At 76.4% G+C, this 50,733-nt stretch carries 51 protein-coding genes, 3 tRNA genes and 1 pseudogene; 35 read left to right on the top strand and 20 right to left on the bottom strand.

Going from position 1 to position 50,733, the window contains the following annotated elements:
- Positions 1 to 229: 229 nt before the first annotated feature.
- From ACI8AA_RS20220 to ACI8AA_RS20205, 4 genes are all read left to right on the top strand, one after another.
- Positions 230 to 979, top strand: a complete 750-nt coding sequence (locus ACI8AA_RS20220; protein WP_457046163.1) for a DUF3566 domain-containing protein — start codon at positions 230 to 232, stop codon at positions 977 to 979.
- A 56-nt stretch (positions 980 to 1,035) separates the two neighbouring features.
- Positions 1,036 to 1,109 (top strand) — tRNA-Ile (locus tag ACI8AA_RS20215).
- A gap of 74 nt (positions 1,110 to 1,183) precedes the next feature.
- The gene (locus tag ACI8AA_RS20210) at positions 1,184 to 1,333 is read left to right on the top strand and encodes a DLW-39 family protein (protein ID WP_456940432.1); all 150 of its coding nucleotides are present in this window, start codon (positions 1,184 to 1,186) and stop codon (positions 1,331 to 1,333) included.
- A gap of 40 nt (positions 1,334 to 1,373) precedes the next feature.
- Positions 1,374 to 1,446, top strand: a tRNA-Ala gene (locus ACI8AA_RS20205).
- 26 nt (positions 1,447 to 1,472) lie between these two features.
- Here the strand turns inward: ACI8AA_RS20205 and ACI8AA_RS20200 are convergent.
- Entirely contained in the window at positions 1,473 to 3,389 is a 1,917-nt protein-coding gene (locus ACI8AA_RS20200; RefSeq protein WP_457046162.1) for a winged helix-turn-helix domain-containing protein, read from the bottom strand.
- A gap of 69 nt (positions 3,390 to 3,458) precedes the next feature.
- Positions 3,459 to 4,169, bottom strand: a complete 711-nt coding sequence (locus tag ACI8AA_RS20195) for a hypothetical protein (protein WP_457046161.1) — start codon at positions 4,167 to 4,169, stop codon at positions 3,459 to 3,461.
- Between the two features lie 134 nt (positions 4,170 to 4,303).
- Here ACI8AA_RS20195 and ACI8AA_RS20190 point away from each other — a divergent pair, with 134 nt between their 5' ends.
- Both ACI8AA_RS20190 and ACI8AA_RS20185 read left to right on the top strand, forming a co-directional pair.
- Positions 4,304 to 4,837 carry a peptidylprolyl isomerase gene (locus ACI8AA_RS20190; RefSeq protein WP_457046160.1) on the top strand — a complete coding sequence of 178 codons (534 nt, stop codon included), beginning with the start codon at positions 4,304 to 4,306 and terminating at the stop codon, positions 4,835 to 4,837.
- Positions 4,838 to 4,965: 128 nt separating this feature from the next.
- On the top strand, positions 4,966 to 5,733 hold the full coding sequence (locus ACI8AA_RS20185) for a rhomboid family intramembrane serine protease (RefSeq protein ID WP_457046159.1): 768 nt from the start codon (positions 4,966 to 4,968) through the stop codon (positions 5,731 to 5,733).
- A 16-nt stretch (positions 5,734 to 5,749) separates the two neighbouring features.
- Here the strand turns inward: ACI8AA_RS20185 and ACI8AA_RS20180 are convergent, their stop codons facing one another.
- Positions 5,750 to 6,157: a PH domain-containing protein gene (locus ACI8AA_RS20180; RefSeq protein WP_457046158.1), complete on the bottom strand. Its 408-nt coding sequence runs from the start codon at positions 6,155 to 6,157 to the stop codon at positions 5,750 to 5,752.
- A 526-nt stretch (positions 6,158 to 6,683) separates the two neighbouring features.
- Positions 6,684 to 6,956, bottom strand: coding sequence for a cell division protein CrgA (gene crgA, locus ACI8AA_RS20175; protein WP_457046157.1), 273 nt, complete (start codon positions 6,954 to 6,956; stop codon positions 6,684 to 6,686).
- A gap of 138 nt (positions 6,957 to 7,094) precedes the next feature.
- Here crgA and ACI8AA_RS20170 point away from each other — a divergent pair, with 138 nt between their 5' ends.
- Positions 7,095 to 7,859 (top strand): DUF881 domain-containing protein, encoded by a 765-nt coding sequence (locus ACI8AA_RS20170; protein ID WP_457046156.1) that lies wholly within the window; start codon positions 7,095 to 7,097, stop codon positions 7,857 to 7,859.
- Positions 7,860 to 7,884: 25 nt separating this feature from the next.
- Positions 7,885 to 8,535 (top strand): aminodeoxychorismate/anthranilate synthase component II, encoded by a 651-nt coding sequence (locus tag ACI8AA_RS20165; protein WP_457046155.1) that lies wholly within the window; start codon positions 7,885 to 7,887, stop codon positions 8,533 to 8,535.
- Between the two features lie 66 nt (positions 8,536 to 8,601).
- Here the strand turns inward: ACI8AA_RS20165 and pknB are convergent, their stop codons facing one another.
- The 7 genes from pknB to ACI8AA_RS20130 form a co-directional block, all read right to left on the bottom strand.
- Positions 8,602 to 10,566, bottom strand: coding sequence for a Stk1 family PASTA domain-containing Ser/Thr kinase (gene pknB, locus ACI8AA_RS20160; RefSeq protein ID WP_457046154.1), 1,965 nt, complete (start codon positions 10,564 to 10,566; stop codon positions 8,602 to 8,604).
- Between the two features lie 136 nt (positions 10,567 to 10,702).
- Complete coding sequence (locus ACI8AA_RS20155; protein WP_457046153.1) at positions 10,703 to 12,547, bottom strand: protein kinase domain-containing protein; 1,845 nt, start codon at positions 12,545 to 12,547, stop codon at positions 10,703 to 10,705.
- Positions 12,547 to 13,989, bottom strand: a complete 1,443-nt coding sequence (locus ACI8AA_RS20150; RefSeq protein ID WP_457046152.1) for a peptidoglycan D,D-transpeptidase FtsI family protein — start codon at positions 13,987 to 13,989, stop codon at positions 12,547 to 12,549. Before ACI8AA_RS20150 ends, ACI8AA_RS20155 begins: the two co-directional genes overlap by 1 nt.
- A complete protein-coding gene (locus ACI8AA_RS20145; protein ID WP_387988656.1) occupies positions 13,986 to 15,398 on the bottom strand; it encodes an FtsW/RodA/SpoVE family cell cycle protein in 1,413 nt (470 codons plus the stop codon). The genes ACI8AA_RS20150 and ACI8AA_RS20145 overlap by 4 nt, the downstream gene beginning before the upstream one ends.
- Complete coding sequence (locus ACI8AA_RS20140; protein ID WP_457046151.1) at positions 15,398 to 16,819, bottom strand: protein phosphatase 2C domain-containing protein; 1,422 nt, start codon at positions 16,817 to 16,819, stop codon at positions 15,398 to 15,400. The genes ACI8AA_RS20145 and ACI8AA_RS20140 overlap by 1 nt, the downstream gene beginning before the upstream one ends.
- A gap of 67 nt (positions 16,820 to 16,886) precedes the next feature.
- Positions 16,887 to 17,348, bottom strand: a complete 462-nt coding sequence (locus tag ACI8AA_RS20135) for an FHA domain-containing protein FhaB/FipA (protein ID WP_387988658.1) — start codon at positions 17,346 to 17,348, stop codon at positions 16,887 to 16,889.
- A gap of 13 nt (positions 17,349 to 17,361) precedes the next feature.
- Complete coding sequence (locus ACI8AA_RS20130; protein ID WP_457046150.1) at positions 17,362 to 18,183, bottom strand: FhaA domain-containing protein; 822 nt, start codon at positions 18,181 to 18,183, stop codon at positions 17,362 to 17,364.
- Between the two features lie 176 nt (positions 18,184 to 18,359).
- Between ACI8AA_RS20130 and ACI8AA_RS20125 the strand changes: the two genes are divergently transcribed.
- Positions 18,360 to 18,442, top strand: a tRNA-Leu gene (locus tag ACI8AA_RS20125).
- Positions 18,443 to 18,587: 145 nt separating this feature from the next.
- Here the strand turns inward: ACI8AA_RS20125 and ACI8AA_RS20120 are convergent.
- The 3 genes from ACI8AA_RS20120 to ACI8AA_RS20110 all read right to left on the bottom strand — a co-directional run bounded on the left by ACI8AA_RS20120 (position 18,588) and on the right by ACI8AA_RS20110 (position 20,768).
- Positions 18,588 to 18,983 (bottom strand): nuclear transport factor 2 family protein, encoded by a 396-nt coding sequence (locus tag ACI8AA_RS20120; protein WP_457046149.1) that lies wholly within the window; start codon positions 18,981 to 18,983, stop codon positions 18,588 to 18,590.
- Positions 18,984 to 19,056: 73 nt separating this feature from the next.
- Positions 19,057 to 19,509 (bottom strand): DUF1707 SHOCT-like domain-containing protein, encoded by a 453-nt coding sequence (locus ACI8AA_RS20115; protein ID WP_457046148.1) that lies wholly within the window; start codon positions 19,507 to 19,509, stop codon positions 19,057 to 19,059.
- A 95-nt stretch (positions 19,510 to 19,604) separates the two neighbouring features.
- The gene (locus ACI8AA_RS20110) at positions 19,605 to 20,768 is read right to left on the bottom strand and encodes an acyl-CoA dehydrogenase family protein (RefSeq protein WP_457046147.1); all 1,164 of its coding nucleotides are present in this window, start codon (positions 20,766 to 20,768) and stop codon (positions 19,605 to 19,607) included.
- Between the two features lie 94 nt (positions 20,769 to 20,862).
- On the opposite strand from ACI8AA_RS20110, the gene ACI8AA_RS20105 reads away from it, so the two are divergent.
- From ACI8AA_RS20105 to ACI8AA_RS20090, 4 genes are read left to right on the top strand one after another with little or no spacing between them, the layout of a single operon-like run.
- The gene (locus ACI8AA_RS20105; RefSeq protein WP_457046146.1) at positions 20,863 to 21,450 is read left to right on the top strand and encodes a TetR/AcrR family transcriptional regulator; all 588 of its coding nucleotides are present in this window, start codon (positions 20,863 to 20,865) and stop codon (positions 21,448 to 21,450) included.
- On the top strand, positions 21,447 to 21,920 hold the full coding sequence (locus ACI8AA_RS20100; RefSeq protein ID WP_457046145.1) for a GNAT family N-acetyltransferase: 474 nt from the start codon (positions 21,447 to 21,449) through the stop codon (positions 21,918 to 21,920). The genes ACI8AA_RS20105 and ACI8AA_RS20100 overlap by 4 nt, the downstream gene beginning before the upstream one ends.
- Before the next feature lie 31 nt (positions 21,921 to 21,951).
- The gene (locus ACI8AA_RS20095) at positions 21,952 to 22,632 is read left to right on the top strand and encodes an RNA polymerase sigma factor (RefSeq protein WP_457046144.1); all 681 of its coding nucleotides are present in this window, start codon (positions 21,952 to 21,954) and stop codon (positions 22,630 to 22,632) included.
- Positions 22,629 to 23,714, top strand: a complete 1,086-nt coding sequence (locus ACI8AA_RS20090; protein ID WP_457046143.1) for a hypothetical protein — start codon at positions 22,629 to 22,631, stop codon at positions 23,712 to 23,714. The genes ACI8AA_RS20095 and ACI8AA_RS20090 overlap by 4 nt, the downstream gene beginning before the upstream one ends.
- Positions 23,715 to 23,774: 60 nt before the next feature.
- Here ACI8AA_RS20090 and ACI8AA_RS20085 read toward each other — a convergent pair whose 3' ends face one another.
- Positions 23,775 to 24,962: a DUF222 domain-containing protein gene (locus ACI8AA_RS20085; protein ID WP_457046142.1), complete on the bottom strand. Its 1,188-nt coding sequence runs from the start codon at positions 24,960 to 24,962 to the stop codon at positions 23,775 to 23,777.
- Between the two features lie 224 nt (positions 24,963 to 25,186).
- Here ACI8AA_RS20085 and ACI8AA_RS20080 point away from each other — a divergent pair, with 224 nt between their 5' ends.
- Genes ACI8AA_RS20080 through ACI8AA_RS20055 form a run of 6 tightly spaced genes read left to right on the top strand, consistent with a single transcriptional unit; the run spans position 25,187 to position 30,548 of the window.
- Complete coding sequence (locus ACI8AA_RS20080) at positions 25,187 to 26,110, top strand: aldose epimerase family protein (protein WP_457046141.1); 924 nt, start codon at positions 25,187 to 25,189, stop codon at positions 26,108 to 26,110.
- 7 nt (positions 26,111 to 26,117) lie between these two features.
- Positions 26,118 to 26,822, top strand: a complete 705-nt coding sequence (locus ACI8AA_RS20075; protein WP_457046140.1) for an MOSC domain-containing protein — start codon at positions 26,118 to 26,120, stop codon at positions 26,820 to 26,822.
- A 16-nt stretch (positions 26,823 to 26,838) separates the two neighbouring features.
- The gene (locus ACI8AA_RS20070) at positions 26,839 to 27,054 is read left to right on the top strand and encodes an RNA-binding S4 domain-containing protein (protein WP_457046139.1); all 216 of its coding nucleotides are present in this window, start codon (positions 26,839 to 26,841) and stop codon (positions 27,052 to 27,054) included.
- Complete coding sequence (locus tag ACI8AA_RS20065; protein ID WP_457046138.1) at positions 27,051 to 28,547, top strand: RNB domain-containing ribonuclease; 1,497 nt, start codon at positions 27,051 to 27,053, stop codon at positions 28,545 to 28,547. Before ACI8AA_RS20070 ends, ACI8AA_RS20065 begins: the two co-directional genes overlap by 4 nt.
- Positions 28,544 to 29,740 (top strand): pyridoxal phosphate-dependent aminotransferase, encoded by a 1,197-nt coding sequence (locus ACI8AA_RS20060; protein WP_457046137.1) that lies wholly within the window; start codon positions 28,544 to 28,546, stop codon positions 29,738 to 29,740. The genes ACI8AA_RS20065 and ACI8AA_RS20060 overlap by 4 nt, the downstream gene beginning before the upstream one ends.
- 22 nt (positions 29,741 to 29,762) lie before the next feature.
- Complete coding sequence (locus tag ACI8AA_RS20055; protein WP_457046136.1) at positions 29,763 to 30,548, top strand: nitrilase-related carbon-nitrogen hydrolase; 786 nt, start codon at positions 29,763 to 29,765, stop codon at positions 30,546 to 30,548.
- Here the strand turns inward: ACI8AA_RS20055 and ACI8AA_RS20050 are convergent.
- Positions 30,545 to 31,552: a DUF2382 domain-containing protein gene (locus tag ACI8AA_RS20050; protein ID WP_457046135.1), complete on the bottom strand. Its 1,008-nt coding sequence runs from the start codon at positions 31,550 to 31,552 to the stop codon at positions 30,545 to 30,547. The genes ACI8AA_RS20055 and ACI8AA_RS20050 overlap by 4 nt on opposite strands.
- 125 nt (positions 31,553 to 31,677) lie before the next feature.
- Here ACI8AA_RS20050 and ACI8AA_RS20045 point away from each other — a divergent pair, with 125 nt between their 5' ends.
- From ACI8AA_RS20045 to ACI8AA_RS20030, 4 genes are all read left to right on the top strand, one after another.
- Positions 31,678 to 33,282, top strand: a complete 1,605-nt coding sequence (locus tag ACI8AA_RS20045; protein WP_457046134.1) for a CYTH and CHAD domain-containing protein — start codon at positions 31,678 to 31,680, stop codon at positions 33,280 to 33,282.
- Positions 33,283 to 33,349: 67 nt separating this feature from the next.
- A complete protein-coding gene (locus ACI8AA_RS20040; RefSeq protein WP_457046133.1) occupies positions 33,350 to 34,645 on the top strand; it encodes a metallophosphoesterase in 1,296 nt (431 codons plus the stop codon).
- A 79-nt stretch (positions 34,646 to 34,724) separates the two neighbouring features.
- Positions 34,725 to 35,465 (top strand): GntR family transcriptional regulator, encoded by a 741-nt coding sequence (locus ACI8AA_RS20035; RefSeq protein ID WP_456927766.1) that lies wholly within the window; start codon positions 34,725 to 34,727, stop codon positions 35,463 to 35,465.
- 67 nt (positions 35,466 to 35,532) lie between these two features.
- Positions 35,533 to 35,865 (top strand): hypothetical protein, encoded by a 333-nt coding sequence (locus ACI8AA_RS20030; RefSeq protein WP_457046132.1) that lies wholly within the window; start codon positions 35,533 to 35,535, stop codon positions 35,863 to 35,865.
- Positions 35,866 to 35,873: 8 nt separating this feature from the next.
- On the opposite strand, the gene ACI8AA_RS20025 is transcribed toward ACI8AA_RS20030, so the two are convergent.
- On the bottom strand, positions 35,874 to 37,007 hold the full coding sequence (locus ACI8AA_RS20025; protein ID WP_457046131.1) for a hypothetical protein: 1,134 nt from the start codon (positions 37,005 to 37,007) through the stop codon (positions 35,874 to 35,876).
- A gap of 143 nt (positions 37,008 to 37,150) precedes the next feature.
- On the opposite strand from ACI8AA_RS20025, the gene ACI8AA_RS20020 reads away from it, so the two are divergent.
- The 3 genes from ACI8AA_RS20020 (at position 37,151) to ACI8AA_RS20010 (ending at position 38,442) form a co-directional block, all read left to right on the top strand.
- Positions 37,151 to 37,615: a MarR family winged helix-turn-helix transcriptional regulator gene (locus ACI8AA_RS20020; protein ID WP_457046130.1), complete on the top strand. Its 465-nt coding sequence runs from the start codon at positions 37,151 to 37,153 to the stop codon at positions 37,613 to 37,615.
- Positions 37,612 to 38,076 (top strand): SRPBCC family protein, encoded by a 465-nt coding sequence (locus ACI8AA_RS20015; protein ID WP_457046129.1) that lies wholly within the window; start codon positions 37,612 to 37,614, stop codon positions 38,074 to 38,076. Before ACI8AA_RS20020 ends, ACI8AA_RS20015 begins: the two co-directional genes overlap by 4 nt.
- Positions 38,077 to 38,172: 96 nt before the next feature.
- On the top strand, positions 38,173 to 38,442 hold the full coding sequence (locus tag ACI8AA_RS20010; RefSeq protein ID WP_457046128.1) for a GlsB/YeaQ/YmgE family stress response membrane protein: 270 nt from the start codon (positions 38,173 to 38,175) through the stop codon (positions 38,440 to 38,442).
- A 28-nt stretch (positions 38,443 to 38,470) separates the two neighbouring features.
- Here the strand turns inward: ACI8AA_RS20010 and ACI8AA_RS20005 are convergent, their stop codons facing one another.
- A complete protein-coding gene (locus ACI8AA_RS20005; protein WP_457046127.1) occupies positions 38,471 to 39,109 on the bottom strand; it encodes an MBL fold metallo-hydrolase in 639 nt (212 codons plus the stop codon).
- A gap of 105 nt (positions 39,110 to 39,214) precedes the next feature.
- On the opposite strand from ACI8AA_RS20005, the gene ACI8AA_RS20000 reads away from it, so the two are divergent.
- Positions 39,215 to 39,466, top strand: coding sequence for a hypothetical protein (locus ACI8AA_RS20000; protein ID WP_457046126.1), 252 nt, complete (start codon positions 39,215 to 39,217; stop codon positions 39,464 to 39,466).
- A 91-nt stretch (positions 39,467 to 39,557) separates the two neighbouring features.
- On the opposite strand, the gene ACI8AA_RS19995 is transcribed toward ACI8AA_RS20000, so the two are convergent.
- Entirely contained in the window at positions 39,558 to 40,349 is a 792-nt protein-coding gene (locus ACI8AA_RS19995; RefSeq protein WP_457046125.1) for an enoyl-CoA hydratase-related protein, read from the bottom strand.
- A gap of 140 nt (positions 40,350 to 40,489) precedes the next feature.
- Here ACI8AA_RS19995 and efeU point away from each other — a divergent pair, with 140 nt between their 5' ends.
- The 5 genes from efeU to ACI8AA_RS19970 all read left to right on the top strand — a co-directional run bounded on the left by efeU (position 40,490) and on the right by ACI8AA_RS19970 (position 47,478).
- Positions 40,490 to 41,419: an iron uptake transporter permease EfeU gene (gene efeU / locus ACI8AA_RS19990; protein ID WP_457046124.1), complete on the top strand. Its 930-nt coding sequence runs from the start codon at positions 40,490 to 40,492 to the stop codon at positions 41,417 to 41,419.
- Positions 41,406 to 42,560, top strand: a complete 1,155-nt coding sequence (gene efeO, locus ACI8AA_RS19985; protein ID WP_457046123.1) for an iron uptake system protein EfeO — start codon at positions 41,406 to 41,408, stop codon at positions 42,558 to 42,560. The genes efeU and efeO overlap by 14 nt, the downstream gene beginning before the upstream one ends.
- An 82-nt stretch (positions 42,561 to 42,642) precedes the next feature.
- Positions 42,643 to 43,947: an iron uptake transporter deferrochelatase/peroxidase subunit gene (efeB, locus tag ACI8AA_RS19980; protein WP_457046122.1), complete on the top strand. Its 1,305-nt coding sequence runs from the start codon at positions 42,643 to 42,645 to the stop codon at positions 43,945 to 43,947.
- A gap of 211 nt (positions 43,948 to 44,158) precedes the next feature.
- Complete coding sequence (locus ACI8AA_RS19975) at positions 44,159 to 45,880, top strand: serine/threonine protein kinase (protein ID WP_457046121.1); 1,722 nt, start codon at positions 44,159 to 44,161, stop codon at positions 45,878 to 45,880.
- 20 nt (positions 45,881 to 45,900) lie between these two features.
- Positions 45,901 to 47,478 (top strand): serine/threonine protein kinase, encoded by a 1,578-nt coding sequence (locus ACI8AA_RS19970; RefSeq protein WP_457046120.1) that lies wholly within the window; start codon positions 45,901 to 45,903, stop codon positions 47,476 to 47,478.
- A gap of 15 nt (positions 47,479 to 47,493) precedes the next feature.
- On the opposite strand, the gene ACI8AA_RS19965 is transcribed toward ACI8AA_RS19970, so the two are convergent.
- The gene (locus tag ACI8AA_RS19965; protein ID WP_457046119.1) at positions 47,494 to 48,330 is read right to left on the bottom strand and encodes a hypothetical protein; all 837 of its coding nucleotides are present in this window, start codon (positions 48,328 to 48,330) and stop codon (positions 47,494 to 47,496) included.
- Between the two features lie 168 nt (positions 48,331 to 48,498).
- On the opposite strand from ACI8AA_RS19965, the gene ACI8AA_RS19960 reads away from it, so the two are divergent.
- The 3 genes and pseudogenes from ACI8AA_RS19960 to ACI8AA_RS19950 form a co-directional block, all read left to right on the top strand.
- Positions 48,499 to 49,782 (top strand): competence/damage-inducible protein A, encoded by a 1,284-nt coding sequence (locus tag ACI8AA_RS19960; RefSeq protein ID WP_457046118.1) that lies wholly within the window; start codon positions 48,499 to 48,501, stop codon positions 49,780 to 49,782.
- A gap of 55 nt (positions 49,783 to 49,837) precedes the next feature.
- Positions 49,838 to 50,257 carry an SRPBCC family protein gene (locus ACI8AA_RS19955; protein ID WP_457046117.1) on the top strand — a complete coding sequence of 140 codons (420 nt, stop codon included), beginning with the start codon at positions 49,838 to 49,840 and terminating at the stop codon, positions 50,255 to 50,257.
- Between the two features lie 40 nt (positions 50,258 to 50,297).
- A pseudogene (locus ACI8AA_RS19950) lies at positions 50,298 to 50,733 on the top strand (HNH endonuclease); the annotation flags it as partial.

Raw genomic sequence — 50,733 nt, 5'->3', positions numbered from 1 at the left:
CCCCCCCCCCCCCCCCCCCCCCCCCCCCCCCCCCCCCCCCCCCCCCCCCCCCCCCCCCCCCCCCCCCCCCCCCCCCCCCCCCCCCCCCCCCCCCCCCCCCCCCCCCCCCCCCCCCCCCCCCCCCGGCTCCCGCTGACGGACACGACCGGCGCCCGGGCGCCTCCGGCACCAGGCCGGACCGCCCGGGCGCGAGAGCGCGGCGAGGGCCGCAGGCGAACGGGAGAACGGCATGAGCGACCGGCCGCAGGCGGTGCGCACCGGGGTCCGCCCGGAGAGCGCAGCCGGAGCGGACGGAGCCCCGGCGACGGGCTCGGCGCCCGCCACCGGCCAGACGCCCGCTCCGTCCGGGGCCACCCCGGCCGGGACCGGCCCGGCGGGCGCGGGCCCCTCGCTGGCCAAGCCGGCCACCGGCCAGGCGCCCGCCCAGCAGGTGCCGCCGGTGATGCCGCAGCAGGCTCCCCGTCCGGCCGACGCGACCATGCCGGGGCCGGTGAGCGCCACCCAGGCGGTCCCGCCGGCCGCGGTGGCCGCCCCGCCGGCGGCCCGGGCTCCCCAGCAGCCGCCCGCCGCCCAGCAGCAGGCCGGCACGCAGGCCAAGAACCGCGGCAACCGCGGTCCGCGGCGCGCCCGGCTGCAGCTGCGGCACGTCGACACCTGGTCGGCGCTGAAGATCTCGCTGGTCCTGTCGATCGCGATGTTCTTCATCTGGATGGTCGCGGTCGGGATCCTCTACGGGGTCCTGTCCGGGCTCGGCGTCTTCGACACCCTCAACGACCTGTTCGGCCAGCTCGGCACGTCGTCGAGCGGCGAGGGCGGCGGTGACGTCATCACCCCGGGCATCGTCTTCGGCGGGGCGGCCGTCATCGGCGCGATCAACATCGTGCTGATGACCGCGCTGTGCACCGTCGCGGCGTTCATCTACAACCTCTGCGCCGACCTGGTCGGCGGCCTCGAGGTCACGCTCGCCGAGCGCGACTGACGAGGGACCCGCCTGCAGGGGCCGTCCGCGGTCCCTGTACGCTGGTCGAGGTCCACGGGCCTGTAGCTCAGGCGGTTAGAGCGCATCCCTGATAAGGATGAGGCCGGAGGTTCAAGTCCTCCCAGGCCCACCCGTGAACCGGTGCCCCGGCACCGCGACAGCGAGGCCCCGTCCGTGGCCGCCGTCGTACCCAGGAGGTACCGCGTGCTGAAGAAGCTGGCCCTGGCCGCCGTCGCGGCCGGTGCCGTCGCCGCCGTCCGCCGGCGCTCGTCCGGCAGCGGCAAGGCCGAGGCCGACCTCTGGCACGAGGCCACCAGCGGCCCGCAGTCGGTCAGCCGCCCCACCACCCGCTGAACCCGGGCTCCCGCGCGGAGCTCCCGGGGACAGCGCCCCCGGGGACGTAGCTCAATTGGCAGAGCACCGCCTTTGCAAGGCGGGGGTTAGGGGTTCGATTCCCCTCGTCTCCACCGCAGCACCGCGGCCCGGCGGCCGCTCAGCCCAGCTGTGAGCGCCAGTCCTCCCGCAGCCGGTAGCCCCGCCCCCGCACGGCCTCGACGGCCGGGGCGCCCTGCCCGAGCTTGGCCCGCAGGGTCCGGACGACGGCGTCCACGACGTTGCTGCCGCCGGCGTACTCGGTGTCCCAGACCTCTCGCAGCAGCTCCGGCCGGCTCACCGTGCGGCCCTCCCGGTCGCGCAGGCACGTGAGGAGGCCGAACTCCAGCGGCGTGAGCGCGACCCGACGCCCACCGACCACCAGCTCGTGGGCGTCGGCGTCGAGGGCCGGCTCGTCGGCCACCCCGAGCTCCCTCGCCAGCAGCTCGACCAGCCAGCCGTCGACCGAGCGCCTCCCGAAGTCGAGCACCACGCTCGTGAACGGCCGGCCGTCGAGCACGACCGGGGGACCGGGGAGCGGCCGGAAGCCCAGCTCCCGGACGACGGGCCAGTAGGCCGGGACGTCCTCGACGACGACGAACATCTGCCGCAGCGCCGGGCGCAGCGCCATGTAGGTCCGCTTCACGTCCAGCCAGCACGCCGCCTGCGTCGTCCCCGGGGCCTCGCCGCGCTCCCGGTCCAGCCACCGGCGCAGCCCCAGCGCGACCTCACGGCGCCCCAGCGGGTGGCTGTCCAGGTGCCGGGCCCAGGACCGGACGACCGGGTCGTCGGCGACGGGGGAGTGCCGGATGCGGGCGTCGTCGAGCAGCACGAAGAAGGCCGCCACGCCGCCGTCCCGGTCCCGGGAGACGGAGAACGCCGACGGCGTCGTGACCCACCAGCGGTCCAGCAGCCGGGCGCCCTCGGGACCCTCGTGCCGGCGCGTGATCGCCCGGACCGCGTCCTCGTCGAGGGTGCTCGCGGGCTCCACGGCCAGCTGCTGCACGTCCGCGGGGAAGAAAGCGGTCCGCACGACCGGGTTGTCGAGCAGGTAGAGGACGTCCGCGGTGTAGCGCCACAGCTCGGCGGGCGCCGCGGACCGCATCTCGTCGCGCAGCCGCCGCCACGCCGCCCGCCGGTACTCGCGGTGGCGCACCGGGTCCGCGGTGCGCAGGTGCCCGGCCACGGCGTCGCGGACCGCCTCGTGCACGACCGCGCCGTCGCGGCCGGCCACGACGAAGGGGAGCGCGAGCAGGCGTTCCATCGCGACGGCGCCGTCGCCGCCGAGGACCGCGTCGAGCAGGGACTCCGTGGCCCGGCGCAGCACCGAGGCCGCCTCGAGCGCCCGCCGCGTCAGCGGGTCGGCGATGTCCTCGAAGTACAGCCGGGTCAGCTCCTCGACGACGCGGGACGTCGCCGCGTCCTCCAGCCCGAGCTGCGGGTTCTCCGCGACGCCGGCCGTCGCCAGGACCAGCGCCAGCGGGTGCCCGCGGGCGACGCGGTTGAGCCGGTCGGCCTCCGTCGCGGCCACGCCGTACTCGGCCAGCAGCAGGCCCGCGTCGGCGTCGGACAGCGGCCCGAGCGGGACGGTGCGGAAGCCCGGCACGCCGTACCAGGCCGGCACCGGGCGCTCGCGGCTGCCGAGGACCAGGAGGGTGCCGGCCGGGAGCGCGGGCGCGAGGGTCCGGCGCAGCCAGGTGTCCATCAGCCGGAAGTGCTCGTACTGGTCCAGGACCAGCACGACCGGCGGCGCGAGCCCCTCCAGGGCGGCGACCAGCGCCTCCACGGTGCGGTGGCCGCCGAGGGCGCCCAGCAGCCCGCGCTCGGTCGGCTCGACGGTCCGGCAGTCCAGCGCCACGACGGTCGCGCCCGCGTCGGCCGCGAGGCCCGCGAAGGCGTGCAGCAGGGCCGACTTGCCGATGCCGGGCAGGCCGTGCACGTGCGTGGTGCCGCCGCGGCGCAGGTGGTCGAGCAGGAGCGTGACCTCGGGTCCACGCCCCAGCGGCGGAGCGGCGCCGGGCCGCGTGGCCGTGCGCACGCCCCGAGACTGGCCGCCGGGGGAGGGTGCGGCAAGGGACCGACGTCCCCCGCCCGCCGGGGCCCCGGGTCACTCCGGGACGACCTCCACGGTGACCGAGAGGGACCCGTCGTTGTTGTCGTACCAGCCGGGCGGGCCCTGGTAGTAGTAGCCGTCGGCGAAGCCGAGGAAGAGCCGGGTGGCCCCGTCCGGGGCGGTGACCCGGAGGTCGCGTCCGTCCCCGACGAGGAAGGTCTGACCGATCTCCGGCGAGACCGGACGGGCGGTGTCGACGCCGGTGACGTCCAGCCGCGGTGGTGCCTCGCCCTGCGGCGGGTCGTCGGTGAGGAACACCCCGGTGAGGAACATGCCGTTGTCACGGGCGACGATCCCGGAGATCCCGCCGTACGACTCGACGTCGGTCGTCCCGTTCACCCCGCCGTCGCCCCCGGGACCCACCCGGCTCGCGGTGCCCACGATGGGCGTGACGCTGCCGTCGACGTCCGGGAAGGTCACGACGCGCCCCCCGTCCTCCGGCAGCCGGTACAGGACGGGGAGCACCCCGTCGCCGCCACCGCCGGGGCCGGGCGGGTCGTCGAGACCGGCGCCGAAGACGTTGGCCTGGGCCGGGACCTCGAGCGCGCCGTCCCCGCCCCCGGAGACGACCGCCACGACCCCCCACGCGAGGAGCCCGCCGGCCGCCGTGCCGGCGACCACCGTCGCCACCCGGCGCCCCGGGGGACGCCGCTCGCCGGGCGCCCGGCCCGTCGTCCGCTGCGGTGTGGGTGTGGAGGTGGCCACGGTCGTCCCCTCTCGTGTGCGCCTGGGGAACAGGGTGGCCCGCCGGCGGGTGCCGTCGATGAGGGTTCGATGAGGCTCCGGTGAGGCCCGCTCCCCGTGCTCGGGGGCGGCGCGGCAGTGGGAGAGTGGGCGGCGTGACCGAATCGACCCCCGCACGCCGAGCCGTGCTGCACACCAACCACGGCGACATCGCCGTCGACCTGTTCCCCGACCACGCGCCGAAGACGGTCGCGAACTTCGCGGACCTGGCCGAGGGCCGCCGCGAGTGGACGCACCCGGCGACCCGGCAGAAGAGCACCGACCCGCTGTACGACGGGACGGTCTTCCACCGGATCATCGACGGCTTCATGATCCAGGGCGGCGACCCGCTGGGTCAGGGCTTCGGCGGCCCGGGCTACCAGTTCGGCGACGAGTTCCACCCCGAGCTGAGCTTCGACCGGCCCTACCTGCTGGCCATGGCCAACGCCGGGCCCGGCACCAACGGCTCGCAGTTCTTCATCACCGTGAGCCCCACGCCGCACCTCAACCGCAAGCACACGATCTTCGGCGAGGTCGCCGACCAGAGCAGCCGCGAGGTCGTGGACCGCATCGCCAAGGTCCGCACCGGCCGCAACGACCGCCCCGTCGAGGACGTCGTCATCCAGTCGGTCGAGGTGCAGCGCAGCTGACCACCGGTCCCGACGACGGGGGCGCCGGCCGGCCGCCGGCGCCTCCGTCGGCCACCTGCTACCGCCACCCCGACCGGCCGACCGGTGTCCGGTGCGCGCGCTGCGACCGGCCGATCTGCCCGGAGTGCATGACGCCGGCCGCCGTCGGCTTCCAGTGCCCCGACGACGTCCGGGCCGGTGCCGCCGGGGTCCGCCGTCCCCGGCCGGCCCCTCGCTGGCCCGGCGCCCGCCGCCGGTTCGGCCCGGTCACCGTCTCGCTGGTCGCGGTCAACGTCGTCGTCTTCGTCGTCACGGCCGTGTCGGCGGTGTCGGCCGGCCAGAGCCCGCTGGACAACTGGCGCTCGCCGGTGTTCGAGGAGTTCTCGCAGGTCCCCGTCCTCGTCGACGTCTTCGGCCAGGACTGGCGGCTGCTCACCGGGGCGTTCCTGCACATCGGGATCACCCACCTGCTGCTCAACATGCTCAGCCTGCTGGTGTTCGGCCCCGAGCTCGAGGGACGGCTGGGCTGGTGGCGCTACCTCGCCGTCTACCTGCTGTCCGCCCTCGGCGGCGCCGTGGCCATCCAGCTGTTCGGCGAGCCCGCCCGGCCCGTGGCCGGGGCGTCGGCGGCCCTCTACGGCCTCCTGGGCTCCCTGGGCGTGCTGATGCTGGTCGCCCGGCAGGACCTGCGCGGCCTGCTCACCCTGCTGGCCCTCAACGTGGTCATCAGCTTCCTGCCCGGCGTCTCGCTGCTGGGCCACCTCGGCGGCCTGGTCGCCGGGGCCCTCGCCACCGTGCTGCTCGTCCTCACCCGCCGGCGGACGGCGGCGCAGGCGGTGTCGCTCCTGGCGCTGGCCGCGGTCCTGGTGACCCTCGCCCTCGCCGTACCGGTGCCGCTGGTCGTCCTGGGCCTCTGAGGGCCGGGCCCGCGCCTCAGGCGGGCCGCCGCGCCTCGAGGGCCCGGGCGACGGCCGCCGGGTCCGTGCCCAGGTCCCGGCGGCCCAGCAGCACGAGGGTGCCCTCGTCGTCGGGGTGCGCGGCGGTGTCGAGCTCCAGCAGCCGCGAGCGCACCCCCAGCCGCCGCGTCGTCCGCAGCCGCACCCGCAGGCCGGGCCACGGCAGCCGGGTGCGCCCGGTCAGGGTCCGCACGACGACGCCGGCGTCGTCCGCCGCCAGCCGCGGCCGCAGGACGACGTCGCGCAGCGCCGCGCCCACCAGCAGCACGCCGGCGGCGCCGACCAGCACCCGTCCCGCCGCGTCGAGCCCCAGGGCGGCCAGCGCCAGCAGCACCCCACCCAGCCCGAGCGTGACCGTCTCCGCCGTCCGCGCCGACCACTGCACGTCCCCAGCCTCCCAGGACGCCCGCCGCGCGTTCGTCCACAGGCCGGGGGAGGTGGGGACGTCCGTCCACGAGCGGGGATCTGCCCTGTTCGGCCCGCGTGTCGACTCCTCGACCGCAGTGCCGTGCTCGCGCTCGGTGACCGTCCCGGTGCTGCGGTCATGTCGACACATCCACAGCTGGGTACACAGCTGGGGACAAAGCACAGACCTGTAGTTACTCGGGTGCCCTTCTCGTCACACGCGCCTCACCGGTAGCGAAACCGCAGGTCAGCGCGACGGAGTCGAACAGGCGTTCTCCACATGCGGTGGACAACCCTGGGGGTAGGGCGTCATGTCGACCTGTGGATCCACCGGTGGTGTGTGCACAGCGGTCCACACCCCCGGTGTCCACCGCCGACGGGGCCCCGTGTACAGGAGAGGCCCCCGTCCCGGGACCGGGACGGGGGCCTCTCGTGAGGTGCTGGAACGGCCCTGCTGCAGGGTCCCGCCCCGAGTGTGCGAGGGGTGGGGGCAGCGGGGTCCTTCGTCAGCGCCAGCGCATCGACATGATCAGGCCGACCACCATGGCGCCGAAGCCGATGGCGAAGTTCCACGCCCCCAGCGACACCATGAACGGGATCTGGTCGCCGGCCACGTAGTAGACGACGATCCACAGCAGGCCGAGCACCATGAGCGTGACCATGAGCGGCGCGTACCAGCGCGGGCTCGGCTGGACGGCCCGTGCGTTGGCCGCGCGCGACTGCAGCACGCCCTCGGGCGGCGTGTAGACCGACTTCTTGCGGACCTTGGACTTGGGCACTCCGACCGTCTCCTGCTGGCTCGCTGGGGTGCCGGTCCGTCGCGACCGGCACGATCGCTTCCCAGCCTAAGCTCCGAGGGGACCCGCACGGCCGCGCCCGACGGCGTGCCTCCCCCTCCCGTCCCCCCAGGAGCCCCCGTGACCGCCTCCGAGCCGCCGGTGGGCCCGTCCCGCCGCCGGTCGGCCTGGGGCGCCCTGGTGCCCGTGGTGGCGCTCGCGGCGGGGCTGCTGTTCGCCACCTCCAGCCAGACCGCGGAGGGCTCGGACCTGCGCGCCGGTGACGTCACCGAGCTGTCCGAGCTCATCGCCCAGCGCAACGAGGTCATCGCCGGCCAGCAGGAGCAGCTGGCCGCGCTGCAGCGCCAGACCGAGGCGCTCACCGACCAGGCGGCCTCCCGCGACGGCGCCGTCGCCTCCGCCCAGGCGGCCGGCGACGCCGGCGCCCTGTCAGCGGGTCTGGTCGCCCTCCGCGGCCGCGGTGTGGAGATCACCCTCGACGACGCCCCGCGCCGGCCCGACGGCAGCCTGCCGACGGGCGCCCGGCCCGACGACGTCGTCATCCACCAGTCCGACGTGCAGGCGGTCGTCAACGCGGTCTGGGCGGCCGGCGCCGACGGTGTGGCGATCATGGACCAGCGGCTGATCGCCACCAGTGCCGTCCGCTGCGTCGGCAACGTGCTGCTGCTGCAGGGGCGCACGTACTCGCCACCGTTCGTCGTCACGGCGATCGGCGACCCCGCCGCCATCCGCGCGCAGCTGGCCGCCTCCCCGCAGGTGGCGGTGTTCGAGCAGGCGGTCGAGGACTTCGGGCTGACCTTCGCCGTGCGCGACCGGCCGGAGGTCACGGTGCCGGCGTACACCGGCTCCCTGGACATGGCACACGCCACAGCCGCTGACGGCTGACCGGGCGCTGCTGTACACAGGGAGCGTGAGCAGGCCCGTCCTCGTCGTCGACAACTTCGACAGCTTCGTCTACAACCTGGTCCAGTACCTGGGCCAGCTCGGTGTGCAGTGCGTCGTCCGGCGCAACGACGCCGTCACCGTCGACGAGCTGCCCGACCTCGACGTCGCCGGCGTGCTGCTGTCCCCCGGCCCGGGCACGCCCGCCGACGCCGGCGTGACGGTCCCCATGGTGCGGGCCGCCGCCGAGGCCGGGACGCCGGTGCTGGGCGTCTGCCTGGGCCACCAGGCGATCGCCGAGGCCTTCGGCGCCGAGGTCGTCCGCGCGCCGGAGCTGCTGCACGGCAAGACCAGCGAGGTCGTGCACGACGGCGTCGGCGTGCTGGCCGGGCTGCCCTCGCCCTTCACCGCCACGCGCTACCACTCGCTGGCCGTGGACCGGGCCACCGTGCCCGACGAGCTCGAGGTGACCGGCACGACGGCGTCGGGCATCGTCATGGCGCTGAGGCACCGGGAGCTGCCCGTGGAGGGCGTGCAGTTCCACCCGGAGTCGGTGCTCACCGAGGGCGGCCACCGGATGCTGGCCACGTGGCTGGCCGCCTGCGGCCTGGCGCCCGACCCGGCCGTCGTCGAGGCCGCCGCTGCGGGCGCCCGCCGCCTGTCCGCCGCCGCGGTCTAGCCCCCACCACGGCAGAAGGGCCCCTCCCGCTCGGGAGGGGCCCTTCTCCCGTGGTGGGGGGCTGACTCAGCCGCCGATGACGATGCCCGGTCCCAGGCTGGGTGAGCTGGGCGGTGTGGAGGACCCGGTCGTGGGGGTGGGCGTTGCCCGCGCGACCAGCAGGGTGATGGTGCCGTCCGGCGCCACCGTCTGGCCGGGCTGCGGGTTGCTCCCCACCACGGTGCCGTCGGTCTGGCCGGGCTCGGCCTCGGTGTCCTGGGTCTCGACGGTCCCGGTGAAGCCGGCGGCGGCCAGCGTCTGCCGGGCCTGATCGGGGCGCTGGCCCACGATCGCGTTCGGCACGGTGATCTCCGACGCGCCGCCGGACACCTGGAGGGTGATCGGCTGGCCGGCGGACGCCTGCTGGCCGGCGGCCGGGTCGGTCCCGACGACGGTGCCCGCGGGCTGGTCGGAGTCGACCTCGGTCACGGTCAGGTTGGTGAAGCCCGCGGTCCGCAGCGCCTCCTGGGCGGCGTCCTGGGGCCGGCCGGCCACGTCCGGGACCTCGTCGGTGCCGTCGGAGACCGACAGCGTCACGGTGGTGTCCGGGGCGACCGCGGTGCCCTCCTCCGGGTCGACCGCGACGACGGTGCCCTCCTCGGCGAGGGAGTCGACCTGGTCGGAGTTCACGTTGCCCTCGAAGCCAGCGTTCTCCAGAGCCGTGCGGGCCCGGTCCTCGTCGAGGTCGACCACCTGCGGCACGGTCACCGTGTCCGGGGCGACGCCGACGGTCAGAGCGACCTCGCTGCCCTCCTCGACCTGCGCGCCGCTGTCGGGATCGGTGTCGAGCACCGTGCCCACCTGGGTCTCGTCCTGGACCTGCTGCTGGGTCACCGCGGCGGCGACGGTCAGGCCGGCCGCCTCGATGGCCGCCCGGGCGTCCGCCTCCTGCTGCCCGACCAGTCCCGCCGGCACGGTCACCTGCGTGGCGGCCGGCGGCTGCTCCTCGTCGCCGCTGTTGACCAGCAGCGCGACCCCGACGACGGCGCCGATGAGCACCAGCGCACCGACGACGAGCGCGACCACCCGGTTGCGCCTGCGGCGGCGGGCGACCGCGTCCTCGTCGTCCCAGCCGGCGTCGCCGTAGGCGGGCGCGGCGCCGAGGATGGTGGTCTTCTCCTCGTCGCCCATGACCGGCGTGGCCTCGACCCGCTGCCCGGCCAGGGCCCGGAGCAGGTCGTTGCGCATCTCGGCGGCCGACTGGTACCGGTTCGCCGGGTTCTTGCTCATCGCCTTCATGAGGATGGCGTCGAGCTCCGGCGGCACGGCCGGGTTGATCGAGGACGGCAGCCGCGGGTCCTCGCGCACGTGCTGGTAGGCCACCGAGACCGGCGAGTCGCCGGTGAACGGCGGTGCGCCGCAGACCAGCTCGTAGAGCAGGCAGCCCAGGGAGTAGACGTCGGAGCGGGCGTCCACGGCCTCGCCGCGGGCCTGCTCGGGGGAGAGGTACTGCGCGGTGCCGATGACCGCGGCGGTCGAGGTCATCGTGGCGGCGGAGTCGGACACCGCGCGGGCGATGCCGAAGTCCATCACCTTGACGGTGCCCTGGGGCGTGATCATCACGTTCCCGGGCTTCACGTCGCGGTGCACGATGCCGTTGCGGTGGCTGAAGTCCAGGGCGGCGCAGATGTCGGCGGCCAGGCTCATCGCCCGCTCCGGCTGCAGCACGCCCTCGCGGCGCAGCACGTCGCGCAGCGTCTCGCCCTCGACGTACTCCATGACGATGTACGGCGTCGCGCCGCTGGTCGTCCGGTCCTCGCCGGTGTCGTACACCGCGACGATCGAGGGGTGGTTCAGCGAGGCCGCCGCCTGCGCCTCCCGCCGGAAGCGCACCTGGAACGAGGGGTCGCGGGCCAGGTCGCTGCGCAGCACCTTGACCGCCACCTCGCGGCCCAGCCGCAGGTCGCGCCCGCGGTGCACCTCCGCCATCCCGCCGCGGCCGAGCACCCCGCCGATCTCGTAGCGCTCGCCGAGCACCTGGGGGGTGGTCATGCGTGGTCCTCTCGGGCGGTGCTCTGGTGGGTCGCGGGCGTCCCCGGGCAGCAGGGGACGCCGGGAGCGCGCCCGGTCCCGGCGGTCACCCTAACGGGCGATGCCGCCCGGTCCCGGGCGGCGCGAGGGAGCTCCGTCACGCCGGCGGTTCCTGCGCGGCCAGATCCGCGGCGACCGGCGAGGAACCGCCGTCCGGGTTTCCTGCGGTCCCCGAGCCGGTGCCCTCGCCGACGGGCGGCTGGGTCTCCGTCGACGGCGTCGGCGGCTCCGGTGCGGGGGAGCCGGACTGGTTGGCCGGCGGGCCGCCCGTCGTCTCGCTCGGGGTCGACGGGCTGGTCGTGGACGGGGCGGGCGTCGTGGTGTCCGGGGTGGGCTGTGTGGTGGTGGTCGGTGCCGGGGTGTCCTGGCCGCCGGTGTCCTCGTCGCCGGAGCCGCCGTCGTCCTGGCCGCCGGAGTCGTCGCCGGTGTTCTCGGACTCCTGCTCCGGGGCGTAGTCCTCCCGGGCCACGTACAGGGTGACGGAGGAGCCGCGGGGGACCGGGATGCCGTTGGGGTCGACGGCGGCGACGTCGCCGGCGCTGAGCTCGACGCCCGCGGCCGCCAGCTGGTCGGCGCCGGCGTCGGCCTGGGTCACCTCGAGGCCGGCCTCCTCCAGCTCGGCCTGCACGTCGTCGGCGTCCTCGCCGATGTACTGCGACGCGGCGGGGATGTTGACCAGCTGCTGGGTCGCGCTGGCCGAGCCGCTGGCCGAGGACGTGCTCGCCGAGGGGCCGGCGGTGGTGCCGTCGCGGTCGTCGCCGCCGCCGAGCAGCAGCCAGGCGCCGGTGACCAGCCCGGCGACCACCAGCAGGGAGACCAGCGCCCACACCCACCGGCGGCTGCCGCGGCGCGGTGCGGCATCGTCGTCCCACCGCTGCGCGTCGCCGTCGACCGGCGGGCCCTGCAGCGGGGGCATGGTGCGCGCACCGGCGGCGTGCCGGCCCCCGGTGCGCGGGCCGGCGGCCGCGGCGCCGAGCGCGGCGCCCGCCGCCGCCCCGGTGAGCGGGCCGCCGAGGACGCGGGTGCCCTCGCCGTCGACCTCGGGGATCACCTCCGTCTGCGCGGCGGCCGTCGTCCCGGTGGGCGACGTCACGGGCGCCAGGCCGCCGCCGGAGGCGACCGAGCGGATCGCCGCGGCGAAGGCGGCGCCGTCGGTGAACCGGTCGGCCGGGTCCTTGGCCAGTGCGCGCTCGACGAGCAGCCGCACCGCCGGGGGGATGTCGCCGGGCAGGGGCGGCGGCGGGCGGTTGATGTGCGCCAGCGCGATGGCCACCTGCGAGGTGCCGTCGAAGGGCCGCACGCCGGTGAGGCACTCGTAGCCGACGACGCCGAGGGAGTAGACGTCGGAGGCGGCGGTGACGTCCATGCCCTGCGCCTGCTCCGGCGACAGGTACTGCGCGGTGCCGACCACCATGCCGGTGCGGGTCAGCGGCGTGGTGTCGCGGGCGCGGGCGATGCCGAAGTCGGTCAGCTTCACCACGCCGTCGGGCCGGACGATGAGGTTGCCCGGCTTGATGTCGCGGTGCACCACCCCGGCGGCGTGCGCGGCCGACAGGCCGTCGGCGGCCTGGCCGAGGACGTGCAGCGTCCAGTCGACCGGCAGCCGCCCCTCCTCGTGGAGGATCGTCACCAGCGGCTTGCCCTCGACCAGCTCCATGACGAGGAACGCCAGCTGGCCGTTGCCGCCGTCGGCGCTGGTCTCGCCGTAGTCGTAGACCGAGGCGATGTTGGGGTGCGACAGGGCCGCGGTGTGCCGCGCCTCGTTGCGGAAACGGGCGACGAAGCTCGGGTCGCCCATGTACTCGCTGCGCAGCACCTTGGCGGCGACGACGCGGTCCAGGACGCGGTCGCGCGCCCGCCAGACCTCGCCCATGCCGCCCGTGGCGATCGGCTCGGTGATCTCGTAGCGGCCGGCCAGGATGGTGCCGGTGGACAGGGCCATCAGCCCCCCTGACCCTCGAGGTAGGCCTCGATCACGTCGCGCGCGATCGGGGCGGAGACGTCGCCGCCGGTACCCCCGCCGTTCGCCACGAACACCGCGACGGCGATCTGCGGGTCGTCGGCCGGCGCGAACCCGATGAACCAGTTGTGGTCGGGCCCGGCGTTCTGCGCCGTCCCGGTCTTGCCGGCGACCTCGACGCCGGGCACCTGCGCGCGCCGGCCGCTGCCGTTCTCCACGACGCTGACCATCATCTCGGTGAGCTGGTCGGCGACCTCGGGCGTGACCGGCTGGGAGAACTCCTCCGGGTCGGACCGGTCGATGACGGTGAGGTCGGGGGCGCGCACCTGGTCGACCAGGTAGGGGGTCATCAGGGTCCCGTCGTTGGCCACGGCCGCGGCGATCATCGCCGCCTGCAGCGGGGTCGTGCGGACGTCGCGCTGGCCGATCGAGCTCTGGCCCAGCGCCGCTTCGCTCTCGATGTCGCCGACGGCGCTGCCGGCGACCTCCAGCGGGATCTCCATGCCGTCCCCGGTCATCCCGAACGCCTCGGCCATCTCCCGCACCCGGTCCTCGCCGAGGTCGATCCCCAGCTGGGCGAAGGCGGTGTTGCAGGAGATGGTCAGCGCGTCGATCAGGGACTGCTCCTGGCTGCTGCTGCAGGAGGACCCGTTGAAGTTCTCCAGCGTCGTCGACGTGTCCGGCAGGGTGAGCAGGTCGGGGGCGGGGACGACGGTGTCCGGGGTGTACTCGCCGGTCGCCAGCGCGGCGGCCGAGACGATCACCTTGAAGATCGAGCCGGGCGGGTAGTTGTCCTGGGTCGCCCGGTTCAGCCGCGGGTCGGTCTCCATCGCGTCCAGCTGGTCGGCGTAGGCGCGGATGGCGTCGGGGTCGTGGCTGGACAGCTGCCCGGGGTCGTAGCTGGGCGTGCTGGCCATGCCGAGCACCGCGCCGGTGGACGGGTCCAGCGCGACGACCGCGCCGGTCACGCCGTCGAGCCCGGCCATCGCGGCCTCCTGGACGGCGGCGTCCAGGGTGAGGACGACGTCGCCGCCGGCCGGGTCGCGGCCGGTGAACAGGTCGGCCAGCCGGCGGGTGAACAGCCGGGCGTCGGAGCCGGTGAGCACGTCGTTGGCCGCGCGCTCCATCTGCCAGCTGTTGTAGAGCAGCGAGTAGTAGCCGGTGACCGCGGCGTAGGTGGGCCCCTGGGGGTACTGCCGCAGGTACTCGAGCGTGTCCTGGGTGGGGACCGACAGGGCCACCTCGGTGCCGTCGACGACGATCGAGCCGCGCTCGCGCGAGTACTCCTCGGTGAGCACGCGGGTGTTGCCCGGGTCCTCGCGCAGCTCGTCGGAGCGCACGACCTGGATGTAGTTGACGTTGACGATGAGCAGCGTGAACAGCACCAGCACGCTGATCGCCACCCGGCGCAGCGGCGCGTTCACGTGGACACCACCTCGGTCGGGGCGTCGCCGAAGGCGGCCTTGGGGGGAGCGGGCGGGGTGGCCGGCCGGCGGGCGGCGTCGCTGATCCGCACCAGGATCGCGACCAGCCCGAAGTTGGCCACCAGCGAGGACCCGCCGTAGGCGACGAACGGCGTCGTCAGGCCGGTCAGCGGCAGCAGGCCGGTGACCCCGCCGAGGACGACGAACAGCTGCCAGGCGACGGCGAAGGCCAGGCCGCCGGCCAGGAGCTTGCCGAAGGCGTCGCGCACGATCAGCGAGGTGCGCAGGCCGCGCTCGACGAGCACCAGGTAGATGACGATGACGGCGACCAGGCCGAACAGGCCCAGCTCCTCGCCGATCGCCGAGGCGATGAAGTCGCTCTTGGCCACCGGCACCTGGTCGGGGCGGCCGCCGCCGAGCCCGGCGCCGAACAGCCCGCCGGTGCCCAGCCCGAACAGCGACTGGACCAGCTGGTAGCCGCCCTCGTCGCGGTAGGCGAAGGGGTCCAGCCAGGTGTCCACGCGCACGCGCACGTGGCCGAAGAGCTGGTAGGCGAGGAACGCGCCGCCGGCGAACAGGCCCAGGCCGATGAGCAGCCAGCTCGCCCGCTCGGTGGCGACGTAGAGCATCACCACGAAGATGCCGAACAGCAGCAGCGAGCTGCCCAGGTCCCGCTCGAAGACGAGCACGAGGATCGACACGACCCAGACGACGAGGACGGGGCCGAGGTCGCGGCCGCGCGGCAGCTCCAGGCCCATCACCCGGCGGCTGGCCAGCGCCAGCACGTCCCGCTTGTCGACCAGGTAGGCGGCGAAGAAGACGATCAGGCAGATCTTGGCGAACTCGCCGGGCTGGATGCTGAAGCCCGCGACCCGGATCCAGATCTTGGCGCCGTAGACCTCGGAGACCGACGCCGGCAGCACGGCGGGCAGCGCGAGCAGCACCAGGCCGACCAGGCCCAGGGTGTAGGCGAACCGGGACAGCAGCCGGTGGTCGCGCAGCACGACGACGACGGCGACGAACAGGGCCACGCCCAGGGTCGCCCACAGCAGCTGGACCGGGGCGTCCTCGCGGGTGGCCTCGCCGTCCTGCAGCCCGGCGAGGTCGAGCCGGTGGATCATCGTCAGCCCGAGCCCGGTCAGCACCGCCACCGCGGGCAGCAGCAGCGGGTCGGCGTAGGGCGCGAACCGGCGGACGACGAGGTGCACGACCAGCCAGAGGGCGGTGAACCAGCCGCCGAAGGTCAGCAGGTCCGCGCGCAGCGAGCCGGTGACCGTGACGTCGACGATGCACTGCGCCGCGAGGGTGATGAGGACGGCGAACCCGAGCAGCGCGAGCTCGGTGTTGCGCCGCCGGGGCGGGACCGTGCCCGGCGCGGGGGCGCGCGGGTCGGTCGAGGGGCCGCCCATCACTCCGCCTCCCGGCAGTCCACCCCCGGCTCGGGCGACGACGACGGGGAGCCCGACGTCGGCGCGGCCTCGGTGCTGCTGCCCGTCGCCGCCCCGGAGGGCAGGGCCCCGGCGTCCGGGGAGGGCAGCGCGCCGTCGGGAAGCGGCGACAGCGAGGCCTCGGCCGACGGGGGAGCGTCGTCCGAGGGGGTGGCGGGTTCGGGGTCGCACGGCGGCAGGGTCGCGTCGTGCAGGTCGCCCACGATGCGCTGCGCGTCGTCGGCGTCGCTGGCCTCGATGCCCTGCCGGACGCTGTTCTGGTCGTAGGAGGACAGGTCGTCGAGCGCGATGTCGGTGACGTCGTCGACCCGGTAGAGGTCCAGGCCGAGCAGGGCGGTGTCGAAGCCGCGGTAGACCGCGACCCGGTCGCCGCCGTCGGCGGCCGCGACGCCCACGAACCAGTGGGTGAGCACCCACAGCCAGGTGGCGATCGCGCCGGCCACCAGGACCAGAACCACCCCCACAGCGACGAACAGCCGCCGCCGAGGGCGGCGGCGGTCGGGGGGAGCGGCGGCCGTGGAGCTGTTCGTCGGTGGTGGGGGCGGCGGGGGCGGCGGGTCGGCGAGCGCCGCCCGGCCGGCCGCCGAGCGGGGGTCGACCTCGCGCTGACCGCGGTTGTTCCCGGCCGCGCCGTCGACCACCGGCTCCATGGAGGTCCCCGTGCCGGAGTCCTCGACGACGTCGGCGACGATCACGGTGATGTTGTCCGGGCCGCCGCTGCGCAGCGCCAGCTCGACGAGCCGGTCGGCGGTCGACTGCGGGTCGGGGTCCTTGAGCGCCTCGGCCAGCGTCTCCTCGCTGACCACGCCGGACAGGCCGTCGGAGCACAGCAGGTAGCGGTCGCCGGCGCGGGCCTCGCGCATCGACAGGTCGGGGTCGACGTCCTGGCCGTTGAGCGCCCGCAGCAGCAGCGAGCGCTGCGGGTGGTGGTTGGCCTCCTCGGGCGTGATCCGCCCGTCGTCGATGAGGGTCTGCACGAACGTGTCGTCGTGCGTGATCTGGGTGAGGACGCCGTCGCGCAGCAGGTAGGCGCGGGAGTCGCCGACGTGGCACAGCGCCAGCCGGCCGCCGGCGAACAGGACGGCGGTGAGCGTGGTGCCCATGCCCTCCAGCTGCGGCGACTCGCGGATGACCTCGCGCAGGTGCTCGCTGCCGTCGAAGACCGCCTCACGCAGCGCCTGCAGCATGTCGCCGCTGGGCGCGTCGTCGTCGAGGTGCTCGAGCGCGGCGATCACGACCTTGCTGGCGACGTCGCCCGCGGCGTGCCCGCCCATGCCGTCGGCCACGGCCAGCAGCCGGGGCCCGGCGTAGACCGAGTCCTGGTTGTTGCCGCGGACCAGACCGCGGTCGGAGCGGGCGGCGTAGCGCAGCGCGAGGCTCATCGGGACCTGCTCACGTCTGGTCTGCCGCTCCCCGTGGTCGTCAGCATGCTCGTGCGGAGGATGCCCATCAGCGCAGCTCCAGGGCGGTCTGGCCGATGCGGATCGGCTGACCGGGAGCCACCAGCAGCGGCCCCTGCACCCGCTGCTGGTCGAGGTAGGTGCCGTTGGTCGACCCGAGGTCCTCGACGTACCACTGCCCGCTGCGGTTGGTCAGCCGGGCGTGCCGCGAGCTGGCGAAGTCGTCGGTGAGGACGAGCGTCGAGTCGTCGGCACGGCCGATGAGGATGGGCTGCTCCCCGAGGGTGATCTTCGTCCCGGTCAGCGGACCGGCGGTCACCACGAGTGTCCTGGGGCCGCGTCCGCGCTTGCGGGCGGGGGTCGCCGCGGCCCGGGGCGGGACCGAGGCGACCCGCCCCGTCCGGCCGCCGAACAGGTCGGCGCGGACCACGCGGAACGCGGCGAAGATGAACAGCCAGAGCAGCAGCAGGAACCCGAAGCGGAAGACCTGCAGCACGATCTCGGCGGTCACGGCCGACTCCCGTTCACGCGCCGTCCTGCCGGTAGACCAGCACCGAGTGGCCGATGCGGATGACGTCGCCGTCGGACAGCGCCTGCCGGCTCACCCGGCGGCCGTTGACCAGCGTGCCGTTGGTCGACCCGAGGTCCTCGACGACGGCGGTCCCGTTCTCCAGGACGACGTCGGCGTGCTTGCGGCTGACGCCGGTGTCGGGCAGCCGGATGTCGGCGTCGGTGCCGCGGCCGACGACGTTGCGGCCGGTGCTGAGCTCGTGCCGGGTGCCGGGCCCGTCGACGACGAGCACGTGCGTGACGCCGGGGCGGGAGCCCGCGCGGCCGACCACCGAGGGGTGCTGCCGCCCGGTGTCGGTGGCGACGCGGCCGTGCAGCGGCGGCAGCGGGGGGACCGCGCCGGAGCCGTTCAGCGGCGGCGCCGGCGGGACGGCGGCGGAGTCGGCGCGCAGGCCCGGGCGGGCGGGGTCGGCGACGTGCGAGCTGACCTCGAACACGCCGGTCGGCAGGGCGTCGTCGCGCTCGAGGCGCACCTGGACCTCGCCGAAGACCTGCCAGCCCTCGTCGTCGATGTGCTCGGAGACCATGTCGGCGAGCTCGGAGGCCAGCTGACCGGACCACTCGGCGAGGTTGTCGTAGTCGGTGGGGCCCAGGCGGACGTCGTAGACGTTGGGCGCGAGCACCCGGCCCTCGCCCAGGACCGACTTCTGCTCGTCGGCCTCCCGCTGCAGGGCCTTGGCGATCTCGGCGGGGTGGACCTTGCCCTTGAAGATCCGGGCGAAGGCGAAGCCGACCATGCCCTCGAGCCGTCGCTCGAAGCGCTGCAGCACGCCCACAGTCGCTCCTCCACGCTCGCCCGTACAGGTGATCCTCGACTGATCGTAGCCGGGTGGTTGCGTCCCGACCGGCCAGGAACGCGTGACACCCCCGGGTCCGGCCGGCGGCGCCGGGCCCGGGGGCGGAACCCCTCCGCCGGGTCCCGCCGGTGGGCTGCTACTGTCTGTCCTCGCCAGGGCAAGTGGCGGAATGGCAGACGCGCACGGTTCAGGTCCGTGTGTCCGTAAGGACGTGGGGGTTCAACTCCCCCCTTGCCCACACGGTCGAACGGCCCCCGGGGGATCCCCCGGGGGCCGTTCGCGTTCCCGGGGCGCTCCCGACGCGTCGCCCGCGACCCTCGCCGACTGCTCGGCGCGCACGGTCGGCGAGGGTGAGCGGCGCTCCGGCGGTGCTCAGGCGGTGCTCAGGCGGTGCCGGCGGTCTCCTGCAGGAAGGCGGCGGAGTCGTAGTAGGTGCGGACGCCGGTGAGCAGGCCGTCGTCGGACCCGTCCCCCTCGATCACGGTGACGCCGCGGTAGGTGAACGGCTTCCCGTTGCGCAGCGTGCCGCGCGACTCCCACTCCAGCGCGGCGGTGTTCTCCCCGACGGTGCTCGAGGTGAACGTCGTCTCCAGGTCGCCGAAGACGTTGCGGTAGTCCTCCCAGAACCGGCGGGCGCCGTCGCGGCCGTGCGCCTCGTGGTCCTGGTTGAGCTTCACGAGCTCGGCGTCGTCGCCGGTGAGGTCGACCAGCGGCTGCGGGTCACGCTCGGCGTCGAGGTGGTGCAGGGCGTCGGTGAAGCGCTCGGTGAGCGTGTGCACGGTGGTCCTCCGGGGCTCTCGGCTGCGGTCCCCGGGGGGCTACCCGGCCGGTGGCGGACGGACCCGCACCGGTTCAGGCGGCCGGCGGCCGTCCGGAGCGCCGCTCGCCGAGGGTGCGGGCGAGCAGGACGACGCCCCACGGGCCGACGACCCACACCGGCCACGGGTAGACCAGGTCGCCGCTGCCGAGCACCGACACCAGCCAGATGCCGATGACGATCACGCCGGTCACCAGCCAGCTCGTCCAGGCCGCGCGCAGGTCGTGTCCCCACGCGCCGTGCCAGGGACCGCCGTGCCAGGCGCCGCCGTACGCGACCGCGGCGACCGGGCGGGGCGCCGGGCGGGCCGGGCGGGGCAGGTCCGTGGTGAGCTCGGCCAGTTCGCCGTAGGTCCGGGCGGCGTGCGCGCGGGCCGACCGGTCCTCGTACTCGGCCAGGGTCAGCCGGCCGTCGGCCAGCGACTCGTCGAGGCGGGTGACGACGGCGGCGCGGTCGGCGTCGCCGGCGAGCAGGTGCGGCTCGGGCATCTCGGGGCTCCTCGTCGGGGGTGCTCCGAGTCTTTCCCCGCGGGGAGCCCGTCACCATTGACAGACGTCACGAGTCGGCCGTGCGTCCTGCACGGTCAGCCGTTCGCCGGCACGGCCTCCGCCGCGAGGTGCTTGCCGATCACCATCCGCTGGATCTGGTTGGTGCCCTCGAAGATCTGCATGACCTTCGCCTCGCGCATGTACCGCTCGGCGGGGTGGTCGCGGGTGTAGCCGGCCCCGCCGAGCACCTGGACGGCGTCGGTGGTGACCTTCATGGCGGCGTCGGTGGCCACCAGCTTGGCGATGCTGGCCTGCCGGGAGTAGGGCTGCCCGGCGTCCTTGCGGCGGGCGGCGACCAGGTAGGTGGCGCGGGCGGACTCGACGGCGGCGGCCATGTCGGCCAGCAGGAACGCCACGCCCTGGTGGTCGACGATGCGCCGGCCGAAGGCCTCCCGCTCCAGCGCGTAGGCGACGGCGACGTCGAGGGCGGACTGCGCCAGCCCGACGGCGACCGCGCTGACGCCGAGGCGCCCGGAGTCCAGCGCGCCCAGGGCGATGGCCAGGCCGCGGCCGGGCTCGCCGACCATCCGGTCGCCGGGCACCGCGACGTCGTCGAGCCGGATGGCCGCCGTGGTGGAGCCCGTGAGGCCCATCTTCTGCTCGGGCGGCGCGGCGGACAGGCCAGGCAGGTCGGGGGTGAGGTGGAAGCAGGAGATGGCGCGGTCGCCGTCGTCGGGGGTGCGCAGGAAGGTCGTGTAGAAATCCGCCTGCCCGCCGTGGGTGACCCAGGCCTTCTCGCCGGTGGCCACCCAGCCGTCGTCCGTGGTCTTGGCGGCGGCGCGCATGGCCGCGGGGTCGGAGCCGGCGTGTGCCTCGGACAGGCAGTAGGCGCCGAGCAGCCGGCCGCCGACCATCTCCGGCAGCCACTCCTCGCGCTGGGCCGGGGTGCCGAACCGGTCGACCGGGCCGCAGGCGAGGGTGTGCACGCTCACCCCCAGTGCGACGCTGGCCCACCGCATGGCCAGCTCCTCGACCACCTGCAGGTAGACGGCGTAGGGCTGCCCGCCGCCGCCGACGTCCTCCCCGAAGGGCAGGCCGAGCAGGCCGGCCTCGCCGAGCAGGGCGAACACCTCCCGCGGGAAGCGCTCCTCGCGCTCGTGCGCGGCCGCTCTCGGCGCCAGCTCGGCGTCGGCGATCTCGCGGGTGAGCGCGATGAGGTCGGCGGCCTCCTGGGTGGGCAGCTCACGGTCGACGGCCACGGGGTCCCCCTCGTCGCGGATCAGCAGCAGTACTCAAGACGATACGTCAGTACTGTGGAACGTCCAGGGGCCATGCTGTCCAGCCGGAGGTGCCGTGACGACGACCGAGACCGGCGAGCGGCGGCTGACCGCGCGCCAGGCGCAGCTGCTCGACCAGCTCACCGAGGTGTTCCTCGCCGAGGGCTTCGCCGGGTTCACCCTCGAGGACCTCGCCGTCCGGCTGCACTGCTCCAAGACGACGCTGTACGCGCTCGCCGACAGCAAGGAGCAGCTCGCCGTCCGGGTGGTGCGGCACTTCTTCCGCCGGGCGACGGCCGCCGTCGAGGCGCGGACCGCCGGGGAGGCCGACCCGGCGCGGCGGGTCACCGCCTACCTGGAGGCCGTGGCGGGGGAGCTGACCCCGGCGTCGCGGGCGTTCTACCGCGACCTGGAGGCGTTCCCGCCGGGACGTGCGGTGTACGAGCACAACACCGCCGTCGCCGCCGAGCGGGTGACCGCGATGATCGCCGACGGCGTCGCGGCCGGCCGGTTCCGCGAGGTGCACCCGGCGCTGGTGGCCGACACCGTCACCACGCTCATGTCGCGCATCGGCCGCGGCGACACCGCGCGCGCCACCGGCCTGGACGACGCCGCCGCCTACCGAGAGCTCGCCGCGCTGCTGCTGCACGGGATCAGCCGGTGACGGTCGTGCTCGGGCCCGCCGCCTGGGACGACGACGAGGTGCGGCGGCTGACCACCGCGCAGCAGGCCGAGCTGCGGGCCCGCTACGACGGCGACAGCGAGCCGGGGACGCCGCCGTCGGCCGCGGACGTCAGCGTCGTCCTGGTCGCGCGGGACCCCGACGGGACGGCGGTCGGCTGCGGCGCGCTGCGCGTCCTGGGCGACGACGTGGCCGAGGTCAAGCGCATGTACGTGGCGCCGGAGGCCCGCGGGCGGGGCGTGTCCAAGCTGGTGCTGGCCGGGCTGGAGGCCGCGGCCCGCGAGCGCGGCTGGACGACGCTGCGCCTGGAGACCGGCCCGCGCCAGCCCGAGGCGATAGCGCTGTACGAAGGGGCGGGCTACCGTCCCATCCCCGCGTTCGGCGCCTACGTGGACTCCCCGGACGCCGGGTGCTCTCTGTACTACGAACGGGACCTCGCCGGCCGCGCGTGAACCCGATCCGGCGCACCGGACATGGAGGGGTGTGACCGTCTCACCGCCTGCGTCCGGCTCGCCACCGGTCGTCACCGTCCTCGCCGTGCACCGGTCGGCCGGCCCACCGCCGGACGCCGTCCCGCTGCGCGCGCTGCCGTCGTCGCTGCCGACCGACGCCGAGGTGCTCGCCGGGTCGCTCGCCGAACCGGAGCTGTTCGCGACGCTGTTCGACCGGCACGCCGCCGCGGTGCACCGCTACCTGGGCCGGCGCGTCGGTGAGCTGGCCGACGACCTGCTCAGCGAGACGTTCCTCGTCGCCTTCCGCCGCCGGGCCGACTACCGGCCGGAGCGCCTGGACGTGCGGCCCTGGCTGATCGGCATCGCCACCAACCTGGTGCACGGCGCCGCGCGGGCCGAGCGGCGCCGCTACCGGGCGCTGGCCCGGGCGGCGGCCGAGCCGGACGCCCGCCCCGACGACGACCCGCACGACCGGCTCGACGCGCAGGCGCTGCGCGGCCCGCTGGCCGCGGCGCTCGCCGGCCTCAAGGCCCCCGACCGCGACGTCCTGCTGCTCGTCGCCTGGGGCGACCTGTCCTACGAGGAGGTCGCCGCGGTGCTCGACGTCCCGGTGGGCACCGTCCGCTCCCGCCTGCACCGCGCCCGCCGCCAGACCCGGGCCACGCTCGAGGCGCCCACGCTGTCCGACCTGCTGTGGGAGGAGACCCGGTGAACGAGCTCACCCTGCTCCGCGAGGCCGGTCCCGAGGCGCCGGCCCTGACGCCCGCCGCGCGCGCGGCCGCCCGCGCAGCCCTGCTGGAGGAGATCGAGGCCGCGGGGACCCGCCGGTGGCGGCCTCGGCTGCCCGGGCGGCGGGTGTCGCTGCGCGTCGGCACCGCGCTGGTCGCCGTCGCCGCCGCCTGGACGACGGCCGTCGTCGTCGGCTCGCCGCAGGACCCGGGGGCGCCGTCCGTGCCGTCATCGAGCCCGCCGGCCGCTCCCGGCACGCTGGCGCTGGTGGCGGCCGAGGCGGTGACCTTCCCCGTGTCCGTCGAGGCGCCGCCGGAGGGCCTGACGCCGCTGTACAGCCGACGCGGCGGCATGCCGCAGTACGGCGAGACACCGCCCTGGTACGTGGCGGCCTATCTGCCCGTCGACCCGGAGACCGGCGCACCCGGGCCCTCCGGTGCCGGCCAGGTGGTGCTCACGCTCTGTCCCGAGGACCCCCGCTCCTCCGAGGACTACGGCTTCTGGCCCGAGGGGGACCCGACCGGGACGGCGACCGTCGACGGCGCCGAGGCCTCCGTCTGGCAGGAGGACGGCACGGTCAGCCTGCTGTGGGAGCGGCCGGACGGGCAGTGGGTCTGGCTCGCGGGGGAGGGTGCCCGGGCGGAGGTCGAGGCCCTGGCGGCGATGGGGGAGTCGATCGTCGACCGCCCGCAGCCGGTCGGGCTGCAGTTCGGGCTGGCGCCGGCCGGCTGGTCGGTGGGCGGCTACGAGGAGAGCCGCAGCCTCGACCTGGTGAGCGACGCCGACCCCGTCCTGGCGCTGCGGCTCAGCACGGTGGGCGCGCAGTACACCGGGACGATCGACGAGCTCCTCGAGCGGATGCCGACGGCCGCCCCGACGGAGCCGGTGACCGTGCAGGGCCGCGACGGCCGGCTGGCGCTGCTGACCGGCGACGTGGGCCAGCCGCCGTTCTGGACGCTGATCGGGCAGCTCCCGGACGGCCGGTTCTTCCGCCTGCTCGCCCCGCAGGCGCTGACCCGCGAGCAGGTGCTGCAGATCGGCGAGCAGGTGACCTCGGTGCCCTGACGGCGCGCAGCCCGGCACGGCCGTCCGCTCTCAGCGGGCGGCCGTGTCCGGGCGCGGAGGTCAGGCGGCGGGCGCCAGCGGTGGCGGCCGCAGCGGTGCCGGGGTGGTGATCTCGGTGCCGTCGGAGCGCCAGGTGCGCCATCGGCCGTCCGGTTGCCGTTCGACGCGGAAGCCGTGGTGGACCTTCGTGTGGTGGCGTTCGCACAGCAGCGCGGAGTTGTCGAGGCTGGTGTCGCCGCCGTCGATCCAGTGCACCAGGTGGTGCACGTCCGCCCACCAGGTCGGGGCCCGGCAGCCGGTGAACACGCACCCGCCGTCGCGGAGTTCGACGGCCCGGCGCAGGTGGCGGTCGGCCAGCCGCCGTTCCCGGCCCAGGTCCAGCGGTACCCCGGCGGGGCCGAACACGACCCGGGAGACGGCGCCGTCGCAGGCCAGCCAGCGGGCGCGGGCGGCGGAGATGGTGGCGCCGGAGCCCATCCGCCCGGCGTTCGGGCTCCCGTGCGGGTCGACCAGGTCGTCCAGGTCGACCCGGACGGCGATCTGCGGCTTGTGCCCGCGCAGGATCGGCAGCGACCCGGCCGCCAGCACGTTGTCGGCGACCTGCACCAGGGCATCCCCGAGCCGCTGGGCGCGGCAGCGGTCGTCGCCGGCGGGGCGGTCGGCCTGCACGTGCGCCTCGAGTGCGGTCTGCAGCCGCTCCCCGCCGACCGCGTCCAGGTGGCCGCGGATGCTCAGCGAGCCGTCGGCGTGCCGGGACAACGTCAGCGACCGCCCCTCGGTCGGGTCCGGCTCGGGCCCGTCGGGATCCAGGTCGGTGCAGTAGTGCTGCACCACCTTCACCAGGTCGGCGTGCGGACGCTCGACCGCCACCCCGGTGAGGACCACGTCGATGACGGCCAGGTCCACGCCCTGCTCGAGCGCCGCGGCCAGCCGCTCGGGGGTGACCGCGCGGGCGGCGACGGCGACCTGCTCGGCGGACACCAGACCTGCCGCGTGCGCCTCGGCCAGCGCCGGCAGGTGCTCCAGGGCCCGGCCGTTGCGCACCAGCCGCGACGCCTCCGCCGTGGACAGCCGGCAGTGCCCGCGCAGCCAGGAGGTCATCGACCTCAGCCCGTCCCGGTCCGGTGCGTGGAACAGCTCCGCGGCGCGCACCGCGCGGGCCAGCCGGGCGTCGATCCGGTTGCGCTCGGCGACCAGCGCGGCGACGTCGTCGAGGACGTCCCCGCTGCCCAGCTCACCCGAACACACGATCGAATCTCAGCCGATCCGACGGCCTCGCGCAGTGGGAATCTGCAGCTCAGGAGGCCTCCACCGATCCTGCGAGCCTCTCGACACGGCAGGGACGGCGACCCGTGTGAGCGGCAGGTCGGGCCGGGTCCCGCCCGACTCGCCGCCGCCCCGTGCGGAGGGACGCCGCCGACGCAGCACGAGGACCGCTGGGCCGGGCTGCCGGGATGTGGTGGGGTGAGCCGGTGAGCGTGCCGCCGATGACCGCCTGGCCGCAGACGGAACCGGCGGAGGTGGAGCTCGTCCGCGGCGACGCCCGCCTCGCCGTCGACCTGCGCGGCGGCGGGCTGCGCGTCCTGACCGCCGGCGGCTGGGACGTCCTCGACGGCTATCCCGCCGGCACGGTGCCCGCCGGGCGGCGGGGCGGCGTCCTGCTGCCCTGGCCCAACCGGCTGCGCGACGGGCAGTGGACCTGGCAGGGGCAGCGGCTCCAGCTCGACGTCGCCGCGCCCGGCAAGCCCGCCGCGCACGGCCTGGTCACCTGGCAGCGGTGGGAGGTGCTGGCCCGCCACTCGGACGCGGTCACCGTCGGCACCGTCGTCGAGGCCCGCCCGGGCTACCCGTTCCGCCTCGCGGCCGCCGTCGACCACCTCCTCGGCGAGGACCGGCTCACCGTCACCGTCCGGGTCCGCAACGCCGGGGAGCGGCCCGCGCCGTTCGGCGCCGGCATGCACCCCTACCTGTCGGTCGGGGCGGACGCCGACGGCGGCATCGGCGACGCCGAGCTGACCGTCCCGGCGCGCACCGCCCTCGACCTCGACGGCGGCCTGCCCACCGGCACCCGCCGGCCCTTCGACGGCGCGGTCGGCCGGATCGGCGAGCGCGCCCTCGACGACGCCGTCACCGACCTCGACCGCGACGACGACGGCTGGGCGCGGGTCCGGCTGCGCGGCGCCGCGGGCACGCTCGAGCTCGCCGTCGACCGGTCCTGGCCGTGGCTGCAGGTCTACAGCGGCGACACCCTGCCCGAGGGCCAGCGCCGGCGCAGCCTCGCCGTCGAGCCGATGACCTGCCCGCCGAACGCGCTGGCCGACGACGCCGACCTCGTCGTCCTCGATCCGGGGGAGACCTGGTCGGGGACGTGGACGCTGTCCTGGACGGCGGCCTGACGTGCGCGTGCAGGAGCTCTGGCGCTACCCGGTGAAGTCGCTGCAGGGCGAGCGGCTCGACGCCGTCGACGTCGGACCCGAGGGTCCGGCCGGCGACCGGCGGTGGGCGCTGTTCGACCGGTCCACCGGCTTCGGCCTCACCGCCCGCCGCGTCCCCGACCTGCTGTTCGCCTCCGGCCGGCTGCGCGCCGACGGCGGTGTCGAGGTGGTCCTGCCCGACGGCACGGTCACCGGCGACGACGCGGTCCTCTCCGACTGGCTGGGGAAGCCGGTGGCCCTGCGCGCGGCGGAGGCCGTCCGGGGCCCGCGGCAGTACGAGGACCCGGTCGACGACGAGGACGGCGGCCCGTGGGACGCCTGGGAGGGCGCGTCCGGCGCCTTCCACGACAGCTCGCGCATCCGCGTCTCCCTGGTGTCCACCGGCACGCTCGGCACCTGGGACCGGCGGCGGTTCCGCGCCAACGTGCTGCTCGACGGGGCGGGCGAGGACGACCTGGTCGGGACGACGGTGCGGCTGGGCACGGCGGTGCTCGACGTGCTCAAGCCGGTCAGCCGCTGCGTCATGGTGACCCGGCCGCAGCCGGGTGGCATCGGCCGCGACACCGGCGTCCTCAAGACCGTGCACCGTGAGCGGGGCGGCACGCTGGCCGTCGGCGCGCTGGTCCCGGTGCCCGGTCGGGTGGCCGTCGGCGACGCGCTCGTCCCCGCCTGAGGGCACGATCGACGTCGTGCGCACCGTCGAACTGCGTCCCGGTGAGGACTCCATCCGCCTCGGTCAGCTGCTCAAGCTCGTCGACGCCGTGCCGACCGGCGCGCAGGTCAAGGACGTGCTGGTCACCGGCGCGGTCCGCGTGAACGGCGAGCCCGAGGACCGCCGCGGCCGGCAGGTGCGCCGGGGCGACGTCGTCTCCATCGAGGGCGCCGAGGACGTGCGCGTCGCATGACCGACGGCGCCGGTTCCACGTGGAACGACGACGCACCTCTGGATGCCGGGTTCCCCGCGACCAGGGACCGCTTCCCCCTGGCGCTGCCGCGGTGGCCGGACGCCGCCCCCGCCGGGCCGGACTTCGCCGCGATCCGTGCGGAGCACGACGTCCCCGAGTCCTTCCCGGCCGAGGTGCTCGCCGAGGCCGAGCGGGTCGCGGCGGCCCTCCCGCTGCCGGAGGAGGACGCCACTGCCCTGCCGCTGGTCACCGTCGACCCGCCGGGCAGCCGCGACCTCGACCAGGCGGTGCACCTGGCGCGGGAGGACGGTGGCTACGTCGTCCGCTACGCGATCGCCGACGTCGGCTCGGTGGTGGCCCCCGGCGGGGTGCTCGACGCCGAGGCGCAGCGCCGCGGCCAGACCCTCTACAGCCCCGACCGGCGCACCCCGCTGCACCCGCCGGTGCTCAGCGAGGGCGCGGCCAGCCTGCTGCCGGGGCAGGACCGCGCCGCCGCGCTGTGGACCATCCGGCTCGACGCCGACGGCGAGGTGCGCGGCGTCGACCTGCGCCGGGCCCGCGTCCGCAGCCGCGCGCAGCTGGCCTACCCCGACGTCCAGGCGCAGGCCGACGCCGGCACCCTGCCCGACCCGGTCGCCCTGCTGCCCGAGGTCGGCCGGCTGCTCGAGCGGCGCGCGGCCGACCGCGGCGCCGTCGAGCTCGGCACCCCGGAGCAGCAGGTGGTCCGCGGCCCCGACGGCGGCTGGACGCTGGTCGCGCGCGCGGACCTGCCGGTCGAGGGCTGGAACGCGCAGGTCTCGCTGCTCACCGGCCGGGTCGCGGCCCGGCTCATGCTCGACGGCGGCGTCGGGGTGCTGCGCACCCTGCCGCCGGCCCGGCCGGAGGACGTCGAGCGGCTGCGCCGGCTGGCCCCGGCACTCGGCGTGCGGTGGCCGGACGGCGCCGGGCCGGGGGAGGTCCTCGCCGGGCTCGACGTCACCGACCCCCGGCACGCGGCCTTCCTCGAGGAGGCGGCCGCCCTGCTCCGCGGCGCGGCCTACACCCCCTTCGACGGTGCCCCGCCCGGGCAGACCGGCCACGCCGGCGTCGGCGCCCCGTACGCGCACGTCACCGCCCCGCTGCGCCGGCTGGTCGACCGGTTCGCCACGGAGGTCTGCCTCGCGCTGGCCGCCGGCCGCGAGCCCGACCCCGCGCTGCGCGCCGCGCTGCCGGAGCTGCCCGGCCTCATGGCCGCCTCCGACCGGCGCACCCGGGCGGTCGAGCGGGCCGCCGTCGACGCCACCGAGGCGTGGCTGCTCGCCGGCCGCGAGGGCACGGTGCTCGACGCCGTCGTGGTCGACGCCGACGGCGACCGCGGCACCGTCGTCCTCGCCGAGCCGGCGATCCGGGCCCGCTGCACCGGCGCCGTCCCGGCCGCCGGTTCCCGGGTGCGGGTGCGGCTCACCGAGGCCGACGTCGCCCGCCGCTCGGTCCGCTTCGAGGTGTCCGCGTGAGCCGCGAGCCGTACCTCGCCCACCGCCTGCAGGGCTTCGGGACGACGGTGTTCGCCGAGATGAGCGCGCTCGCCGTCGCCACCGGGTCGATCAACCTCGGTCAGGGCTTCCCCGACACCCCCGGCCCGGCCGAGGTCCTCGACGTCGCCCGCGCCGCCGTCGGCACCATGGCCGACCAGTACCCGCCCGGCCCCGGCACCCCGGAGCTCCGGATGGCGATCGCCGCGCACGTGCAGCGCTTCCGCGGGCTCGCGTACGACCCCGACACCGAGGTGCTGGTGACCGCCGGCGCCACCGAGGCCCTCACCGCCGCGATGCTGGCGCTGGTCGAGCCCGGCGACGAGGTGGTGCTGTTCGAGCCGGTCTACGACAGCTACGCCGCCGCGGTGGCCATGGCCGGCGGCGTCCTCCGGCCGGTCCCGCTGGGCCCGCCGCCGGCCGACACCGAGGGCGGTGTCTGGACCTTCGACCCCGCCGACCTGCGTGCCGCGGTCACCCTGCGGGCGAAGCTGCTGCTGCTCAACACCCCGCACAACCCCACCGGCAAGGTGTTCAGCCGGGCCGAGCTGGACCTGGTCGCCGAGGTGGTCCTCGGGGCGGGCCTGCTGCTGGTCACCGACGAGGTCTACGAGCACCTGGTGTTCGACGGCGCCGGGCACGTCTCCGCGGCGACCCTCCCCGGGCTGCGCGAGCGGACGCTGGTGGTCGGCAGCGGCGGCAAGACGTTCAGCACGACCGGCTGGAAGGTGGGCTGGGCCTGCGGGCCGGCGCCGCTGGTGGCCGCCGTCCGCACCGCCAAGCAGTTCCTCACCTACGTCAACGCCGGGCCCTTCCAGCCCGCGATCGCCGCCGGGCTCGCGCTGCCCGACGACTACTTCACCGGCATCGCCCGCGACCTGCAGCGCCGCCGCGACGTCCTGGTCGCCGGGCTGCGCGCGGCGGGCCTGCCCACGATCAGCCCGCAGGCCACCTACTTCGCCATGGTCGACGTCCGCGGGGTGCAGGCCGACGGCGACGGCCTGGCCTTCTGCCGCGCGCTGCCGGAGCGGGCGGGGGTGGTGGCGGTGCCCGCCGGCGTCTTCTGGACGGCGGGCCACGCCGACCTCGGCCGCCACCTCGTGCGGTTCGCCTTCTGCAAGCGCGACGAGGTCCTCACCGAGGCGGTGGCCCGGCTGGGCAGGATGTCCGCATGAGGTCCGGCCGGGGAGGCGCAGCGTGAGGTTCGGCATCGTCCAGCACGACATCGTCTGGGAGGACCGGGAGGCCAACTACGCCCGGCTGGCGCCGCAGGTCGCCCGCGCGGCGGCCGCCGGCGCGGAGTTCGTGCTGCTCGGCGAGACGTTCTCCACCGGCTTCTCGATGACGCCGGGCATCGGCGAGCCCGAGGACGGGCCGTCGGCGTCCTTCCTGCGCGCGCAGGCCGCCGAGCACGGCGTCTGGGTGGCCGGCACCTGCCCGGAGATCGCCCCGGGCGCGGACCTCCCGTACAACTCGTTCGTCCTGGCCGGCCCCGACGGCACGGTGCACCGCTACCGCAAGCTGCACCCGTTCACCCACGGCGGCGAGGCCGAGCGCTACCGCGCCGGCGACGGCCCGCTGACGGTGACCGTCGGCGACCTGCGGATCACGCCGTTCGTCTGCTACGACCTGCGCTTCGCGAACGTGTTCTGGGCCGCCGCCGAGACCACCGACGTCTACCTCGTGACGGCGAACTGGCCCTCGGCCCGCCGGCACCACTGGACGACGCTGCTGCAGGCGCGCGCCATCGAGAACCAGGCCTACGTGGTCGCCTGCAACCGGGTGGGCACCGGCGGCGACGGCCTGCACCACGCCGGCGACAGCCGGGTCGTGGACCCGATGGGCGAGGTGCTGGCCGCCGCCGCGGGTGGCGAGACGCTCGTGCTGGCCGACGTCGACCCGGCCGAGGTCACCGCCACCCGCAAGCGGTTCGCCTTCCTCGCCGACCGTAGGAGGACCCCGCTGCCCCCCACCGCTCGCTAGCCCGCGGCGGGCGGGGCCGTTCCAGCACGTCCCGGCCGGGGCGAGCGCGTCTCGTCGACGACGATCTCCTCCCGCTGCACCTGCTCGCTGACCCGCTCCTGGCCCTGCACCACCTCGGTGGTCAGCCGGACCCGCTCGACCGGCACGACCTCGACCGACACCACCGGCCGCTCGGCGTGCAGCACGATCTCCCCGGGCAGGCCCGCGGTGCCGGTGCCGGTGCCGGTGCCGGTGCCGGCCGCCGGCGCGCCGCCGACGGGCGCCGTCCCGTCGGCGGGCTGCAGCGACTCGCCGGGGAGGTCGGGGGCGTCGAGGGGCACGTGCTCGACGCGGATCTCCTCGCGCCGGATCGGCACGGTCACCTGCACCTCCTCGGTGACCACGTACTTGACCAGCCGCACCCGCGTGGTGGCCACCTGCTCGGTGCCCACGCGCAGCTGCTCCTCGCTGCGGGTCATCGCGCCGTCCGTGGCCGGCGCGGCGTACCCGGCGGCGGGCTCCGCCGGCGGCGGCGGGGCGGCCTGCTCGGTGGTGGTCCGCGTCGTGGTGGCCGGCGGGGGGACCGGCCGGGTGGGCGTGTCCGCCACCGCCGCGCCGGCGACCGGCACGTCGGTCGCGAACCCGGCTCCCGCAGCGGCGGTCCCGGTCCCCGACGGCGCCCCGGGCTGCCCGGCCGCGACGCCGGGCGCCACGCCGGCCGCCAGCCCGTAGTGCTGCCGCAGCGCGGCCTCCTCCTCCGGGCCGAGGTGGTCGCCGCCCAGGTGCGGGGCGGACCGGACGGCGTCCTTGTGCACGGGCACGCTCAGCACGCCGTCGTCGAAGGTCGCCTGCGTCGCCGGGACGATCGAGTGCCGGGTGCCGAACAGGCCGGTGCTCACGGCCACCCAGGTGGGCGCACCGGTGCGGTCGTCGACGAAGAAGCTCTCGACGGTGCCGATCCTCTCGCCGTCGGGGCCCTGGACCGTGCTCCCGATCGCCGCGGACAGGTCTCGCTCGCTCAACACGGTGTTCGCCTCCTCCGTCGACACCCCGGCTGGCGTCGTTTCCGCGGGGGAGTGCCCGTGCGGGTGTCTTCCGACACGCGGACGCCTACGGTCGTGCGCGGAGGGTCATCCAAGAGGAGGACGACGTGGGCAGCGGACAGCTCGAGGTCGAGCGCAAGTTCGAGACGGGGCCGGACGTCGTCCTGCCCGACCTGACGACCGTGGACGGCGTGGCGGCGATGGGGGACCCGGTCACCCACGACCTGGACGCCACCTACTACGACACCCCGGACCTGCGGCTGGCCCGCGCGCGGGTCACGCTGCGCCGGCGGACCGGCGGCACCGACGCCGGCTGGCACCTCAAGCTGCCCACCGCCGTCGCGGGCTCCCGCCGGGAGGTGCACGCCCCGCTGGGCACCCGGCGCACGGTCGTGCCCCGGGCGGTGACCGAACCGGTGACCGCCGTGCTGCGCGGCGCGCGGCCGGGGCCGGTCGCCACCCTGCAGACGACGCGGCAGGTCACGCACCTCCTCGACGACGAGGGCCGCGTCCTCGCCGAGGTCGCCGCCGACACCGTCACCGGCACCGCGCTGGCCCCCGACCCCGAGAGCCCGGCGACCGTCATGACCTGGCGCGAGCTGGAGGTGGAGCTCGTCGAGGGCGACCGGGCGCTGCTCGACGGCGTCACCGAGGCGCTCGGCGCGGCGGGCATCGAGCCCTCCGCCCTCCCGTCGAAGCTCTCCCGCGTGCTGGCCGACCGGCTGGCCGCGCTCGCCCCGGCGCGCCCGCCTGCCGCCGCGGAGGACGGGGACGGCGGCAGGAAGGGGAAGAAGAAGCGGAAGCAGAACGGGCCGACCGCGGCCGAGGTGGTGCTCGGCGCGCTGCGGACCCAGGTCGAGGCGCTGCAGACCGCCGACATCGGCGTCCGCACCGGCGACCCCGAGGGCGTGCACGACCTGCGCGTGGCCTGCCGCCGGCTGCGCAGCATCCTGGCCGCGTTCCGGCCGGTGCTCGACCGCACCGCCACCGACCCGGTCCGCGACGAGCTGCAGTGGATCGGCGCCGCGCTCTCCGGCGCCCGCGACGGCGAGGTGGCCCTCGAGCACCTCAAGTCCGTGGTCGCGGCGCAGCCGGTCGAGCTGGTCCGCGGACCGGTCGCCGCCCGGCTGCAGTCCACCGAGGTCGCCGACGTCGAGCGGGGCCGCAAGGCGGCGGTCCGGGCGCTGTCGGACCGGCGGCACCTGGCGCTGCTCGACGCGCTCGACGCGCTGCTCGCCGACCCGCCGCTCCTCGAGGCGGCCGGTGAGCCCGCGCACGCCGTCCTCGCCGACGCGGTCAGGCGCACCGGCAAGCGGATGCAGGCCCGCATCGACGAGGCCCGCGAGCGCGAGGCCGAGGACCCGGGCGCGCACGAGGACGAGACCGAGCACGCCCTCCACGAGGTCCGCAAGGCGGCCAAGCGGGTCCGCTACACCGCGGAGGTCGCCGCGCCGGTGCTCGGGGCGCCGGCCGAGGCGCTGGTCGCCTGCATGAAGGAGGTGCAGGACGTGCTCGGCGAGGCCCAGGACACCGTCGTCGCCCGGCAGTGGTGCCTGCGGCTGGCCGCGGCTGCCGTCGGGGCGGGGGAGGACACCTTCGCGTACGGCCGGCTGCACGCGCTGGAGGAGCTGCGCGCCGAGCACGCCGACCAGCGGTTCTGGGCGCTCGAGCCCACCCTGCGCGCCGCGGTGAAGGCGGCCGTCAAGGCGTGAGACATTCACCATTCGCCGGCCTGCCAGGGCGGCCTGCTCGCAGGGTCCCGCCGCGAGCTTGCGAGTGGTGGGGGGCGAGGAGGTCCTTCAACTGTCCCTGATCGGTCTGCTCGGTTTCGGGACGGTCGTCCTCGTCGCCCTGCTCCTCCTGCACGGCTACCTCTGGTGGCGCCTGGTCAGGAGCACCACCCGGCCCGGCCGGGCACGGCGGCGGCTGACCGCCCTCACCGTGGTGCTCGCCCTGCTGCCCGCCGCCGCGGTGCTGTTGCGTCGCACGCTGCCCCTGGACGCCGCCGCCCCGCTGGACTGGGTCGCCTACACCTGGCTCGGGATCGCCTTCTACGCGTTCCTCGCCCTGCTCGTCCTGGAGCCGGTCCGCCTGGTGCTGCGCCGCTGGGCCCGCCGGCCCGCCGTCCCCGCCGCCGCCCCGGCCACGCCGGCACCGGTCCCCGCCGTCGGCCCGGACCCGGGCCCGGAGCCGGAGCCGGCCCCGCGGCCGGAGGACCGCGAGGTCGTCGCCGACCCCTCCCGCCGGCTGTTCCTCGCCCGCTCGCTGGCCGTCACCGCGGGCGCGGTGGCGCTGGGCACCGCGGGCACCGGCGTGTACCTCGCGAACTCCGCGCCCGCCGTCCGCCGGGTGCCGATCACCCTGCCGCGGCTGGACCCGGCGCTCGACGGCCTGCGGATCGTCACCTTCTCCGACGGCCACCTGTCCGCCACCTACGGCGGGCGGCGCTTCGAGCGGCTGGTCGAGATCGTCAACTCCCAGCGGCCCGACGTCGTGGCGATCGTCGGCGACCTGGTCGACGGCGAGGTCGACGAGCTGCGCGAGGAGGTCGCGCCGCTGGCAGACCTGGTCAGCGAGCAGGGCGTCTTCTTCGTCACCGGCAACCACGAGTACTTCGTCGACACCACCGCCTGGCTGCGGCACCTGCCCACCCTCGGTGTCGAGGTGCTGCGCAACGAGCGGGTGCCGATCACCCGCGGCGGCGCGACGGTCGACCTGGCCGGCATCGACGACCGCACCGCGGCCGGCTCCGGGGTCCCCGGGCACGGCGCGGACCTCGACGCCGCCCTCGACGGCCGCGACGACGGGACGCCGGTGGTGCTGCTCGCCCACCAGCCGTACATGGTCGACCAGGCGCGGGCCGCCGGTGTGGACCTGCAGCTGTCGGGGCACACCCACGGTGGGCAGCTGTGGCCCTTCGACTACGCCATCCGGCTCGACCAGCCCGCGGTCGAGGGCTGGTCGCGGCACGGCGACACGCAGCTGTACGTCACCGCCGGCGCCGGCTATTGGGGACCGCCCATGCGGATCGGCGCGCGGCCCGAGGTGACCGTGGTCGAACTCCGGGCACCGTAGGGGTGGACGTCACCCGAGCGAGAGACGTCTCATACGACATGACGTCCTCAGACGTCTTCTCCCGCATAGTCTGGCGCCCGTGACAGCGGCGACGGCGGGCCCGAAGTACCTCTCGGTCCGTGAACACCTGCGGCGCCGCGTCGCCGCGATGCCCGAGGGGGCCCTGCTGCCCCCGGAGCCCACGCTCTGCGCGGAGTACGGCGTCAGCCGGATCACCCTGCGCCGCGCCGTCGACGGGCTGGTCGCCGACGGCCACCTCGTGCGCGAGCAGGGCCGGGGCACCTACGTCACCCGCCCGGCGATCCGGCACGAGTACCGCGAGAGCTTCGTCCACCGCATCGCCGGGTGGAGCTCGGTGATGGCCGAGCAGGGCGCCCAGGTGGGGACGACGGTGCTCACCCAGCGGGTCGTACCGGCGCCGTCGTCGGTGGCCGCCGAGCTGTCCCTCGACGTCGCCGAGGACGTCGTCGAGCTGGAGCGGCTGCGCAGCGTCGACGGCGCGCCCAACCACGTGGCGCACAGCTTCCTGCCCGCCGCGCTCTACCCGCGGGCCGCGGAGGAGGACTTCAGCGAGGGCTCGCTGTACGACTTCCTGCGCCGCGAGTACGGCGCCGACCTCGCGCACGCCCGCATCGTCGTCGACGTCGGCACCGCCGCCCCGGACGAGGCCGACCTGCTGCGGATCGCCGCCGGCTCCCCGCTGCTCGTCGTCCGCACCACGGTGCGCGACAGCGCCGGGCACCCGCTGGTGCACAGCTTCTCCCGGCTGCGGCCGGACGTGAGCCAGGTCGAGTTCGAGGTCTCGGTCACCGGCCGCTGAGGACGCCGGGGGACGGCGACCGGGGTACCCGCTCGACCGGGGACGGGCCCGCTGGCAGGCTCCCGGCGTGCCGCCCGACGTCGCAGCCGCACTGCGCGCCCGCTTCCTGGCGACCGCGGAGGCGGTCGCGCGGGCGCGGCCCGAGGTGGACGCCGAGGCGGCCCGCGAGGTGCTCCAGGAGGCGGCGACGCTCCTCCACGACGGCCTCGTCCTCGACGACCTGGACGAGCACGACGCCCTCGCCGTCGTCGCCGGGCTCTCCGAGGACCTGGTGGCCGGTGACCCCGGGGCCGCGGTGCGCGCGCGGTCCCGGGCGGCGGCGGAGGACCCCGGGGACCTGCACGACCCGGAGGCCGTGTCCGCGGTCTACCTGCTCGCCGCGGCGACCCTGCGGCTCTGACGGCGACGTCACCGGCCGCTGTGCGCGGCCAGCCGCGGCTCGAGGTCGAGCACCATCCGGACGAAGGCCGCCCGCCGCGCCGCGTGGCCGAGCACCTCGTCGGTGACCGGCTCGAACAGCAGGTGCAGCGGCATGCCGGTGCACGGGTAGCGCAGCAGCGCGGCCAGCAGCACCCCGGTCTCCAGCTCGGCGGGGGACACGTCGACGCCCTCGGCGGCCAGGCCGCGGGCGTGGGCGGCCACCGCCGGGCCGAGCAGGGCGGGCACCTCGCCGGGTGGGCCGGCCCCGCACTCCGCCCGGCCGAACAGCAGCGGCACGAGGTCGAAGCCGGCCGGCGCCGGGCCGGCCATCGCCCAGTCGACCAGCACGAACGTGTCCGGCGCCGCGGCGGGCCGGAGCAGGTTCATCGGCGTCGCGTCCCCGTGGGCGGGCAGCACCGGCAGCGCGGCCAGGCGGGCGTGGACGTCGTCGACGCGGGAGGCCAGCGCGCACACCTCCTCCTGCAGGGCCACGACCTCGGGCACCCGCATGACCGGCGCGGCCCAGGTGGCGTCGTCGCGCAGCCAGGGGACCGCCCAGGCGCCCAGCTGCTCGTGGCGGTAGACGGTGAGGAAGTCCCCGCCCGGCATCCGTGGCCACGGCCGGCCGCGGCGGCGGGCGGCCAGCCGGCCGAGGGCCTCCGCGGCGCGCAGGGTGTCGTCCGCCGTCCACGGCGCGTCGACCGGCTCGGCGTCCTCGAGCCAGAGGGTCAGCCGGTCGCCGGGCTGCTCGTGCACCGCCACGACGTCCGGCGGGCGGAGCCCGGGCGGGGCGCACCCGGCGACGCCGGCGGCCAGGACGTCGGCCTCCAGCCGCCACGGGATGACCTCGTCCAGGTGCGCGCGGGCGTCGTCGGGCATCTGCGGCGGCAGGCCGTACCGGGCGGCCTGCAGCTCCTTGGCGACCAGGCGCAGCACCACCCGCCCGCGGGAGCCCCGGCCCTCGACGGCGACCCGGGTGAGCGCCCGCGTCGACGGCGCGCTGGCGTCGTGCTCCAGCGGGCGGCAGGTCAGCGCCTCGACCTCGAGCGCCGGGTCGCCGGACCGGTGGCGCAGCGCGGGCAGCAGCTCGGCGACGGTCGTCCCGCCGGGCAGGCCGGTCACCGCGGACGCCGCGGGCCGGGGCGTGGCGGGAGGTGGAGGTGCACGGGGCGGAACAGCGCCAGCCAGGGGGAGGTCGTCATCGCGGGCTCCCGTGGGAGAATGGTCAAGCCGCTTGTCTGACGGTGGGTGGATGGTGAAGCCGCTTGTCCGATCCCGTCAACCGAGAACGCCCCGTCCTGGTCACCACGCTGCTCGAGCAGGCGATGACCCTGATCCGGGACGACCTCTACGCCCTCAGCGACGCGCGCTACCCGGGCCTGCGCATGCGGCACTACCGGCTGCTGGCGATGCTGCCGCCCGAGGGGGAGCGGCTGAGCCGGCTGGCCGCCGACAGCGGGCACACCAAGCAGGCGCTGGCCCAGGCGCTCGCGCCGCTGCAGGCCGGCGGGTACGTCGAGGTGCTCCCCGACCCCACCGACGGACGGGCCCGGCTGGTCCGGCTCACCGGCCGCGGCCGGGAGGTCGACGAGGCGGTGCGCCGGCGCCTGGCCGACGTCGAGCGGGCGTGGGCGCGCCGGGTGGGGGAGGAGCGCTGGGCCGCCGCCCGGGCCGTGCTCGCCGACCTCGCCCCGGGGCCCGGCGTGCCCCCGTCTACCGTCGGGACGTGACCACGGCCAGCGGGACCCGGGAGGTGGCCGCGCCGCGCCGCCGGGTGTGGCGGGCGCTGGCCGTGCTGGAGCCCTACTGCGCCGTGTGCGACGTCTCGTACGTCGTCGAGGGCGGCCGGTCCGGGAAGGGCGCCCGGTTCGTCTGCGTCCCCGGCCGCCTCCCCGCCGACCGGGTCCCCGGCGAGGGCGCCCCGCGCGGGGAGATCGTCGAGTGGGAGCCCGAGCGGCTGGTCACCACCCGGCTCGAGCTCACCCCCGAGACGTGGACGACGCGCATCGAGCTCGACGCCGCCGCCGACGGCGCCACCCGGGTGACCATCACGCTCACCCACGCGCCGCGCCGTCCCCGGCTGGCCGACCGGCTGACCCGCCGGGTCGTGCAGCAGTTCGTGCAGCGCACCGTCGACGACGAGCTGGACAAGCTCCCGGCGCACGTGGAGCAGGTCCCCGCGGACCGGTGACGAACGGCGCGGGTGTGCGCCGTGATCACGCGGGTAGATGACCTGCAGGCGCGCCCGGCGACCGGCCGGGCGCCACGCACCCACCGGAGGATCGTCGTGATCGGTTTCCTCGTGGCCGGCCTCATCATCGGGGCCCTGGCCCGCCTCATCGTCCCGGGCAAGCAGCACCTGGGCATCCTCGCCACCCTGGCCCTCGGCCTGGTCGGCTCGCTCATCGGCGGGCTCATCGCCCAGTTCTTCGGCACCGGCAGCATCTGGGAGCTCAACGTCCTGGGCTTCGTCCTCGCCGTCGTCGCCGCCGTCCTGCTGATCGGCGTCGCCGAGGGCATCTCGGCCCGCTCGCACCGCGGCGCCGTCCGCCGCTGACCCGCGCCCCTCGGGGAGGCGGCGGGCCTCAGAGCTCGACCGCCTCCCCGGGGGTCAGCCGGCCGTAGGGGGTGGGCGTGCCCGGGCCGCGCTCGCCCAGCAGGCCGGCCATCAGGCCCAGCCCGGTGTCGTTGAGCAGGCCGTCGTGCACGGCGAAGGCCTGGTCGGCGTCCACCGCCCGCACGTAGTCGATCACCTCGGCCGCCTTCGACCACGGCGCGTGCAGCGGCACCAGCAGCGTGGCCACCGGGGTCCCCGGCACGGTGAACGCGTCGCCGGGGTGGAACACCTGGCCCTCGACCAGGAAGCCGACGTTGCGCACCCGGGGCAGCTCGGGGTGGACCACCGCGTGCCACTCACCGTGGACCTGCACCTCGAAGCCCGCGACGGTCAGCGCGTCGCCGTCGCCCACCGCGTGCACCCGGCTCCCGGGGCCGTCCAGCTGCTCGGCGACGGACGGGTTCGTCCACACCTCCAGCGCCGGGTCGGCGTCCAGCGCCGCGCGCAGCCGGTCGGCGACGAAGTGGTCGGGGTGCTCGTGCGTGACCAGGACCGCGGTCGCGCCCTCGAGCGCCGCCGGGTCGGTGAAGGCGCCGGGGTCGACGACCAGCCGCCGGTCGCCGTCACTGATCACGACGCAGGCGTGCCCGTGCTTCGTCAGCTCCACGGGGACATCCTGCCGTCGCCCCCGCCGGCCCGCCGTCTCACCCGGGTGGGTGACACCGCGACGGTCCGCCTCCCGGGGGCCGGGCGCCCTGTCGACCCTCCCTGCATGGCCCCCACCGCCGCCCCGACCGCCCCCACCGCGTTCGCCGCGACCGCCTACGTCGCCGCCCGCAGCCGCGCCCACGGTCCGACCGCCGCGCTGTGGCACGCCGTCGAGCTGCACCGCCCGGCGTCGGAGGTCGACGGCGCCTGCGAGCTCACCCTCTGCGGCATGCTCGCCCGCGTCACCCTCGACGAGGACTGGCCGACGTCGGCCCGCGACGTCTGTGGCCCCTGCACCACCCTCAGCCGGGGCTGAGGGCCCGTCGAAGGGTCTTCTCCAGCTTTCCCGGCCTCGTCCCGGGTCCCACCCCGAGCCTGCGAGGGGTGGGGAGGACGGGGTCCTTCAGTCAGCGGCCCGTGAACCGCGGCGGGCGCTTGGCCAGGAACGCCTCGACCGCCTCGGCGTGGTCGGCGGTGCTCCCGAGCTCCGTCTGCAGCCGCGCCTCCAGCGCCAGCGTCTCCACCAGCGAGGCGGTGGGCGCGCCGGCCAGCACCGTCTTCACCGCCTGGTAGGCGGCCGTCGGCCCCGCGGCCAGCCGCTCGGCCAGCGCCCGGGCCTCGTCCGCCATCCGGTCGGCCTCCACGACCCGGTGCACCAGGCCCCACTGCAGCGCCGTCTCGGCCGGGAAGGCGTCGGGGAGCAGCAGCAGCTCGGTGGCGCGGGCGACGCCCACGCTGTGCACCAGCCGCGCGGCCAGCGCCGAGTCGCTGGACAGCCCGATGCCGGTGAACGCCGTCGTGAACTTCGCGCCCGCGGCGGCCACCCGCAGGTCGCCGGCCATCGCGAGCCCCAGGCCCGCGCCCGCGCAGGCGCCGTTGATCCCGACGACGACCGGCACCCGCAGCCCGGCCAGCGCCAGGACCAGCGGGTTGTACTCGTCCTCGACGACCGACAGCGAGGTCCCGGCGTCCCCGCGCAGCGACTCGACGTGCTCGGCGAGGTCCTGGCCCACGCAGAACGCCCGGCCGGTGCCGGTGAGCAGCACCGCCCGCACCGACTCGTCGGCGGCGATGCCCTGCACCACCCCGAGCAGCTCCCGCCGCATCGCGCGGGAGATCCCCGGCCGCTGCAGCGTGACGGTCGCGACGCCGCCGGCGTCCTCGCGGGTCACGGTCGTGGTGGCGGTCGTCTCTGACATGCCGGTCACCCTGCCACGCCCGCGGCCGGCCGAGGGGGCCTCCCGCGGACGGGGCTGGATCGGTCGCGCGCGATGGGTAAGGTGTGCCTGCCCTCAGTCCGGAGACGGGGGTCACCCGAACCCCGACAGATGGGTCAGCCATGGGCCAGGCGTTCCTCGCCAGCTACCTCATCGGCCTCCGCGAGGGCCTCGAGGCCACCCTCGTCGTCAGCATCCTCGTCGCCTACCTGGTCAAGGCCGGCCGGCGCCGCCAGCTGCTGCCCCTGTGGGCGGGCGTCGCCGCCGCGGTCGCCCTGTCGGTGCTGTTCGGCGCGCTGCTCACCTACACCGAGACCACGCTGCTGGCCGACTACCGCTCCCGCGAGCTGTTCGAGGCGATCACCTCGGTGCTCGCCGTCGGCCTGGTCACGTGGATGGTCTTCTGGATGCGCCGGACCGCCCGGAAGCTCAAGGGCGAGCTCACCGGGCAGCTGGAGCACGCGCTGGGCACGGGCACGCTCGCCGTCGCCGGCGTCGCCTTCCTCTCCGTGGTCCGCGAGGGCCTGGAGACGACGCTGCTCTTCTACGCCGCCGCCCAGGGCGCCACGACGACGGCGACCCCGCTGGTGGCCATCTCCGCGGGCGTCCTCAGCGCCGTCGTCATCGGCATCGGCCTGTACGCGGGCGCGATCCGGATCGACCTGTCGCGGTTCTTCACCGTCAGCGGCGTGCTGCTGGTGCTCGTGGCGGCCGGGATCCTCAAGTACGGCGTCCACGACTTCCAGGAGGCCGGCGTCCTGCCCGGCCTGGACGTCCTCGCCTTCGACGTCTCCGGCGTCCTGGACCCGAACAGCTGGTACGGCGCGGCGATCGCCGGGGTCTTCAACATCACCGCGGCGCCGACGGTGATCGAGACGATCGCCCACGTCGCCTATCTGGTGCCGGTGCTCGTCGCCTTCCTCTGGCCCGCCCGCACGCCCGCCCCCGCCGCCCCCGCGCCGAACGTGGTGGCCGCCCCGCAGCCCTCCGGCCCCGACCCGGCCCGGACCCCCTCCCAGCCGTCGGAGACCACCCAGCATGTCCGTTCGTGACCGCCGCCTCCCCCTGCTCACCGCCGGCCTGCTGGCCGCGCTGACCACCGCCGCCTGCGGCAGCGCCGACGGCGGCTCCGGGGCGGCGTCCGGCAGCGGGGAGGCCGCCGACACCATCGCCGTCGCCGCCACCGACGACACCTGCGACGTCGCCAGCAGCGAGCTGCCGGCCGGGACCCACCAGTTCCAGGTGACCAACTCCGGCGCACAGGTGACCGAGTTCTACGTCTACGCCGAGGGCGACCGGGTGATGGGCGAGGTGGAGAACATCGCCCCGGGCCTGACCCGCGAGCTGCTCGTCGAGCTGCCCGCCGGCAGCTACGAGACCGCCTGCAAGCCCGGCATGGTCGGCGACGGCATCCGCGGCGACCTCACCGTCACCGGCGAGGCGCAGTCGCTGTCGGAGGACGAGACCCTCGCCCAGGCGAGCGCGGACTACCAGCGCTACGTGCAGAGCCAGACCGGCGCGCTGCTCGAGCAGACCACGGCGTTCGTGGACGCCGTGAAGACCGGCGACGTCGAGGGCGCCAAGGCGCTCTACCCGGTGGCGCGCACCTACTGGGAGCGGATCGAGCCGGTGGCCGAGGTGTTCGGCGACCTCGACCCGCGCATCGACGGCCGCGAGGGCGACCAGGCCGAGGGCGAGGACTTCACCGGCTACCACCGCATCGAGCAGGCGCTGTGGGTCGGCGGCACCACCGAGGGCATGGCCCCCTACGCCGACCAGCTGCTCGAGGACGTGCAGCAGGTCGTCGACCTCGCCAACGAGACGACGCTCGAGCCGCTGCAGCTGGCCAACGGCGCCAAGGCCCTCCTCGACGAGATCGCCACCGGCAAGATCACCGGCGAGGAGGACCGCTACTCGCACACCGACCTGTGGGACTTCGCGGCCAACCTCGAGGGCTCGGAGGCCGCCGTCCAGGCGCTGCGCCCCTACCTCGAGGAGGCCGACCCGGAGCTGGTCGCGGAGATCGACGAGCGGTTCGCCGCCACCGAGGCCGAGCTCGAGCAGTACCGCACCGACGGCGGCTGGACGCTGCACGACCACCTCACCGAGGACCAGCTCCGCGGCCTGTCCGACAGCATCACCGCGCTGTCGGAGTCGGTCAGCCAGGTCGCGGCGGTCGTCGCGGACCAGTGACCCGCGGAACACCGGCGCCGGGGACGCGCCGGTGTCCGCGGGGCGTTGCGCCCTGCGAGACCGTCCCCGTCCCGAGGAAGCCATGACGGAGCCCACCGCCGACCAGCCGGCCGCGCCGCAGCGGCCGGGCCTGTCCCGCCGCCGCCTGCTCGGCACCCTCGGCGTCGGCACCGCCGGCGTCCTCGCCGCGGGCGCGGCCGGCGGGGTCATCGGCCGGGCGACCGCCGACGAGGCCCCGGCCGCCGGGCCGGCCCCGACCGACGCGGTGCCCTTCCACGGCGAGCACCAGGCCGGGATCGTCACGCCCGCCCAGGACCGGCTGCACTTCGTCGCCCTCGACGTCACCACCGACAGCCGCGACGACCTCGTCGCGCTGCTGCAGGACTGGACCGAGGCCGCGCGGCGCATGACCGCGGGCCGGGACGCCGGGCCGGTGGGCGCCGTCGACGGCGAGCGGTACGCCCCGCCGGACGACACCGGCGAGGCGATCGGCCTGCCGCCGTCCGGGCTGACGATCACGGTCGGCTTCGGTCCCACGCTGTTCACCACCGCCGACGGCCGTGACCGCTTCGGCCTCGCCGCCCGCCGGCCCGCGCCGCTGGCCGAGCTGCCGTCGTTCCCCGGCGACCAGATCGACCCCGCGATCAGCGGCGGCGACCTGTGCCTCCAGGCCTGCGCCAACGACCCGCAGGTCGCCGTCCACGCGGTGCGCAACCTGGTCCGCATCGGCGCCGGCGTGGTGAGCGTGCGCTGGTCGCAGCTGGGCTTCGGCCGGACGTCGTCGACCAGCACCGGCCAGGCCACCCCGCGCAACCTGTTCGGGTTCAAGGACGGCACCGACAACCTCAAGGCCGAGAACGGCAACACGCTCGACCGCTTCGTGTGGGTCGGGGACGACGACGCCGACTGGCTGCGGGGCGGCTCCTACCTGGTCACCCGGCGGATCCGGATGCTGATCGAGCCGTGGGACAGCTCCTCGCTGGACGAGCAGCAGCGCACCATCGGCCGCACCAAGGGCAGCGGCGCGCCGCTCGGCCAGCGCGCGGAGTTCGACCCGGTCGACTTCACCAAGCAGGTCGACGGCGAGTTCGCGATCCCCGAGACCAGCCACGTCTTCCTCGCCCACCCGACCAACGCGGGGACGGCGATCCTGCGGCGCGGCTACAGCTTCGTCGACGGCTCCGACGGCCTGGGCCGGCTCGACGCCGGACTGTTCTTCATCGCCTTCCAGCGCAACCCGGAGACCGGCTTCGTGCAGGTGCAGCGCAACCTGCGGCTGGACGCGATGAACGAGTACGTCCGGCACACCTCCTCGGCGGTGTTCGCCTGCCCGCCCGGCGTCCGCGACGACGCCGACTGGTGGGGCCGCGCCCTCCTCACCGGCTGAGCCACCGCCCGTCCCCCGGCCGTTCCCCGGCGTGTCGCCGGGGTGTCGCCGAGTCGATGCCGAGCCGTGACGCACGGGACTCCCCGGACGGGTGGGACTGCTGGGAGGATGTGTGGTCTCGGAAGGACCGGGCACCTCTGCGACGAGAGGCGGTGCGCCGGGGGTGGACGGCGTCGGCAGCAGGGCCGGCAGGGATGGGAGAGGTCCCGTGGTGGAACCGGGTCGCCGGATGCTCGGTGACCGCTACGAACTCTCCCAGCTCATCGCCGCCGGGGGCATGGGCCAGGTGTGGCGCGGCACCGACGTGCTGCTGCACCGCCCGGTCGCGGTCAAGGTCCTGCGCAGCGAGTACACCGGCGACCCCACCTTCCTCGCCCGCTTCCGCGCCGAGGCCCAGCACGCCGCCGCGCTGAACCACCCGAACATCGCCGCGGTCTACGACTACGGCGAGACCGAGGCCGGGGACACCGGAGAGACGCTCGCCTACCTGGTCATGGAGCTGGTCGAGGGCCAGCCGCTGTCGGCGCTGCTGCGCCGCGAGGGCCGGCTGGACACCTCGACCACCCTGTCGGTGCTCGGCCAGACCGCCGCCGCGCTGTCCGAGGCGCACCGCGCCGGCCTGGTGCACCGCGACGTCAAGCCCGGCAACATCCTCGTGCGCGCCGACGGCAGCGTGAAGATCACCGACTTCGGCATCGCGTGGTCGGCCGGCAGCGTCCCGCTCACCCAGACCGGTCAGGTCATCGGCACGCCGCAGTACCTCTCGCCGGAGCAGGCCGAGGGGCACCTGGCCACCCCGGCCAGCGACGTCTACGCCCTCGGCCTGGTCGGGTACGAGTGCCTCACCGGGCACCCCGCCTTCGACGGTGACAACGCGGTCACCATCGCGCTCAAGCAGCTGCGCTCGGACCCCGAGCCGCTGCCGGACACGCTGCCCCGCGACGTCCGCACCCTCATCCGCCGCGCGCTGGCCAAGGACCCGGCGGCCCGCATGCCCGACGGCGCCGCGTTCGTCGCCGCGGTCGAGGACGCCCGCGCCGGGCGGCTGCCGGACCCCGAGCCGGAGCCCGCGCCGGCAGCGTCCCCCGCCGTCGTGGCGGCCGCGGCGCCGGTCGCGGTCGCCGTCGCCCCGGTCGCCGTCGACGCGGGCCCGCCCACCCAGGCCGCGCCCGGCCCGTCCGGGGCGCTGCCCGGCCCGCACGTGCCGCGGCGCACCGGCCCCCCGCCGCCGCCCCGCCGCCGGGTGGCGGCGGTCCTGGTGCCGCTGGTGGCGCTGTTGCTGGGCGCCGGGCTGGCCGGCGTCGTCTTCACCGCCCTGGTCGACGACCCCGCCTCCCCGACGGTCGTCGCCGCGCAGACCCGCGACAGCGAGGACGGCGTTGTGCTGGAGGCCGGTGACTACGTCGGCCGGCCGATCGACGACGTCGCCACCCAGCTGTCCGCGCTGGGCCTGGGCGTGGAGCGGCGCGAGCAGGTCACCGGGTCCGCGGTCCCGGGCCGGGTGCTCGGCGTCTCGCCCGAGGGCGTGCGCCTCGAGCCCGGCGACGACGTGGTCGTCACCTTCGCCGTGGCGCCGCGCGGTGGCCGCGGCTCGGGGTCGGCGTCCACGGGGCAGGGCGGCGACGGCGGCGTCTCGGCCGTGACCGGCGACAGCGCGCCGAGCACGGTGGTCGAGCCGGTCCCGCCCGCGACGGAGCCGGCCCCGGGGACGACGGCCCCGGAGCCGACCGAGGCCGCGACGCCGACCACGACCACCGCGCCCGGGTCGCCGACGTCCGGCGCGCCGTCGGGCACGACGACCCCCACGTCGACCACCCCCACCGGTACCACCAGCACGAGCTCGAGCCCCCCGACGTCGTCCTCGCCGGTGACCAGCACCGGCGGCACGACGGGCGGGACCACGCCCGCCGCGGGAGACTTCCCCGACGACTGATACGGAACCGAGGAGGTGCGATGGACGGGAGGCCCGTACGTCGCGTCGTCGGCGGCCGCTACGAGCTGCTCGGCCTCCTCGCCACCGGCGGCATGGGCCAGGTCTGGCGTGGCCGGGACGCGCTGCTGGACCGGCCGGTCGCGGTCAAGCTGCTGCGCAGCGAGTACGTCGAGGACGAGACCGTCCGCACCCGGTTCCGCACCGAGGCGCGCCTGGCCGGTCGGCTGCTGCACCGCAACATCGCCGCGCTGCACGACTACGGCGAGGCGGTGACCGAGGACGGCGTGGTCTGCGCCCACCTGGTCATGGAGCTCGTCGACGGCGAGCCGCTGTCGGCGCTGCTGGCCCGCGAGGGGCGGCTGCCGGCGGAGCGGGTGCTGGACCTGGTCGGGCAGACCGCCGCCGCCCTGGCCGCCGCGCACGCCGCCGGCGTCGTGCACCGCGACGTCAAGCCGGGCAACGTGCTGGTCGGCTCCGACGGCGTCGTCCGGATCACCGACTTCGGCATCGCCTGGTCGGCGGGCAGCGCCCCGCTGACGCGCACCGGGCAGGTGGTCGGCACCGCCCACTACCTGTCGCCCGAGCAGGCGGCCGGGGGCAAGGCCGGGCCCGCCAGCGACGTCTACGCGCTCGGGATGGTCGCCTACGAGTGCCTGGCCGGGCGGCGGGCCTTCGACGGCGAGCACCCGGTGCAGATCGCGCTGCGGCAGATCCGCGACGAGCCCGACCCGCTGCCCCGCGACGTGCCGGAGCCGGTGCGGGAGCTGGTGGCGCGGATGCTGGCCAAGGACCCCGCCGGCCGGCTCGCCGACGGCGCGGCGGTGTGCCGGGCGGTGGAGGCCGTCCGCGCCGGCCGCCCGCTGCCCCCCGCGCCGCCCCCGGTCACCGCGCCGCTGCCGCCCGCCGTGTCCGCCCCGGCCGGGTCCTCCGCCGCTTCCGCTCCTGCGCCGCGGCGCCGGGCCGGGCGGGTCCTCACAGGGGTGGCGACCCTCGCGGTCGGCGCCGCGCTCGGGGTCGGCGTGCTGGAGATGACCGCGCCGGAGACCGCACCCGTGCCGGCGGCCGAGGCGGAGTCCCCGGCGGACGCGGGAACCGACGTGCGGCGGGCGGACCTGGTCGGCCGGTCCGCCGACGAGGTGGAGGAGCAGCTGGTCGCGGCCGGGCTGCGGGTGCACCGGGTGGTGGCGGAGACCGCGGACGCGGCCCCGGGCGTCGTCACCGGGGTGACCCCGGTCGGGCGGCTGACGCCGGGGGAGACGGTCACGCTGACGGTGGCCGCGGCGGTCCCCGAGCCCGAGCCGGCGCCCTGGTCCCCGCCGTCGTCGCCGTGGCCCTCCGCACCGTCCTGGGCGGTGGACGCCGCCCCGGCCACGGAGGTGGCCGAGCCGGCGGCGCCCGCCGCGCCGGAGCCGGACCCCGTCCCGGTGCCGGAGTCCGTCCCGGTGCCGTTGCCGACGGCCGGGGACGACGGCGACGCCGCGGACCCCGGCAACGGCTCCGCGGACGGCGACGCCGAGGCGAACGGGAACGGGAACGGCGCCGCGAACGGGAACGCCGGCGGCAACGGGCGCGGCAACGGCCGGGGCCGCGCCGGCTGAGCCGCCGGCGTCCGGTCAGCGACGGCGGCCGGGCACCAGCCAGGCGGCGAGGGCGACGGCGCCCAGTGCGGCGGTGAGCAGGAAGCCGCGGTCGGTGTCGGCGTGAGGGAGGACGACGAGCACCCAGAAGACCGCCAGCCCGGCGGCGCCGCCGAGCGCCAGCCGCTCGGCGGCCAGGGGCCGCAGCTTCAGCGCCGGCACCAGCCGGGACAGCGCGGCCGCGCCGCCGAGCAGCGCGCAGACGGTGGCGAACGCCGCCCACGCCGGGACCTGGCCCCACAGCGGCGGCCCGTCCAGGCGCAGCGCGAGCCCGAGCTCGAGCAGCACGAGGCCGAGGCCGGCCAGACCGGCGCCGACCAGCGCGGCGCGGTCCCGGGGCCGGCGCGGCGCCCGCGGGCGGGCCGGCTTCTCGGGCCGGGCGGCCGGGGCCTCCTGCGGGGCTGCGGCCGCCGGCGGGGGCACGCGCGGGGCGCCGAGCAGCGAGTCCAGCGGGCCGGTGGGCTGCGGCCCGGTCGGCTGGTAGCCGACGGGCGCGTGGTGGACGGGCTCGTGGGCCGGGGCGTGGTGCACCGGCTCCGGGTGGAGCGGAGCGTGGTGGGCGGGCTCGTGGTGGACCGGCGCGTGGTGGACCGGCGCGTGGTGGACCGGCGCGTGGTGGACCGGCTGGGGGTGCGCGGGTTCCGGCGTCGCCGCGGGCTGGGGGGTCGTCACCGGGTACGCGGGCGCCGGCAGGACCGATGGCGGCACGGCGGGCGCGCCCGGGTGCCCGACGAGGCTCGCGGCCGTCGCGCCCTCCCCGGTGGTCGGGATCTGCTGGGTGCGCGGGCCGGCCGGCGGGGGCGAGGTGGTCACGGGTGCTCTCTCCTCCTGGGACGCGGGCGACCGGCCCCGCACGGAGTGGGACCGGTCCTCCCCGCACGCTAGCGGCGGTCCGCGCCCGGCCCGGGGAGGCGGGACGGCGGGTCCGGCGGTCCGCCTCGCACCCGGCGGGGAGGACGACGTCCTCCTAGGGTCGGGCGGGTGGGCACGCGCGCGGGCATCGTCGTCACCGGCACCGAGGTCCTGACCGGCCGGGTCGCCGACCGCAACGGGCCGTGGCTCGCCGAGCAGCTGCGGCAGGCCGGCGTCGACGTGGGGTCGGTCCTCGTCGTGGGCGACCGGCCCGACGACGTGCGCGGCGCGCTGGCCTGGTTCGCCTCCTCCGGCGTCGAGCTGGTGGTCACCACCGGGGGCCTCGGGCCCACCGCCGACGACCTCACCGCCGCCGTCGTGGGCGAGGTGCAGGGCAGGCCGCTGGACGTCGACCCGGAGCTGGAGCAGCGCGTCGCCGCCGTCGTGGAGCGGCTGATGGCCCGCCGCGGCTGGCGGTCGGACCCCGGGGCGACCGCGGCCGGCGTCCGCAAGCAGGCGATGGTGCCCGCCGGCGCCACGGTGCTCGAGCCGGTGGGGACGGCGCCGGGCCTCGTCGTCCCGCCCGCCGACGGCCGCGGCGGGCCGGTCGTCGTCGTCCTGCCCGGGCCTCCCTCGGAGCTGCAGGGCATGTGGCCGGCGGCGCTGGCCGCCGCGCCGGTGCAGGAGGTGCTGGCCGGGGCGGAGGAGCTGCGCCAGGAGACGATCCGGCTCTGGGGGACGCTGGAGGCACAGCTGGCCGCCACGCTGCGGGAGCACGAGCACGAGCTCGGCGGGCTGGAGGTCACCACCTGCCTGCGCGAGGGCGAGCTGGAGATCGTCACCCGCTTCGCGCCGGAGGCGCAGCCCGCCTACGACCGGCTGGCCGCCGTGCTGACCGGGACGTACGCCGCGACGCTGTTCTCGACCGGGCCCACCCTCGACGAGCTGGTGGCCGGCGCGCTCACCGACCAGGAGCTGACGATCGCCACCGCCGAGTCGTGCACCGGCGGGCTGCTGGTGGCGCGGCTCATCGAGCGGGCCGGGTCCTCGGCGTACGTGCTCGGCGGGATCACCTCGTACGCGAACTCGGCCAAGGAGCAGCTGGTCGGGGTGCCGGGGGAGGTGCTCGCCGAGCACGGCGCGGTGAGCCCGCAGGTGGCGCTGGCGCTGGCCGAGGGGGCGCGGGCGCGGTTCGGGGCCGACGTCGGCGTCGGGGTCACCGGGGTCGCCGGGCCCGGCGGCGGGACGCCGGACAAGCCCGTGGGCACCGTGCACCTGTGCGCCGTCGGCCCCATGGGTCAGCAGGCGCGGTCGGTGCGGCTGCCCGGCTCGCGGACGGCGGTGCGCGAGCGCTCCGTCGTCCTCGCCATGCACATGCTCCGGCAGCTGCTGCTCGGCGGCCCGCCGGCCTGACCGTGCCGCCGTCCGCGGTGCGTGGCGCAGGCCCGGAGCGGGCAGGGAGGGCGGCATGACGACCGTGACGCTGCACGCCACCGGCCCGGTGCCGCCCGCCGAGGCATGGGAGCGCTACGCGCAGCCCGCGCGGTGGCCGGAGTGGGCGCCGCAGATCACCGGCGTCGAGGTGCCGGGGCCCCGGCTGGCCGCCGGGCTGAGCGGGCGCGTGCGCGGGCCGGTGGGGGTGACGCTGCCGTTCGTCGTCGAGTCGGTGGACGAGGCGGCGCGGCAGTGGGCGTGGACGGTGAGCGCCGGCCCGGTGCGGCTGCACCTGCTGCACTGGGTCGCCGACGGTCCCGACGGCGGCAGCACCGCCGGCCTGCGCGTCTCCGGCCCGGCGCCGGCCGTGCTCGGCTACGCCCCGCTGGCGCAGCTCGCGATCGGCCGGCTGGTCCGCCCGCTCGACGGGCGGAGCGCCGAACAGCCGGTCTGACCTGCGGGAACTGTCGTACCCCGGCCGTGGCGTGCCGGGTGTGCAGGGGGTCACCGGGGACGCGTCGCCGGTGGAGCGCGCGCTCGCCGGCTGGCTGGTCGACCAGCCGGTCACCATCGCGCGGTTGCCGGTGGCGATGCTGTCCGATGAGCAGGCGGCCGCGGAGCTGCAGCGGGTGCAGGCGCGCAAGGCGATGGAGGCCGCCTACGAGGCCGAGCTCGTGCTGCGCCTGGCCGAGGCCCGCCCGGCCGATCTCGATCCCGCGCCCGGTACGCCGGGTGCCCGCTCCCGGTCGTGGGCGCCGGATCCCGACCTGCCGGGTGTGTCGGAGTTCTTCACCGCCGAGCTCGCGCTGGTCCTCAACGTCGGCCGGGGCACCGCCTCCCACCTGGCGCACCGGGCGTGGACGTACCGCTCGCACCTGCCCGCGACCTGGGCAGCACTCGCCGCCGGCACCCTGGACGAGGCCCGCGCCA

The organism is Geodermatophilus sp. SYSU D01180, assembly GCF_054050415.1.
This window is presented reverse-complemented; position numbering and strand designations above follow the sequence as displayed.

Excerpts from the sequence above, each read along its gene's own strand:
- ACI8AA_RS20145 (WP_387988656.1), bottom strand. The coding sequence starts at position 15,398 with ATGGGCGGCCCCTCGACCGACCCGCGCGCCCCCGCGCCGGGCACGGTC.
- ACI8AA_RS20065 (WP_457046138.1), top strand. The coding sequence starts at position 27,051 with ATGACCGACGGCGCCGGTTCCACGTGGAACGACGACGCACCTCTGGAT.
- ACI8AA_RS20155 (WP_457046153.1), bottom strand. The coding sequence starts at position 12,547 with ATGGCCCTGTCCACCGGCACCATCCTGGCCGGCCGCTACGAGATCACC.
- ACI8AA_RS20220 (WP_457046163.1), top strand. The coding sequence starts at position 230 with ATGAGCGACCGGCCGCAGGCGGTGCGCACCGGGGTCCGCCCGGAGAGC.
- efeU (WP_457046124.1), top strand. The coding sequence starts at position 40,490 with ATGGGCCAGGCGTTCCTCGCCAGCTACCTCATCGGCCTCCGCGAGGGC.
- ACI8AA_RS19970 (WP_457046120.1), top strand. The coding sequence starts at position 45,901 with ATGGACGGGAGGCCCGTACGTCGCGTCGTCGGCGGCCGCTACGAGCTG.
- ACI8AA_RS20140 (WP_457046151.1), bottom strand. The coding sequence starts at position 16,819 with ATGAGCCTCGCGCTGCGCTACGCCGCCCGCTCCGACCGCGGTCTGGTC.
- ACI8AA_RS19995 (WP_457046125.1), bottom strand. The coding sequence starts at position 40,349 with ATGTCAGAGACGACCGCCACCACGACCGTGACCCGCGAGGACGCCGGC.
- ACI8AA_RS20000 (WP_457046126.1), top strand. The coding sequence starts at position 39,215 with ATGGCCCCCACCGCCGCCCCGACCGCCCCCACCGCGTTCGCCGCGACC.
- pknB (WP_457046154.1), bottom strand. The coding sequence starts at position 10,566 with ATGACCACCCCCCAGGTGCTCGGCGAGCGCTACGAGATCGGCGGGGTG.
- ACI8AA_RS19955 (WP_457046117.1), top strand. The coding sequence starts at position 49,838 with ATGACGACCGTGACGCTGCACGCCACCGGCCCGGTGCCGCCCGCCGAG.
- ACI8AA_RS20115 (WP_457046148.1), bottom strand. The coding sequence starts at position 19,509 with ATGCCCGAGCCGCACCTGCTCGCCGGCGACGCCGACCGCGCCGCCGTC.
- ACI8AA_RS20185 (WP_457046159.1), top strand. The coding sequence starts at position 4,966 with ATGACGCCGGCCGCCGTCGGCTTCCAGTGCCCCGACGACGTCCGGGCC.
- efeB (WP_457046122.1), top strand. The coding sequence starts at position 42,643 with ATGACGGAGCCCACCGCCGACCAGCCGGCCGCGCCGCAGCGGCCGGGC.
- efeO (WP_457046123.1), top strand. The coding sequence starts at position 41,406 with ATGTCCGTTCGTGACCGCCGCCTCCCCCTGCTCACCGCCGGCCTGCTG.